This window comes from Chryseobacterium elymi (genome assembly GCF_003385495.1).
Taxonomy (GTDB): domain Bacteria; phylum Bacteroidota; class Bacteroidia; order Flavobacteriales; family Weeksellaceae; genus Chryseobacterium; species Chryseobacterium elymi.
Genome location: NZ_QNUH01000008.1, coordinates 57672 through 115342, shown reverse-complemented (window position 1 = coordinate 115342; position 57671 = coordinate 57672). Strand labels below are relative to the sequence as shown.

At 37.3% G+C, this 57671-nt stretch carries 50 protein-coding genes (2 of these 50 cut by a window edge); 29 read left to right on the top strand and 21 right to left on the bottom strand.

The window, feature by feature from the left end; translation table 11 throughout:
- The 4 genes in view from DRF60_RS11320 to DRF60_RS11305 are tightly spaced (at most 2 nt apart) and all read right to left on the bottom strand, a layout consistent with a single transcriptional unit that may run on beyond the window.
- Positions 1–279, bottom strand: partial view of a type 1 glutamine amidotransferase domain-containing protein gene (locus DRF60_RS11320; RefSeq protein ID WP_238640193.1) — the 5' portion only. Its footprint begins 474 nt before the window's first position; only the first 279 of its 753 coding nucleotides appear in the window; it begins with the start codon at positions 277–279; its stop codon lies beyond the left edge, outside the window.
- A gap of 1 nt (position 280) precedes the next feature.
- Complete coding sequence (locus DRF60_RS11315; protein ID WP_116012169.1) at positions 281–568, bottom strand: putative quinol monooxygenase; 288 nt, start codon at positions 566–568, stop codon at positions 281–283.
- A 2-nt stretch (positions 569–570) separates the two neighbouring features.
- The gene (locus DRF60_RS11310; RefSeq protein ID WP_116012168.1) at positions 571–1455 is read right to left on the bottom strand and encodes an NAD-dependent epimerase/dehydratase family protein; all 885 of its coding nucleotides are present in this window, start codon (positions 1453–1455) and stop codon (positions 571–573) included.
- The gene (locus DRF60_RS11305; protein WP_116012167.1) at positions 1452–2069 is read right to left on the bottom strand and encodes an NAD(P)H-dependent oxidoreductase; all 618 of its coding nucleotides are present in this window, start codon (positions 2067–2069) and stop codon (positions 1452–1454) included. The genes DRF60_RS11310 and DRF60_RS11305 overlap by 4 nt, the downstream gene beginning before the upstream one ends.
- A 185-nt stretch (positions 2070–2254) precedes the next feature.
- Between DRF60_RS11305 and DRF60_RS11300 the strand changes: the two genes are divergently transcribed.
- Both DRF60_RS11300 and DRF60_RS11295 read left to right on the top strand, forming a co-directional pair.
- Entirely contained in the window at positions 2255–3001 is a 747-nt protein-coding gene (locus DRF60_RS11300) for a metallophosphoesterase family protein (RefSeq protein WP_116012166.1), read from the top strand.
- 40 nt (positions 3002–3041) lie between these two features.
- A complete protein-coding gene (locus DRF60_RS11295; protein WP_116012165.1) occupies positions 3042–3962 on the top strand; it encodes a LysR family transcriptional regulator in 921 nt (306 codons plus the stop codon).
- Here the strand turns inward: DRF60_RS11295 and DRF60_RS11290 are convergent.
- Together DRF60_RS11290 and DRF60_RS11285 are read right to left on the bottom strand one after the other, a co-directional pair.
- Positions 3915–4382 carry a GNAT family N-acetyltransferase gene (locus DRF60_RS11290; protein ID WP_116012164.1) on the bottom strand — a complete coding sequence of 156 codons (468 nt, stop codon included), beginning with the start codon at positions 4380–4382 and terminating at the stop codon, positions 3915–3917. The two genes, DRF60_RS11295 and DRF60_RS11290, sit on opposite strands and share 48 nt — an antisense overlap.
- Complete coding sequence (locus DRF60_RS11285) at positions 4382–4816, bottom strand: GNAT family N-acetyltransferase (protein ID WP_116012163.1); 435 nt, start codon at positions 4814–4816, stop codon at positions 4382–4384. Before DRF60_RS11285 ends, DRF60_RS11290 begins: the two co-directional genes overlap by 1 nt.
- Positions 4817–5070: 254 nt before the next feature.
- Between DRF60_RS11285 and DRF60_RS11280 the strand changes: the two genes are divergently transcribed.
- Both DRF60_RS11280 and DRF60_RS11275 read left to right on the top strand, forming a co-directional pair.
- The gene (locus DRF60_RS11280) at positions 5071–5946 is read left to right on the top strand and encodes an aldo/keto reductase (RefSeq protein ID WP_116012162.1); all 876 of its coding nucleotides are present in this window, start codon (positions 5071–5073) and stop codon (positions 5944–5946) included.
- Between the two features lie 227 nt (positions 5947–6173).
- Complete coding sequence (locus DRF60_RS11275) at positions 6174–7238, top strand: NAD(P)H-dependent flavin oxidoreductase (protein ID WP_116012161.1); 1065 nt, start codon at positions 6174–6176, stop codon at positions 7236–7238.
- A gap of 574 nt (positions 7239–7812) precedes the next feature.
- On the opposite strand, the gene DRF60_RS11270 is transcribed toward DRF60_RS11275, so the two are convergent.
- From DRF60_RS11270 to DRF60_RS11220, 11 genes are all read right to left on the bottom strand, one after another.
- Positions 7813–9150, bottom strand: a complete 1338-nt coding sequence (locus tag DRF60_RS11270; protein ID WP_116012160.1) for a UDP-N-acetylmuramate--L-alanine ligase — start codon at positions 9148–9150, stop codon at positions 7813–7815.
- A 6-nt stretch (positions 9151–9156) separates the two neighbouring features.
- Complete coding sequence (locus DRF60_RS11265; RefSeq protein ID WP_116012159.1) at positions 9157–9594, bottom strand: hypothetical protein; 438 nt, start codon at positions 9592–9594, stop codon at positions 9157–9159.
- Between the two features lie 15 nt (positions 9595–9609).
- The gene (locus DRF60_RS11260) at positions 9610–10416 is read right to left on the bottom strand and encodes a lysophospholipid acyltransferase family protein (protein ID WP_116012158.1); all 807 of its coding nucleotides are present in this window, start codon (positions 10414–10416) and stop codon (positions 9610–9612) included.
- Positions 10417–10443: 27 nt separating this feature from the next.
- Complete coding sequence (locus DRF60_RS11255) at positions 10444–11073, bottom strand: NUDIX hydrolase (protein WP_116012157.1); 630 nt, start codon at positions 11071–11073, stop codon at positions 10444–10446.
- A 293-nt stretch (positions 11074–11366) separates the two neighbouring features.
- Positions 11367–11441: a hypothetical protein gene (locus DRF60_RS21630; RefSeq protein ID WP_238640197.1), complete on the bottom strand. Its 75-nt coding sequence runs from the start codon at positions 11439–11441 to the stop codon at positions 11367–11369.
- Positions 11442–11617: 176 nt separating this feature from the next.
- A complete protein-coding gene (locus DRF60_RS11245; RefSeq protein ID WP_116012156.1) occupies positions 11618–12088 on the bottom strand; it encodes an OsmC family protein in 471 nt (156 codons plus the stop codon).
- 9 nt (positions 12089–12097) lie between these two features.
- A complete protein-coding gene (locus DRF60_RS11240) occupies positions 12098–13024 on the bottom strand; it encodes a PD40 domain-containing protein (protein ID WP_116012155.1) in 927 nt (308 codons plus the stop codon).
- 140 nt (positions 13025–13164) lie between these two features.
- The gene (locus DRF60_RS11235) at positions 13165–14583 is read right to left on the bottom strand and encodes a T9SS type A sorting domain-containing protein (RefSeq protein ID WP_116012154.1); all 1419 of its coding nucleotides are present in this window, start codon (positions 14581–14583) and stop codon (positions 13165–13167) included.
- A 71-nt stretch (positions 14584–14654) separates the two neighbouring features.
- The gene (locus tag DRF60_RS11230; RefSeq protein WP_116012153.1) at positions 14655–16214 is read right to left on the bottom strand and encodes an Rne/Rng family ribonuclease; all 1560 of its coding nucleotides are present in this window, start codon (positions 16212–16214) and stop codon (positions 14655–14657) included.
- A 363-nt stretch (positions 16215–16577) separates the two neighbouring features.
- A complete protein-coding gene (locus DRF60_RS11225) occupies positions 16578–16868 on the bottom strand; it encodes an HU family DNA-binding protein (RefSeq protein WP_002984212.1) in 291 nt (96 codons plus the stop codon).
- Between the two features lie 137 nt (positions 16869–17005).
- Positions 17006–17677 carry a response regulator transcription factor gene (locus tag DRF60_RS11220; RefSeq protein ID WP_116012152.1) on the bottom strand — a complete coding sequence of 224 codons (672 nt, stop codon included), beginning with the start codon at positions 17675–17677 and terminating at the stop codon, positions 17006–17008.
- Positions 17678–17857: 180 nt separating this feature from the next.
- Here DRF60_RS11220 and tssO point away from each other — a divergent pair, with 180 nt between their 5' ends.
- The 13 genes from tssO (at position 17858) to polA (ending at position 36592) form a co-directional block, all read left to right on the top strand.
- Positions 17858–18391, top strand: coding sequence for a type VI secretion system TssO (gene tssO / locus DRF60_RS11215; RefSeq protein ID WP_116012151.1), 534 nt, complete (start codon positions 17858–17860; stop codon positions 18389–18391).
- Positions 18392–18406: 15 nt separating this feature from the next.
- The gene (locus DRF60_RS11210) at positions 18407–18934 is read left to right on the top strand and encodes a type VI secretion system transmembrane protein TssO (RefSeq protein ID WP_116012150.1); all 528 of its coding nucleotides are present in this window, start codon (positions 18407–18409) and stop codon (positions 18932–18934) included.
- 45 nt (positions 18935–18979) lie between these two features.
- Positions 18980–19888, top strand: a complete 909-nt coding sequence (locus DRF60_RS11205; protein WP_116012149.1) for a PKD domain-containing protein — start codon at positions 18980–18982, stop codon at positions 19886–19888.
- Positions 19889–19935: 47 nt separating this feature from the next.
- Complete coding sequence (gene tssR, locus DRF60_RS11200; RefSeq protein WP_116012148.1) at positions 19936–22335, top strand: type VI secretion system protein TssR domain-containing protein; 2400 nt, start codon at positions 19936–19938, stop codon at positions 22333–22335.
- A gap of 866 nt (positions 22336–23201) precedes the next feature.
- Complete coding sequence (locus DRF60_RS11195; RefSeq protein WP_116012147.1) at positions 23202–25697, top strand: ATP-dependent Clp protease ATP-binding subunit; 2496 nt, start codon at positions 23202–23204, stop codon at positions 25695–25697.
- A 74-nt stretch (positions 25698–25771) separates the two neighbouring features.
- On the top strand, positions 25772–26644 hold the full coding sequence (locus tag DRF60_RS11190; protein ID WP_116012146.1) for a lytic transglycosylase domain-containing protein: 873 nt from the start codon (positions 25772–25774) through the stop codon (positions 26642–26644).
- 340 nt (positions 26645–26984) lie between these two features.
- Entirely contained in the window at positions 26985–27395 is a 411-nt protein-coding gene (gene tssD, locus DRF60_RS11185) for a type VI secretion system tube protein TssD (protein WP_185144586.1), read from the top strand.
- A 212-nt stretch (positions 27396–27607) separates the two neighbouring features.
- Positions 27608–29803: a type VI secretion system Vgr family protein gene (locus tag DRF60_RS11180; RefSeq protein ID WP_116012144.1), complete on the top strand. Its 2196-nt coding sequence runs from the start codon at positions 27608–27610 to the stop codon at positions 29801–29803.
- A gap of 34 nt (positions 29804–29837) precedes the next feature.
- Positions 29838–30692, top strand: a complete 855-nt coding sequence (locus tag DRF60_RS11175; protein WP_116012143.1) for a hypothetical protein — start codon at positions 29838–29840, stop codon at positions 30690–30692.
- A 19-nt stretch (positions 30693–30711) separates the two neighbouring features.
- Positions 30712–31959: a PAAR-like protein gene (locus tag DRF60_RS11170; RefSeq protein WP_116012142.1), complete on the top strand. Its 1248-nt coding sequence runs from the start codon at positions 30712–30714 to the stop codon at positions 31957–31959.
- Between the two features lies 1 nt (position 31960).
- The gene (locus DRF60_RS11165) at positions 31961–32872 is read left to right on the top strand and encodes an ankyrin repeat domain-containing protein (RefSeq protein WP_238640192.1); all 912 of its coding nucleotides are present in this window, start codon (positions 31961–31963) and stop codon (positions 32870–32872) included.
- Between the two features lie 312 nt (positions 32873–33184).
- Positions 33185–33595 carry a type VI secretion system tube protein TssD gene (gene tssD, locus DRF60_RS11160; protein ID WP_174772298.1) on the top strand — a complete coding sequence of 137 codons (411 nt, stop codon included), beginning with the start codon at positions 33185–33187 and terminating at the stop codon, positions 33593–33595.
- A gap of 162 nt (positions 33596–33757) precedes the next feature.
- Complete coding sequence (polA, locus tag DRF60_RS11155; protein WP_116012141.1) at positions 33758–36592, top strand: DNA polymerase I; 2835 nt, start codon at positions 33758–33760, stop codon at positions 36590–36592.
- 434 nt (positions 36593–37026) lie between these two features.
- Here polA and DRF60_RS11150 read toward each other — a convergent pair whose 3' ends face one another.
- Both DRF60_RS11150 and DRF60_RS11145 read right to left on the bottom strand, forming a co-directional pair.
- A complete protein-coding gene (locus DRF60_RS11150) occupies positions 37027–37425 on the bottom strand; it encodes an immunity 22 family protein (RefSeq protein ID WP_116012140.1) in 399 nt (132 codons plus the stop codon).
- A 22-nt stretch (positions 37426–37447) separates the two neighbouring features.
- Complete coding sequence (locus DRF60_RS11145) at positions 37448–38005, bottom strand: YdeI/OmpD-associated family protein (protein WP_116012139.1); 558 nt, start codon at positions 38003–38005, stop codon at positions 37448–37450.
- 129 nt (positions 38006–38134) lie between these two features.
- Here DRF60_RS11145 and DRF60_RS11140 point away from each other — a divergent pair, with 129 nt between their 5' ends.
- Positions 38135–38782, top strand: coding sequence for an MgtC/SapB family protein (locus DRF60_RS11140; protein WP_116012138.1), 648 nt, complete (start codon positions 38135–38137; stop codon positions 38780–38782).
- A 29-nt stretch (positions 38783–38811) separates the two neighbouring features.
- Here the strand turns inward: DRF60_RS11140 and DRF60_RS11135 are convergent, their stop codons facing one another.
- Positions 38812–39300, bottom strand: a complete 489-nt coding sequence (locus tag DRF60_RS11135) for a copper resistance protein NlpE (protein WP_116012137.1) — start codon at positions 39298–39300, stop codon at positions 38812–38814.
- Positions 39301–39644: 344 nt separating this feature from the next.
- Between DRF60_RS11135 and DRF60_RS11130 the strand changes: the two genes are divergently transcribed.
- The 3 genes from DRF60_RS11130 (at position 39645) to DRF60_RS11120 (ending at position 43929) form a co-directional block, all read left to right on the top strand.
- The gene (locus DRF60_RS11130; RefSeq protein ID WP_116012136.1) at positions 39645–41783 is read left to right on the top strand and encodes a S46 family peptidase; all 2139 of its coding nucleotides are present in this window, start codon (positions 39645–39647) and stop codon (positions 41781–41783) included.
- 68 nt (positions 41784–41851) lie between these two features.
- A complete protein-coding gene (locus DRF60_RS11125; protein WP_116012135.1) occupies positions 41852–42850 on the top strand; it encodes a polysaccharide deacetylase family protein in 999 nt (332 codons plus the stop codon).
- Positions 42847–43929 carry a GNAT family N-acetyltransferase gene (locus DRF60_RS11120; protein ID WP_116012134.1) on the top strand — a complete coding sequence of 361 codons (1083 nt, stop codon included), beginning with the start codon at positions 42847–42849 and terminating at the stop codon, positions 43927–43929. Before DRF60_RS11125 ends, DRF60_RS11120 begins: the two co-directional genes overlap by 4 nt.
- A 261-nt stretch (positions 43930–44190) precedes the next feature.
- On the opposite strand, the gene DRF60_RS11115 is transcribed toward DRF60_RS11120, so the two are convergent.
- On the bottom strand, positions 44191–47058 hold the full coding sequence (locus tag DRF60_RS11115; RefSeq protein WP_116012133.1) for a M16 family metallopeptidase: 2868 nt from the start codon (positions 47056–47058) through the stop codon (positions 44191–44193).
- A 125-nt stretch (positions 47059–47183) separates the two neighbouring features.
- Here DRF60_RS11115 and DRF60_RS11110 point away from each other — a divergent pair, with 125 nt between their 5' ends.
- From DRF60_RS11110 to DRF60_RS11070, 8 genes are all read left to right on the top strand, one after another.
- On the top strand, positions 47184–47669 hold the full coding sequence (locus DRF60_RS11110; RefSeq protein WP_116012132.1) for a GNAT family N-acetyltransferase: 486 nt from the start codon (positions 47184–47186) through the stop codon (positions 47667–47669).
- A gap of 102 nt (positions 47670–47771) precedes the next feature.
- The gene (locus DRF60_RS11105; RefSeq protein ID WP_116012131.1) at positions 47772–49100 is read left to right on the top strand and encodes a sigma-54-dependent transcriptional regulator; all 1329 of its coding nucleotides are present in this window, start codon (positions 47772–47774) and stop codon (positions 49098–49100) included.
- A 762-nt stretch (positions 49101–49862) separates the two neighbouring features.
- Positions 49863–51557, top strand: coding sequence for a potassium-transporting ATPase subunit KdpA (gene kdpA / locus DRF60_RS11095; protein WP_116012130.1), 1695 nt, complete (start codon positions 49863–49865; stop codon positions 51555–51557).
- Between the two features lie 166 nt (positions 51558–51723).
- Positions 51724–53763 (top strand): potassium-transporting ATPase subunit KdpB, encoded by a 2040-nt coding sequence (gene kdpB / locus DRF60_RS11090; protein ID WP_116012129.1) that lies wholly within the window; start codon positions 51724–51726, stop codon positions 53761–53763.
- A gap of 10 nt (positions 53764–53773) precedes the next feature.
- Positions 53774–54331, top strand: coding sequence for a K(+)-transporting ATPase subunit C (locus tag DRF60_RS11085; protein ID WP_116012128.1), 558 nt, complete (start codon positions 53774–53776; stop codon positions 54329–54331).
- 14 nt (positions 54332–54345) lie between these two features.
- The gene (locus tag DRF60_RS11080; protein WP_185144585.1) at positions 54346–55434 is read left to right on the top strand and encodes a porin; all 1089 of its coding nucleotides are present in this window, start codon (positions 54346–54348) and stop codon (positions 55432–55434) included.
- A 328-nt stretch (positions 55435–55762) separates the two neighbouring features.
- Positions 55763–56872, top strand: a complete 1110-nt coding sequence (locus tag DRF60_RS11075; RefSeq protein WP_116012127.1) for a sensor protein KdpD — start codon at positions 55763–55765, stop codon at positions 56870–56872.
- Between the two features lie 5 nt (positions 56873–56877).
- A protein-coding gene (locus DRF60_RS11070) for an ATP-binding protein (protein ID WP_116012126.1) crosses the window boundary here: on the top strand, positions 56878–57671 show its start. The gene runs 928 nt beyond the window's last position; only the first 794 of its 1722 coding nucleotides appear in the window; the start codon lies at positions 56878–56880; its stop codon lies off the right edge, out of view.

Sequence of the window (57671 nt, the reverse complement as noted above, 5' to 3'; positions counted from 1 at the left end):
TTCCTTGTTTACAGGGTCTTTTAAATCAAATCCGTCTACCGGAGGAGTTCCGCCTTTAGGACTTACAAAATCGATTTCATACCCTGCTTTGTGAAGCACTTCCCATGGATGAGAAACTTCACCAAGATAATACCCGGTATCTTCACCGGTGCTTCCTTTTTTGTCATGACTGGTTACGACAAATAAAATTTTCTTTTTCATATGTTTAGATTTTTGATGTTGTGCCTGAATAGCTCCTATGGTAAACAGGGCTAAAAATAGAAATGCTAATTTTTTCATATTAAAGAATATGGGTAGTATAAAGTTGTGGTTTTTCCTGTAATTTTTCTTCAACGATAGCACCAAAAGCCTTGATGTAAGGTTGTTTGTTATGTTCTGCAAGTCCTTCTTTATTTTTCCAGATCTCGTAGAAGATGAACTGGTTTTTGTCTTCAATTCCCTGATGCAGGCTGTAGAGTTCGCATGCATCTTCCTTTCTGGTTTCTTTTACCATATTCTGAAGAACTTCCAATACTTCTTGCTGGTGCTCTTCTTTAGATTTTATAACTGCTGTAAGATAAATTTTCATAATTAAATAAATTTTTCAATGGATTGATATTGAGGATTCCAACCCAGCTCTGCTTTTGCTTTGTCAGAATTACATACACTGTTGGATGCAAAACCAAAATATCCGCCCGCAGGACCAAATGTATTGACTGCTTCCTGTACGCTGACAGACTGTGCAGGCTGCAGATCATACTGTCTGCTTATATTTTCAGCCAGATTCTTGATCGTTGAAGATCCGTTCTCTGCATAGTAAAGAGAACCTGCTTTTGCTTTTTCCAATGCAAGTACATATAGATTTGCTAAATCTTCAATATGAAGGTTAGACCATAGATTTTCTCCTTTTCCAAAATAAGCCCCAAATCCTTTTTCCTTAGAGAAATTGATTAAAGCAGGAAGCTGGATGCTATCTTTTTTCAAACCCAACCCATCACCATAAACCATCGTAGGAACAATGACAATGCTTCTGATATTCTTTTTGGCAGACTGAAGAACATAATTATTAATCAGTACCCTGGAAGCCATTTCCAGCCTTGGGATCAGAGGAATGTCTTCTGTGTACACAAAATCATTTTTTTCTCCGTTCTCTTTCCCTCCAAAAATAGCGGAACCAGACGTGAAAATAAAAGTTTTTCCGCTTCCTTCCAGTGCATTGATGAAACTGTCTGCTGCGTAAGCATCATCTGCAGAGTCTGCAGTGTGGATAATGGCATCAGCATTAGAAATGGCGGAATTCAAAACAGCTTCATCATGTATATTTCCTATGATGGATTCAATTCCTAGTTGTTTCAGTTTTTCTGCTGCGTCTGCATTACGGACCAGTCCTGTTACACTGTAGTTTCTTTCTAATAGCTTCCGGGCAACGGTACCACCGATATAACCGGTAATTCCTGTTATCAGTATTTTTTTCATGAGACTAATTGTGGTTTAAGTTCTTTTTCGAAAACATTTTCAAGATGCTCTCTGTAAAGCTTCATATCACGCTCTATATTGGCATTTTTCTCTACATCATGGAAGTGGAAGCTTTCCATTTTTTCTAAAGAAACAAAAGCATTCATTCTATGGAATCCAAATAACGGTCCATTATCTACACTGGTTTCATTGAAGAATTCTCCGGGAAGTGTAAAGGCTGTTTCCGGAGCATTCCAGCTTGTGGTTAGCATATATTTTCTTCCGCCCAGCATTCCTCCTGTTCCATAATTGATTTCCGGAGTTTCAGCTTTTCTTCCGTCACTCATATAAATTCCTTTGGCATGACCGGCTGTGAAAACTTCATCAATATATTTCTTGAATCCGTTGGGAAGCTGGAACCACCAGATCGGAGTGTGGTAGATGATAAAATCTGCCCAGACAAATTTCTTTACTTCTTCATCTTTGTCGAAGCCATCTGCAATTTGGGTTGTTTTTACTTCTATATTTTCAAATTTCTTAAGTACTGCGAGTGTATTTTCGGCAATCGTGTCGTTATATTTTCCTCCGGAATGTCCGAAATTTTGTCCTGCGTTAATAATCAATACTTTTTTCATTTTATGATTGTTTAAATTTTATGATGCAAAGTTAGCTTGCTGTATTGTATAATAAAAATAGTATAAATTATAATTATCTATTAGAATAATAATAGTTGAATTGTGGTTTCATGGTTAAATGTCATATCGGGTGCTGGGCATGTTATCAAACATCTCAAGTAATTTTGTTTATTGAAATAGTGAAAATGATACAGATTGCGGTTTTTAGTGACGTGCACGGAAATCTTCCTGCACTGGAAGCAGTGCTTGCAGATATAGAGAAAAGAGGAATTCAGCAGAAGTTCTGTCTGGGAGATCTGGTAGACTTTGCCCCATGGGGAAATGAAGTGGTTGAAAAGATCAGAAGCCTGAACATTCCCTGTCTTATGGGAAATCACGACGAAAGAATTGCTTTTGATATTCCTGTTTTTCCTCTTTCTAAACATTCGGAAGAAGAAACCGTAGCAAGATTCATAGCCATTGATCATTCTAAGGAATACATTACGGAAGTGAACAAAAAATTTTTATCAGAACTTCCTTTTCATTTAAAATTAAACTACAAAGTAGGGAAGAAGCATTGGAATATTCAGCTGCTGCATGCAGGTTTGGCTAGCAATGAGACTTATCTCTATGAATCTGAAAATGATGAGGTCTTCATTCATATGTTAGAAGAATCTCAATCTGATATTGTTGTAATGGGGCATACTCATTTATCATTCAAAAAATATTTTGAAGCTGGAGGATGGGCGGTGAATTGCGGGTCTGTAGGCCGTTCCAAGGAAGAAAACCGTCTGGCATCTTATCTCATTCTAACATTGGAAGAGGAGCAGATTTTTCCGGAGATTATTCAGATAGCTTATCCGGTTGAAGAAACTATCCGCGGAATTGAGGAAAGCGGAATTCCGGATTATTATGCTGCTTTTCTGAAAAATGAAAGAATATCAGTATTATAATTATTTTGTAATTTTGTATCAGAATATTTATGATTAAGCTATGGTCAATTTAGAATGGTACCGCACTTTTAAAGCGATATATAAAACCGGAACACTGACGGGTGCTGCAGACTCTCTGTTTATTTCTCAGCCGGGTGTAAGCCTGCATTTAAGCTCGCTTGAAGCCTATGTCGGGTATAAGTTATTTGACAGAACCGGCAGAAAAATGATTCCGACCGAAAGAGGAAAGGTTTTATTCAATGCTGTTTCTGAACCAATTTCCAAGCTCGAAGATGTAGAAAAAAACTTTCAGAAATCTACTGAAAAACTAACCCCTACGATCAGCGTGGGAATGTGTTTCGAGACCTTTCAGACCACACTGGAGCAGTATGTTTCTACTTTACCTTTTAATCTGATCATCAGCTTCGGAGAATATCCCGAAATGCTGGACCAACTGGATAAAGGGATTCTGGACCTGATTATTACGCCCAAAAAAGGAGTTTCACCTAATATCGAACACGAGGCATTTTCTTCTGAACAGATGATTCTTGTAGGTGGAAAAGATATAGATACAGAAAGTTTCCATAAGATCCTTAAGACAAAAGGCATCGAACATGCCGAAGAATGGCTGAAACAGGAGAAATGGTACGGAACAACCGGTGATATGGAGCATCTTTTTCAGTTCTGGATCATGAATTTCGGTCATAAACCCAATTTCCGTCCTAATTATATTGTTCCGAATTTAAACTCCATCATCCGCTGTCTGAAAGGAGGAACCGGGCTGGCTGTTATTCCTAATTTCCTCTGTAAAAATGAAATAGAGAACGGTGAAGTTAAACTGATCTGGGAAGGCGAGAAAAAACTGGAAAATACCCTGTATTTCGGCTGTCGAAAAAAAACAAATTACCAGTCAGAGATCGATCATATTAAAGGATTATTCAGAAAGGTCATGGGAAAGAATAATCATATCGCGCATCTGTAATCCGTTTTCATAAATAGGGAATGGGTAATTGTCTGTAAAAAAGTCCTTACGTATCCCCTTCTTTACAAAACCGTTCTTTTCGTAGAACCTGATCTGTTGGAAACCCGTATCTGAAGTTCCTACAGTTAAAATTGTACAGCTGTTTTCTTTGGCTATTTCTTTCGCCTTACCCATAAGAATACTGCCGATTCCCTGGCTCCGGTAGCTTTCAATAACTGCTATATTCTTGATCTCCAATTCTGTATTGCTGTTCGGGTGGAGTGCCATTACAGCAATATTCTGAAGACCGTCATTTAAAAGGTAGACAGCGCAATCAAAGATATATTGGTTGATGGCTTCAACGGTTTCATCAGCGAGCAGCAGTAATTCATATGGAATATTCGTTCCCGGTTCTAACTTATTAAAAACAAGATTTTTCATTACAGACTCATATGAATAAGTGGATAAGCTTTTCCTGAACCATCCTTCTCCGATCTTCCAACCTTTTTGAAGCCCATTTTTTCGTAAAACCCAATAGCTTTAGGATTCTGTTCGTTGACATCCACTTTGGTCAGTCCTGTAGTCTCCTTCATAAATTCGTAAAGTTTTTTGCCATATCCTTTTCCCCGCACATCATCATGAATAAAAAGCATTTCCAGATTACCCTCAACTACAGAGGCAAAGCCTGCTGCTTCTCCCTTCTCCGAAATCAAATAGACTTCCATATCCGGGAGATAATCTCTTGGAATAGCTTCTTTAAAATAGTTAAAATCTTCATCAGAAAGGAAATCATGGGTTGCTTTTACAGCAGATTCCCAGATCTCCATAATTCTTGGATAATCTTCAGCTTTAGCCAGCCTGATTTGATGGGACATTGTTATGAGTTTACTGCAAAAATAGGAAAATTAGGTTAGAAGTTAGAGGTTAGAAGTTAGAAGTTAGAAAGAGTTGTGGAATGGAGAAATAATAAGGGATAGATTTTTGCAGAACAAAAAGATGGGTTGTTGAAAATATTTGTCAACAGCCTCTAATTAGTTTAAAAACAGTAAAAATGGTAAGCGGGATTTCCAATTTTTTATTGCAAATTTGTTAGGCTTTACATTAATATCAAAAATTGAATTAAAGAATTATGCAAAAGAAAACATATGCAGGGCAGCCTGTAGTGACTTTAAATAACGGATTGGATATTCCGGCTTTAGGCTTTGGAGTATGGCAGATGGAAAATCTGAACGAATGTGAAAAAGCAGTAGTAAAAGCCATTCATACAGGATATAGAATGATTGATACAGCAGCTATTTACCAGAATGAAACAGCAGTTGGACAAGCTGTGAAAGACAGTGGTGTAAGCAGAGACGAGCTGTTTATCACTTCAAAAGTATGGGTGCAGGATCATGGGTATGAAAAAGCAAAAAAAGCGTTTCAGAGAACACTGGACAGATTGCAGATGGATTATCTGGATATGTACCTGATTCACTGGCCATATGGAGACTTCCTGGGAACCTGGAAAGCTTTGGAGGAATTATATACAGAAGGAAAGATCAAGGCTATTGGAGTATGTAATTTTACTGTAGAAAAACTAGAAGAATTGAAAGCCAATTCAACAATTCATCCTGTGATCAACCAGATCGAGCTTCATCCGGTTTTCCAGCAAAAGGAGCTTCAGGTGTATGACAGGGAAAACAATATCGTCACACAGCCGTGGAGTCCTCTTGGAAACGGAAATGCAGATCTTTTAAACAACTCTCAGCTAAAAGCAGTTGCAGGAAAATACAGTAAAACTGTAGCTCAGGTGATCCTTAGATGGCACCTTCAGGAGGGCTTTGTTGTTATTCCGAAATCTGTAACGCCTTCGAGGATTGAAGAAAACTTTAATGTTTTTGATTTTGAACTGACTGAAGAGGAAATGAATATTGTCCGTTCTTTAGATACAGGCAAAAGACTGTTCTTTGATCCTAAAGACCCTGAATGGGAAGAAAAAATGCTGAAATCCGTAGCGGATATTTAATATAATATTTCCCTATTATCTCTCCCGCAGATCAAACGTAACACAGATTTTAATATAATAATCTGCTGACTCCAGTTAATCTGCGGGAGATTTAATTTGAAAAAGCAGTATAAGGAACTGCGTAAGGAAAAATAAACGGATTATCTGTATATGTTTGTGAGCAATGTCATACTTTATAAACTTAGCATATTATCAAATTTTTGTAAATTTTATCTAAATTAACTCCTATGTTTTGGCCGGATACAATAAGTGAAATTTTAGAGGTAAAATACCCTGTAATTCAGGCCCCGATGTTTGGCGTAAGTACTCCACGGATGACTGCTGCAGCTTCAAAAGCCGGATGTCTGGGATCGCTTGCATTAGCAGACCTTTCTGCAGCTCAATCTGCTGAACTTATCAGAGATACCAAAAAGCTCACCGAGCGACCGTTTGCTGTCAATATTTTTGTCCACCATATTCCTGAGCTGACAGATTCTTTGAGGGAAAGATTTATTAAAACACAACAGTTTATTACCCGACTTGCAAAAGAAAATAATATAGAAGTTCAGCTTCCTGATTCTGAAGAGATTAAAGTGAACGGTTATCATGAACAGATAGATGCTATTATTGAAGAAGGTTGTAAAATCCTAAGTTTTACTTTCGGAAACCTGGATGATAAGAGCATTGAGAAGCTAAAAGAGAATGGAATACTACTTATCGGAACCTGTACTTCTGTAGAAGAAGCATTAATTCTAAAAAATTCGGGAATTGATATCATCTGCGTGCAGGGAATTGAAGCAGGAGGACACAGAGGAACTTTTGATGCCGATAATATTCCTGAAATCGGAGGAATGTCCTTATTTTCAAAAGTATATGATCATGTAAAAGTCCCGCTGATTTATGCAGGCGGTATTTATAACGGGAAAACTTTGAGAGCTGCAAAAGAGCTGGGAGCACAAGGATTCCAGGTTGGAAGTATTTTACTGGCATCAGAGGAAAGTGGCTTGCAACCGTTTGAAAAAGAAAGACTGAAAAATGTAACAGAGAAGGACATTGTCCTGACAAGAAGCTTTTCGGGCCGGTATGCAAGAGGAATTAAAAATAAATACATCGAAAGTCTTGAAAACTCAGCCTATATTCTGCCTTATCCCTATCAGAATAAACTGACGAATGAGTTACGTAAAGTTTCAAAAAAACTGAATAATACTGATTTTATAGGCATCTGGGCTGGGCAATCAATTCATGATTACAGTGAACTTTCAACAGAGGATATATTGAAACAGCTTATTTTTCAAGCTGAAAATATTTTCTGAAATTATTTATATTTTAAAACCCTGTAAATAATAAAGGAACCCTGATCGCTTGAGAAGACCACCTTTAGTAATGTACTAAGATGGCTATTCCTAATCAGATAATAATCGATAAATGCAAAAGAACTCTTATTCTGCTAAAATGGTTAATATTCTACCGAAGTAAAAAACGTGAATTGAAGACTTTGCGCCTGTTATTGCCAAACCTTTGTTGTGCGACGGTTTTTTTATTCTCTTTTCAATAGATATTTCGTCGGCTCACCTCCAAAGTATACATCTAATTTTAAATATTCATTTTCAAAATCTATTCATTTGAAATATATCACTAGAAACTTTTATGGTATTCCAAGTTCCAATAATTGTTTTTTCCTGTCCAAACAAAAAAATAGAGAAAAATATTGATATTATTAGTAAATGTTTCATTTTTTTATAAACGGTTGCACAATGTACATATTAACGCAACCATCTGTTTTTAAATATTTCTAATAATTATAAACGGATAAATTGTTTAAAAAGAATAAAAATTTTCACTAATATATTGCCTTTCTGTTAACTTATTTTGGGATTGGATATAGTTTTATCTTGCTAGATCCAGGCCACCAAAATTTCCGGAGCTCATCATCAGAAAAACACCGTCAGTCTTATCCAGCGTTTCCCAATAAGCATGAAGTTCTTCGGCATTGGTAAATACCCTCAAGGCATCATTTTTGAACTTTTCTTTAATGAATTCCGGGGAAATAGGTTCCATTCTTTTGATCTTTAAAGCATCTTCAGAATAGAAAACTATGGCTTCGTCCAAACCGTCCATAGCATGATCGTATTGCTCGAGGAATAAAGGATTTAAGCTTGAATAGGTGTGAAGCTCCAGGAAACCGTATTTTTTCTCTTTCTTAAACTGCTCGCAGAAAGCTTTTACCGCCGCCTTCACTTTACTCGGTGCGTGAGCGAAATCTTTATAAAGCGTTCCCTGATCTTCTCTTTCTACTTTTTCAAGACGTTTTGAAGCTCCTTTAAAGCTCATAATGGCTTCGTAGAAATCTTCGTCCATAATACCCAGCTGGCGGCAGATATGTCTTGCTCCTTCCATATTGAGTAAATTGTGGGCACCAAAAACAGAAAGGGGAACGTCGCCCATTTCAGTTTTTAAATATACTTTTCCATTGCTGATCTCATATTCAGGAGTTTTGTAAGGGATTTTCCTGAAATAATTTTCAGCCGCTTCCACTACCTTTACCACTTCTGCATCTTCTTCATTGTATACCAGGACACCGCCGGGAGTAATGCTTGCAACGAATTTTCTAAACTGATCTATATAATCGTCAAATGTTTTGAATACATTAATGTGATCCCAAGCAATACCGCTCATTAAAGCAATATTAGGCTGGTACAGCAGAAACTTGGAACGGAGATCAATAGGAGATGAAAGGTATTCATCACCTTCCAGCACCATAAAATCATTCTCCTGGGTTAGTTTTACCATACAGTCAAAACCTTCCAGCTGGGCGCCCACCATAAAATCCACCTCTTTCAGGTGAAAGTTCAGGACATGAAGAATCATAGAGGTGATTGTTGTTTTACCGTGTGATCCGGCAATAACTACTCTTGTCTTGTTTTTTGACTGTTCGTAAAGAAATTCAGGATATGAATAAATTTTTAAGCCCAGCTCTTTTGCTTTTGCCAGCTCAGGATTATCCTGATGCGCATGCATCCCAAGGATAACTGCATCAATATCCGCAGTGATTTTTTCCGGGAACCAGCCCATTTCCTGAGGCAGAATTCCTTTCTTTTCCAGTCTGGATCTTGAAGGCTCAAAAATAGCATCATCCGAACCTGTTACCTGATATCCTTTGTCTTTTAATGCAATAGCAAGATTATGCATGGCGCTTCCGCCGACAGCAATGAAGTGGGTTTTCAACTTTATTTATTGTTTTTTTACGTTGTTATTAATAACTTCCTGGAAAACATTCAGAATATTATTCCAGTTCGTCGTAAAATTGGGCATCATCATGCTGGCATCTGACTTGCTGCCTTCATTCGGGCCTTTCTTTACATTAATGGAAGTAGTCACATGATCATACAGTTTTTTGTGGTCTTCCTGTATTCTTCTGAAATTGTTTTGGGAAAGGGTCTGGTCCAGTTTCTTTAAATCTTCATCAGAAATTTTAAAGTCATGTGTGTATTTTTTCCCTGCCTCCTCTAAAGAATAATGTGCATTATTGCCTTTGATGAGTAAATTCTCGTACATTGGAGCATAGCCTCCGCTTCTGGAATAGCTTATATCAAAATCTGAATATACTTTCTGACTGTTACACGAAACTAATACCAAGACCGTGAATAAGATCCCTAATATTTTGTTCATAATTTTCTACTTACTTTAATTATTTGAGTCCTTTTGTTCTACTTTTTTAGCTTTAAGTTCTTCATCATAATTGTGTAGTACATTGAAATCTTCTGTCTGCTCAATGGCAGTCATGATCTTCAATAAAATTTCCGGAGCTTTTTCATTGTCATAATCTATATCCAGAGGTGCTTTAAACTCCATGGTAGGTTTTACACCGGTAACCTTTACCCGAAGGCCTTTCTTGTCGAATGCCCTTCTGAAACCGTTGATCTTGATAGGAATCACAATCGGGCGCTGATTTTTGACCAGCTTGGCTGTACCTCTTCGTCCCTGGGCAAAAGCAGATGTAGTACCCTGAGGGAAAGTAGCTACCCAGCCATTGTCCAAAGCTTTCATAATATTGTCAACTTCTGTAAGATCTACCATTCTGTTGACTGTTTTACCCTCTGCTCTCCAGGTTCTTTTTACCGTTACAGCACCTGCAATTTTGAAAATTTTAGGAAGAATCCCTTTATTCATGGTTTCTTCTGCTGCTACATAGTAAAAATCAATCTTTGGGTTGAGCAGGTAGATAGGATTTTTAATCGTATTCAGATACCCGTTGTTCACAGCACAGAATGCATGATACATTGCTGCTACATCTGCGAAATAGGTTTGATGGTTAGATACAAAAAGCACGTTGGAATCGGGAAGATCCACAAGGTGTTCCGTACCGGTTATCTTTAATTTATTAAAGCCGTTGAACCTTCTGTAGGATACAACTCCTAAAATAAAAATGATAAACCTTTTTAAAAAATAAGGTGTTCCGAATGCATCGGTGAAAATATTTTTCTTCGCCATCTCTCAATTAAACACGGTAGTGCAAAGTTACATTTTTTTCAGCAACTGGCTAAACTCGCTCAATATCATTGCTGTAGCGCCCCAGATGATATATCCGTTGAAATTGATAACCGGTACTTCATGTCCGGCAGCGCTTGGCAGCGCCATAATTTCAGGATTATCCGGAAGGCTGAGAAAAGAAGTGATAGGAAATTCTATAGTTTCTACCGCTTCAGTCTGTTGAAGAACGAAAAGCGGATTCTTTTTAGTATACGAAATGTAAGGATACACATAAAAATTACTCGGCGGTACATAAATAGGAGACATCTCTCTGATCACCCTTATATAATGCTTATCTATACCAATCTCTTCCGAGGTTTCCCGTACTGCGGTTTCAGCAAAATCCCTATCCATTTCTTCACGTTTGCCGCCGGGCAAAGAGATCTGTCCGCTGTGCCTGTCATGCTCGTTAATGGTTCTTTGGATCAATGGGAAATACCATTCATTATCTTTTAAGTAAAGTATAATATTAACAGCTGCAAATTTTGGATTTTTTGCCAATATTTCATCATACGTAAATACAGGTCGGGAAGGAGGTGAAAATACTCCATGGGCATTTATTCCCGGGAGCTCTACATTTGTAATTTTCCTTAATAAATCTTTTCCAAAACTTTCCATACTTCAAATTTAGCAATATATACTGAAGAAAAGAATAGGCATTAACATTAATTAACCATTCAAGGAGGATTTAAGATTTAAAAGCTTTAAATTTAAAGAATAAGGATTTTTCAGATTGAAAAATAGGAATTATTTATTTGAAAATCAATATGTAGTGATCCGTATTTCCACGCAACTGAAAAGGTGATTTGGAAAAAGAGGTTTACAGTTACATTCAAAACTGTAAACCGTGATTTTGAAAATTTACACTTTAGCAGTGTTTTTTCATTTGGGTGAATTGAAATTGTTTTTCATCAGTCGATAATGTGATTTTCTAAGGCGCATTTTACAATTCCCACGGAATTTTTTGCATTTAGTTTTAAGAGAATTCTTTTCCGGTGGATCTCTACAGTATGAATGCTTATAAAAGCTTTTCAGAAATATCTTTACTGCTGAATCCGTCGCATATCAGTTTAAGGTATGGTTTTGAATGGTAATTTTAGAGTTATTATAGTTGAAACCTAGTATCAATAGTATTTTAAATTGAATTAACCTGTAGTGAAAATTATTTAACTAATACGGCAGGGATATGTTGTACCGGAAAATTGACTGACCTGGCAATAAAGCAAAATTGTCCTGCCTTATGATGGAGTTCCTTTGCTTTTTCAATCATTGATTCTTCCGCTACAATCACTGTAGGATGTAAGGTAACTGAGGTAAAGTGTCCGCTTCCATCCGTTGTTTCGATCATAATTCCTGTAGCTTCATCGGTGTACTGCGTAACAATAATGCCTTCCTCGGAACAGAAATGAAGATACCATAACATATGGCAGGAAGAAAGTGAAGAAAGAAAAAAGTCTTCGGGGTTATGTTTGGTTTTGTCTCCACGGAATGCAGGATCAGAAGAACCTTCAATGAGAGCCTTATTTGCAATTTGAATTGTATGGGTTCTTTCGTAATTTCTATAGCTGCTGGTTCCCGTTCCCTTATTGCCCGTCCAGTTAATTGTTGCTTTGTAATAGTGTTCTTTACTCATGGTAAATGATTATTTTATTGTAAAAGGTATTTTATAGATTTTACTTAAACCATTTTCACCCTCGTTAACATACTGCTGAAAATCTGATATGTTTTTGAATTTTTTTGGAGATCTATTGCTTCTTTTACTGGTAAAATATAAAACCTGTGTTTTTTCATCATAAAAAGGACAATATTCCATAAATTTTGTATTGATTGGTGTTCCTAAATTTTTTGCTTTCTGCCATTTTCCTTGAGAGTCCTTTTGGGAAATATAAAGGTCGCCGCTTCCCTGTCCTCCCTTTTCATTGTATTTTGTGAAAAGGATAAAATTTTCTTTTTTAGAAATAAAAGCATTGAATTCATATCCCGTACTGTTGATGTTTTCATCCAGTATTTTCGGATCAGAATATTGGTTGTTTTCCCATTTACAGAAATAAATATCGTCTTTTCCCATTCCGGTAGGCGATTCCAGAGTAAAATATAAATTTTTATTATCAGAAAGGGTAGGAAAGAACTCATCCAGATCAGAATTCACGGGTTTTCCCATATTAATAGGCTCCGACCACTCTGAGTTTTTATTTTTCCTTTCCACATACCAGATATCAAAATCCTTTTTTTCTGTTTTTGTTTTATGTAAAGGGCGGTCAGAAGCAAAATATAATCGAGTTCCGTTATCAGCTAAAAAAGGTTCCATATACGAATAGGCATCATTAAAAGGCAATAGTTGAGGTTCGGACCAATCCTTTTTATCTTTTCTGATATAGGCAATTTGGGAAATATCCTGATTAGGGCTTTGAATAGTGAAAAAAGCCTCATTTCCATCTTCCGAAATAGAAAAATCCCTTACGTTGAGAAATGAGTTAAGCTTTTTATCAAAGACTGTTATTGCATTTATATCCTGAGCATCAAATGAATTTATGATAAGAAGGAATAGAGCAGTAAATATATATTTCATCTTTAGAAAATTAATGTTCTAATTTAGTTAAATAATCTAAAGGTTTAAAATAATCATCCAAAGTTCCGAATCGTATTTCCAGAATCTAAAGCTTTATAATAATTAGTGCTAATCAATGATGTGATTTTGTTTGACAAAATCTAATTTTTTATAAGTTTTTTAACTGTTGTTTTTCCGTTTTGGAATGTTACTTTTGCTATATAAGTTCCTTTTAACAATTCTGAAAGATCGGTATTACTGTCTTTTAGAGTTTTCACAATTTTCCCTTGTGTAGAATAGATTTCTATTTTGCTTACTTTTTTATTTGTGCTGAAAACTAAATTTTGCTTAACCGGATTTTCAAAAGAGATATCACTATTGGTTTTTGTAATATCTGTTGTTGATAATGTGAGGTTATTAAGCAGATACTTTACGATATACCCACCTCCGTTTACGATAATATTATTGTTGTTAACAATCATTTCTTCAACACTGGAAAATGAACTATCCGGATAATAACCAAAATCAGGAGCTATCGAACCGCTTTGTGTGAGCTTTGTAAAAAAGGTTGGCGATTCATCTGACACATAGGGAGTATATGGATGAGATGATTGGTTTCCTCCAATGTAATAATATCCATCTTTTTCAATAATGCTTTTAGCCAAAGCGTTGGGATATATTACAGATAAGGCACAATTAAATGTATTATCAATGGTTCCATCCGGGTTTAGTCTAAAAATTTCATTGCTTGTAGAATTTGATTTTGAAATAACAATTTTATTATTGCTGTCTATAATTGCAGTACTAAAAGGTGAAAATAACAAATTCGATTCTAAAATGCCATTGTTTCCAAAGCTCGTTACAGGCTGTCCATCCGGACTGAATTTTTCAATCACACCATTACCATAGGGTGAGTTGATTTTAGTAATACAGATAAGGTTAGATTGGTTATCTACCAGTACAAATGCACCATAGTAAAAGTTTCCCTGAGTGGCTACAGAACCATTGTTTCCGAAAGAGGTATCAATACTTCCATCAATATTAAATCTATATATAGTAGTGGAATCATAAACGATTATTTTTCCATTTTGTAAGATCAGTCCTAAAGAACGGCCATTTACATCACTACCAATAGCGTTAGGAATTGTCGAAATACCATTGTTTCCGAAAGTAGGATCTAACTGACCATTCGGAAGCATTCTATATACTATCCATACATCAGAAGAACCAGAAACTCCGCCACTGATATTACCATAACCAAAAATTACCAATTTTCCGTCAGGTTGCATTTTTAATTGACATTGATAGGTATAATAAGGTAACTGAATTTTTCCATTGTTCCCAAAAGCTGAATCCAGAATTCCGTTAGCTGTAAGTTTATATACAAATGTCTGGTTACTATTAGGGATAGAATAAGATGAATAAATACTGCCATTAGAATCTTGTGCCATATTCCAGGCCAACGTGTAGCTGGCAACGTTAGATACTCCATTGGATGCAAAGGAAGGATCTTTAGAAATAATTTGTGCAAAAGCAGTTTGTGCCGCAAGAAGCAGCACGAAAAATAAATTTTTTATCATTATTTACGTGTGTTTTAAGATTGTAAATATAATAAAAAACCTCCAGAAAACTGGAGGTTTATAATTTTGTGTTAATTAGAATATCCAACCAATTCTTCTTTTTTCGAATTGTAAATTTTGTATTCTAAATATTTGAAAGAATCCCGGGGAATGATGGTTACCCATTTTTTATATTTGATAAACCATTTCATCTGAATACTTTTGATTCCTTTGGTAAGGTAAGCTTCAACGAAAGGGTGTACATGCAGGTAAAGTTTTCCTTTATCCTTCTGGATAATATTTCTTATGGTTTCTTCCATTCTTTCCACGATTACAATAGGAGCTACAATTTCTCCGTCTTTGTTCGGGTTTTCTTCTTTTGTTTCGATCTGTTTTTCCGGGCGGTTTCTTTGTCTGGTAATTTGGATCAGTCCAAATTTGCTCGGTGGAAGAATTTTATGACGTGCTTTATCACGCTTCATTTCTTCTTTCAGATGCTCGTACAGATCCCTTCTGTGTTCAGGATTCTGCATATCGATGAAGTCAATTACAATGATGCCTCCCATATCTCGGAGACGAAGCTGTCTGGCAATCTCGGTGGCTGCCATTTTGTTTACTTTCAGAGCGTGCTCTTTGTTTACAGCGGCTCCAGTTGTGATATTATTTCCGGAGTTTACATCAATCACGTGAAGTGCTTCTGTATGCTCTATAACAAGGTAGGCACCTTTTGAACTTGGAATATTAACGTGTTTTCCAAAACTCTGTTTGAGCTGTTTTTCAACGTTGTAATATTCGAGAAGAGGGATGTGGGAACTATAAAACTGGACAATATTCTTTTTTTCCGGAGCTATGACCTCCACGTAGTTGGTCATTTCGTCTGCCATTTGTTCATCATCGCAAATGATGCTTACGAAATCCTGATTGAAATTGTCTCTTAAAATAGCTGAAGCTTTGTCTTCTTCGCTTAAAACCCTTGCAGGAACCTTGCTTTTCTGAATGTTTTTGAATGTGCTTTCCCATTTCTGGATCAGCTGATTCATGTCATTGTGGAGGTCTGCTACTTTTTTTCCTTCCGCTACTGTTCTTATGATGACACCGAAACCTTCAGGCTTGATACTGTCAATAAGTGTTTTCAGTCTTTCTTTTTCCTCAGTAGTCCTGATTTTTTTTGAAATGGAAACTTTGTTGTCGAAAGGGATCAGGACCAGAAAGCGTCCTGTTAAAGAAACCTGGGTAGAGATCCTCGGACCTTTAGTAGAAATAGGTTCTTTAGTGATTTGTAGCAGAACTAGGTCATCTTTTGCAATGACTTTGTCTACGGTTCCGTTTTTGTCTATTTCGGGTTGTATCTCGAAATTTTTTAAGCTTGAAGTGCTCTGTTTTTTAGAAATAGTATCTTTTAAAAACTTTCTGTAGGTGAGATATTGTGGTCCAAGATCCTGATAATGCAGAAAAGCATCCTTATCGTAACCGATATTTACGAATGCTGCATTCAGGTTTGGGGCCAGTTTTTTTACTCTTCCTACAAACAGATCTCCAACTATAAATTCGCTTTTGTCCTCTTGCTCATGAAGTTCACATAGTCTTCCGTCTTCCAGTAGTGCAATCTTTGTAAGATCATCTTCATGCGAAACTATTAGTTCTTTCTTCATTTTGTATAAGATAAAAATTTATTAAGATTATAGGAAACTGGCGTATTTTTTAGCAAATAAATAATTTTAAATATAAGAATTTAGAATGAAATTGCTGTATCTTTTTAAAAATATCTGCAAAAGCCTTTTTCCTTGGAAATCTTATAGTTGCAAACAAAAATATAGTCGGTGAACTCTAAATAAATAAAACCACCAACTATATTATTATATTGTAAACCTCGAAAAAAAGAGATTATTTTTTCTTATGTCTGTTTGCTCTTCTTCTTTTCTTTCTTTTGTGAGTTGCAACCTTGTGTCTTTTTCTTTTCTTTCCGCTTGGCATAATTTTAATTTTTTAGTAACTAGTTAATATTCAGTTAATTTTTATTTTACTGCGACTTTTGTTTTTACTTTCTCTACAAAAGATTTTGAAGGTTTGAAAGCAGGAATGTTATGAGCAGGAATTTCAATTGCAGTGTTCTTAGAAATATTTCTTCCTGTTTTAGCAGCTCTTGTTTTAATGATAAAAGATCCAAAACCTCTCAGATAAACGTTATCTCCATTATACATAGAAGTCCTGATCTCCTGCATAAAAGCTTCTACAACTTTCTGTGTTTCATTCTTTTCTGTTCCCAACTTATTTGAGATGGTGTTTACCAATTCTGCCTTTGTCATTTCCTTTTTTAATTTTAAATTTTAGGTGTGCAAATTTAGTTAAAAAAATTGAATACTAGCAAATTAGTGGCAAATTTTTTTGTTTAAAGAGTTGGAGTTTTTATGTTTATCCTATATTAATATTACATTAAATCTTCCTACATACTGGAATTGTAGTAGCCATTTTCTACACAGAAACGGATAAGATGCAGCTTTGTTTTCAGTCCCAGCTTTTCCGTAAGCCTGTTAATATAGGTGTCAATCGTACGCGTGCTAAGGCTTAGTTTTTCAGCAATTTCCTTATTGCTGTAGCCTTCGTAACAAAATTTCATAAGCTGTATTTCAGTAGGGCTCAGCTCTTCCTGTCCTTTTTTCTGCCTCTCCATATAATTCTGTACTGCCAGTGGCTGCTGTTCCCATTCCTTGGAATATTTCTCGTAATCAAAGCCGTCAGAAGCAATGCTTCCTTTAATGAGATCTTTTATAATAGTGCTCTTTTTCTGGCAATAATAGATATTAGGGATTTTGGATAGGATTTCAGCCATATCCTCCTGGTAGGTGCTGGAATACGTTACAATAGGAGTTTCCGTATTGTTTTTCCTGATGTATTTTATAGCCTCTATCCCGCTTAATACCGGCATAAACAGTTCTATGATAAACACATCTTCCTGTCTCCTGTAAATTCTGTTCACAAGTTCATGGCCGTTATTACAGTCATTCAGAAGCATATAGAAAGGGTTTTCCATAAGTGTTTTGATCATGATCTTCTTAAAGTAGAAGTCACTGTCAGCTATAGAAAACCGGACTGTGTTTGATAATAATTTACTCACTTTTAATATCGATTTGGTGTTTGATATTTAAAATTCAGAGGCCTAATTTATGAAAAACTTATGAAAGGTAAAATTAATGTTAGCTTAATTAGGGTTTTCACGAAATTACATTAGGGAAAATACGTATTGTGCATAAATTTTTTTTTTTATATTTTCACAGGCCAAACAAATCACAAACATATGTCTTCTAACAGAGAAAAAAAACTAAACAAATCTGATGTCAGAGCAGGCATTTGGAAGTTTATTCTGTCTTTCACCGTTTTGTCGGTGGTGTCTTTTCTGTGTTTATTCTTCTTTTTTAAAAGCTACAGTATACAACGGGAAGGAATCGTGCGAGAAGCTGATGCCTATAAGGAACTTATGATGAGGGGTGACGTTCTCAGGGATCATGTAGATAAAATATATGACCAGATGAACCAGCTTAACATTAATAAGGTAGAAAATGATGTTTTCCTCAGAACCAGAATTATGGATGATGTGATGGAGGCGAAAAACATTATGGGCAAAGACAGTGCTGATAATTTTAAGCATTATGCCGTTCTAATGAAACAGATAGGGCCTATGCTGAAATTGAAGAATGATATCATAGGGGTAGAATCCAAGAAAAAGATAGTTCTCAGGGATCTTGAGGAATGTATAGTAAAAGTAGGAAGAGCCAATGGCCAGCTTAAAAAAGATCCTACAAGGAATTTCACAGGAGGAAGAAGAAGATAATAAAAAAATAAGTATATGCAGGGATCTATTACACTATCTAAGAAAGAAAGGCATTATCAGTTTTTTTATTTGATACTGATGCTTTTAGCAGCTATGATATTCTTCGGAATCATCTTTTTAAAAGGTTATGATTCTCCCTTTTCCGAAGAAGATGTAAGAGGAATACAAAGTCTGGAGCAGAAGGCAGCATTCGAAAGCCAGCAAAAGATCTTACAGCCCGAAATGGACAGCACATATGTTCTTATCAGCAGAATTGCAGATAAATCTCCGGAGCCTTTCGCTGAAAACAATATTTTTAATGGAATTAATGGCCTTGCCAGTCATTTTCAAGGCAATAGCAATGTCATGGATATCCGTAAAGATGCGTATCCACAGATTGCTAAATTCTACAAAATGTATTTTGAAGACAAAAAAGTTATTTCTACCACTATAGAAGATGTAAAAAGATTCGAAAAAGAAGTGGAAGACTGCAGAATCGGTTTTAAAGATAAGCAAAACCGTCTTTACGAAAGACAAAATGCACTGAGGGCAAGAACCCAGTAAAAGAAATAAATATTGAAGGAATAAAAACATCACAATCACTTAACTATGAATTATTTTCAAAAAAACAAAAAGAACATTATTATTGGTGTTATCGCAACGCTGCTTATTGCGGCGCTCATTGCGTTATGGCTGCAGAAAAAGGTAATCCATTCTGCCGATGATATTGTAGGAGTAGTTTATCCTTCCTCACTATCTGTAGGAGATACTCTTTTATTTGAAGACAAGACCCAGTTTGCAAAAACCAAGAGATGGAATTTTGGGGACGGAACAACTTCAGACAAAAGTACCGGAATACACTTTTACAATAAACCGGGCTATTATTCAGTAAGCCTGATTATTGATAACAAATACAGTAAGACCTTTCCCGTAATGGTTTCAGCCAGATATCAGAAGCCACAAGACAGTGCGAGGATCAGTACCGTTATAGAAGCTCCTACACAGGCGATGCAGAATGAAAATGTACAATTCCGTGCCGTTTCTGAGGCAACACAGTTTGCATGGAAGTTTGGTGAAACGGGCAATATAGATGCTAAAGAGAAGATGGCCATTTATTCTTACAAAAAACCGGGAGATTACCGCGTGGCATTATTCACAGAGGAAAGTCAGGAACCTATTTATCACCTTATCAAGATCCTTCCGGCTTACAACTCTTTGCAGGAAGATGAACTACCTGTAGAAGATTCCTATAAAAAGGTTGATGATGACTTCAAATATCATTTGCAGCAGATTGCCAACGGGAACAGTTTTAATATGCATTATAACTATCTGTTGAGAACCTATCTGTGCAACAACGAGAACACGGTAGTAAAAGTAAGTGACAGCAAGGCGAATAACTTCTATATGTACTGTGCAGGACTTCAATTTGATAAAAACGTTGTGATCCAGAGTGTAAAAGTAAACTTAGATGATAAGCAGAACTGTGTAACGAAGGTAGATATAAATCAAAGCAAATAATATAATCCGGTACCCGGATACACCACCAATCATAAAAATAAAATAGGATGAAAAATAAATTTCCTCTAGCAGCATATTATATAGGATTATCAGTATTGTTAGCAAGCTGTCAGGTCAAGCTACCGTCTAAAAGAACGCCTGAGCCGTCTCAATACGGACAAGTAGACAATTCGCCGGTAGTGAACGGATACCCTAAGAAATCGGTCCCGTGGATCGTTATTTCAGACAGGTCCAGGAATACGGCCTATCTTGATAAAAGTGACGAAAAATCTTACAAAGAAGTTAAATTTCTCGAGCCTTTAATGGTTCTGAAACATAGAGATGGAATGGTAAAAGTAGCGGAATACGTTCCCGATGCCCTCATGAAAAAGGTTTCATCAAAATCCATTAAAACCTATGGATGGATTCCGGAATCCGATCTTCTTTTATGGAATAATTCTTTAAAAAGCGAAAAAACAGGTTTCCCTGTAAGAGTCGCTGTAGTTCCGAATCACAGCGAAGTGATCAGAAGCGCAGAAAGATACTATAAGAATGATTCCATCATGGTATTCAATTCACCAAGCCTTATAGAAGCTGCCAATGTCAAAATTCCAAACGGACAGATGGTGTATGTTTACAAACAGGCAGAAAATAATAAACGTTTTCTGGTAGGTAAAAAACCTTCTATTGATATAGACAGTATCAGCACCAGCTTATACGGATGGGTAAACGCCAATGTAATCTCTGCATGGGGTGAGCGTTCTGCTGTAAAACTTAAAAATGATACACACGTTACAGAGTCTGCGTTAGGGGTGCATGAGGGGTATCCTGGTGCAGCAGACGCAGAAAGCAGAACTGCAGTTTTTCTTACGGATACCAATAAGAGAACACCTCTTGAGAATATTTATCCGGTAAATTTAGCATTAAATGAAGCTCCCACACCGGATTCCAAAACGAAATATTTCACCAATATCTTAGATTACAGTAAAAATTATGTATTCAATGTTTTAGGGGAAGAAATTTATTTTGACCGCTACAGGGAAATCACGGAAAGAGATAAAAAGATCAACATCGTTTTTGCTTTGGATGTAAGTGCTCCAAATGCTCCGTATGCCCCGATCGTTAAATCTCTTCTTCAGGACCTGCAGCTTAGATTTGAAAAACCGTCTTATTTTAATGGCGTAAAATACGGCGTTGTTTTATATAAGAACAATCCGTGTGGAGAAAACGTCATGACTTCCAATTTAAGTACAGATTACAGTAAGATCACCAAGTTCATTGATGAAAAAACTAATGAAATGAATTGCGCAAGCAATAGCGGATATCAGCCGGTTGGCGAAGCGCTTTCTGCTGCGGGAAATCTGCTTTCTAATGTTCCGGATGAAACTAATATTGTGGTAACTGTAGGTACTTCAGCCAATCAGAGCGGAAATATGTACAGTGTGATCAGCTCTCTTACACAGGCACAGGCCAGAGTGATTATGTTCCAGACCAGTGCAAGATCATCCGATACCTACAATGATTTTGTATTAATGTCTGAAAATGTAGTGACCAATACTGCTAAAAATATTGCCGAACTGAAAAAGCAGAAAATTATCAACCAAAGTGATGTTCTTACCAAAAATAACTTTAACCTTGTTGAAGGCGATGCCGGATTCTTCTCGCTGGATTATCCGAAGCAGAGTATGTCCCAGGGATTTGTTATCTTCCCTAAAAAAGGTGATGTTGCAACTCCTGGATACCTGAAAAAATCTGTAGACAGTCTTATTGCACAGGTAACTTTAGATAACGAAACGATTGATAAATCCCTGAATGAGTATTTCCATTCCTCGGTAGGAGCCGGAAGAACAGATGTAGATCTGAAATATAAATATCTTTTCCCAGGTCTTACCAATCCGGTTTCTGCAGGAATTGCAGCACAGCTGATCAACTATGGAAACCCGTTCCTTGTAAAAGGATATATCCCGAAAAATCTGAAAGATTACAAGCCGGGCATAGAAAAAGGAATCCTTATCTCTGAAACGGAATATGATAACTTAAAGAACTTCTATACCGAAGTTTATCATAAGACCGAGCCTGAAAGAGCAGACTTTAACCAGTCCAGAGCAATTAAAGAGTATATCAAGCTTCTGAAAAAATATAACCCTACCTTAAAATTCCTGGATAAGTCTGAGCTGTATGAAAAACCAATGGCTTACGCAGTAGGATTAAGTACCGGTTTTGATAATTCTGAAGACGAGCTGATGTCGAAATATAAGCTGAAAGGTTGGAAAAAATCTAAAATTGTTTTAAAAGAAACAGCAAGAGCGTATTTCAAGAACTATAAGAATCTGGCAGAACATATGCTTTCCCACAGAAACAATCCGGCAGTGAAGATCCAGCAGAACGGGCAAACCTTCTACTGGCTTAATGAATACTTTATGCCAACTACTCAGACTGTTGATGAACCGGAATACACAAAACATTAATCTATTAATGATATTATAACAAAAGCAGGAGTATAACTTCTGCTTTTTTGTTTACGGAAGGGCTTTAACAATAACTTAAAGTCGAGGGGGTCTCAAGATTTCAGCCTAAATCTATATTTTTTAAACAACAGATTTATAAAACTCATATTCTGGAGTTCAAAATAACGCTCCAAAACTTTCCTATTTCTCATTTAAGTGTAAAATTCCTCTTTTTTCTATATATTCTAATAAATTACGAACCCTGTCCTGGTGACTTCTAACAAGGATTCTTAAATCCAAAGTCGTAGAATTACTACAAAATGTGAAATTTATATCAAAATACTTTTAGAATAGAAATAAGCTCTTTATATTTGTTAAACAAACACCACATCACAAAATATTAATAGTGAATAAAATTTACGATTATGGCAGGGAATTCAAGAGAATCATAACATTCAATGACAAGAAATAACAGGAGTTATTCAAGTTAGAATACAGATGATCACCGGGTTGCAGCCATATAACTAAGAAGCACTATTACACATCAACATTCATAAGAAAAGATCGTCCTCTAAAGACGGTCTTTTTGCTTAAATATTAAAATAGATGCTTTTTATCTTAACAGTCACACAGAAATATGAAAAATAAAAACACAGAATATCACGGAAATTTTAATTCAGCCATCCAAAAATGTTGTCGGAATTTCAGAAACATTTGAATTTCACACAGAAAACTTATTACTTCTCTAATCAAAGAATTAACTATCTTTATCCAACATACATCTTACATAAAAAATATATATTTGTAAAAGGTATACTTTGACAGATTGCGCCAAATAATCTGAAAAATTAAAAGAAACACAAACATATTAATATTAGAAAATTATAATGGGAGTACTAGTAACCAACGAAACAGTAAAACAGCTATTTCATATTGCTCAGTCAATAGCGAAGGAAAATTATAATGCCACATACGGCGGTCCGCATATTCTGCAGGCCTTAATGCATAAAGATATTGGCCTCAGTGAATTCCTGAAAAGTATTGATAAAGATCCCGGCTACTTTTATGAATGGGCAGACGTCCGTATTGAAGACTATCCAAAAACAGCACATATTCCGGATGAGGTACGCCAAGATGAAGCTGTAGACACCCTTACAGAAGAAGCAGACGACATCCGCTTAAAATTGGGACTGGATGAGATAACACCCATCTGCATCCTCACAGCTATCGTAAAACCTCAGGTGATCTTTTCACTGCAACAGCTGAAATCGCTTCCTCTGAGAGAACATGAAATTTTCAATTTATATAGAAAAGACACCCCTTTCGCTGTATCCGAAGACGGTGATTTTTCATCACTTTTTTCAAACGGTTCGGATTTCACAGATTCATCATTTCCATCAATAAAAAGTTATTGTGTAGACAGAACAGCACAGGCCAGAAAAGGCGACCTTGAAAACATTATAGGAAGAGATAAAGAACTAAGAATGCTCGTTGAGATTCTTTGTCGCAGAAGCAAGCCGAATGTTATCATCATTGGAGAGCCCGGCGTAGGGAAAACAGCTTTAGTAGAAGGTTTCGCCATAGAAATCACCAAAGGAAATGTTCCTGAAATGCTGAAAAATGCAACCCTTCTCGAATTGGATACCGGAGCATTATTAGCCGGAACTTCTTATAAAGGCGAAATTGAAGACCGTCTGAAAAAAGTCATTACAGAATGTAAAAAAATCGAAAAGGCAGTTCTTTTCATCGATGAAATTCATACCCTTCTTGACCCGAAAGGAAGCATCGGAAATGTAGCTAACCTCCTTAAGCCCGAACTGGCAAGAGGCGAAATTACCGTGATAGGAGCTACAACACAGGAAGAATACAGAAAAATCATTGAACCTGAACAGGCTTTCAACCGTCGTTTTGAAGTTCTGACAGTCAATGAGCCGGATGAGCAGACCTGTGTGAAAATGATCGACGTGCTTCTTGACGGCTACAAAAAACACCATGGCATTGAAGTAGAAAAAAACTCCATTCCCGAATGTGTAAGACTGGCAAAAAGATATGCAAAAGGCAAAAAACTGCCTGATGCTGCAATTGACTTGCTAGATCGAACTATGGCTGCCATTAAAATGCTGGATGAGCTTTCAGAAAAAGAATTAGCAGACTGGAAAGAAACTTATGAGGCCATTTTAAAAGAAGAATTTACCGACAGCAAAGACCAGGCTAATGAACTCATCTGGAACTATAATCTTCTAAGAGATAAAATAAGTCCTATTCTTTGGGGATCACTAAACGAACAGCCTGTTATCGACAATTCCATGCCTGTTGACCAGATCCACAAGATCATTGATGATACCTACGTGGAGCTTTTAGAGCATGCAGCTGTAAAAAGAGAAAAAGTTGACCGCCTGGAACTGGCAGCAGTAATGGCGGCAAAAACAAATATTCCGATTGGGAAGATCCAGGCTCAGGAAAAAGAAAAGCTTCTGAATATGGAATCCCTTTTACTGAATAGAGTAGTAGGACAGGATCATGCCTTAAAGATCCTATCAGATGCTATTGTTGAAAATCGAAGCGGACTGAATAAACCCGGGCAGCCTATAGGATCATTCTTCCTTCTGGGACCTACTGGAACTGGAAAAACCGAGCTGGCAAAATCTATGGCAGAACTTCTTTTCAATGATGAGAAGGCTATGGTACGTTTTGATATGTCTGAATTTAAAGAAGAACATTCCGCAGCGTTACTGTATGGAGCGCCTCCGGGATATGTCGGATATGAAGAAGGAGGAATGCTGGTTAATAAAATTAGGCAGCAGCCGTATACTGTTGTTTTATTTGATGAAATTGAAAAAGCCCATCATTCCGTTTTTGATGTATTCTTACAGATCATGGATGAAGGAAAAGTTCATGACAAATTAGGAAAAGAAGGGGATTTCAGCAATGCCCTGATACTGTTTACTTCAAATATCGGAAGCGAAGAGATCGTGAAACAATTTGAAGAAGGAAAAGTTCCGGAATCGTCTTCACTGATGCAAATCATGTCTAATTCAGGAAGATTCAGACCGGAATTTTTAGCGAGGATCACAGAGATTATTCCTTTTGCACCGATTACGGAATCTATTGCGGAAAGAATTTTTAACATCCAGCTGAGATCACTCCATGCTTCACTGACAAGATTGGGAATGACCTTAAAAATCAGTGATGAAGCAGTGAAAAACCTTGCATTGGGAGGATTCAGCAGCAAATACGGAGCAAGGCAGATCTCCGGCGTAATCCGTGCACAGCTGGCAAGACCGATTTCTAAAATGATTGTAAGGGAAGAAGTGAAATCTGGGCAGACTATCCATGTAGACTGGAATAATGAAGAAGAAAAACTAAATTGGAAGGTAGATTAAAATAATATAAAGAAAGCGGTACTCTGATAAGATTTGTATGATAGCTTTCTTGCCAATAACCAGAAGAAATTAAAATGAAAACTGTATTCAAAAATATTTTTACAGGACTGTTGCTGGCAGGGACTTTTGTAACAGTGAACGGACAGTTTCTTGCGGCTTCCGATACTTCGGAAAGCAGTGTGAAAAAGTACAATAATATTATCAATGCGAATAAGGAAATCGTTGAATTTATAGAATATTCATTGGTACAAAAGGGGCTGCCAAAACATTTAAGAAATCTGGCCCTTATTGAGTCGCATTTCAACAGAAATATAACCTCAGGTGCCGGAGCAGTAGGAATATGGCAGTTTATGACCTCCCATGCCAATCAGTACGGGCTTACAGAACAAAACCGCACGGATGTCTATAAAAGTACCAAGACAGCTGTAGTTTCCCTGGCGAATCTCTACAGAAAGTATGGCGATTGGATTACCGTTGTCGCAGCTTATAACTGTGGTGAAGGAAATATTGGCAAAGCGATGCAGAATGCAGGTTCAACACAATATCATATATTTTCTAAATATCTTCCTGGTGAAACAATCAATCACGTTAAAAAATACCTGAATGCCTGCTATGCAACCGGCGAACTGGAGAGTGTGCTGAACAACTATAACTCTTCAAGACTCAATAAAATTTTCTTTACAGAAGGTGGAAGCGGTAAAAATAATGCTGCGCCGCTTCAGGAAACAGAAATCAACGCCGGATTTAATCTCGATGTCATTGCTGATGAATTGGATGTGGAAATGAATGAAATTCTGGCCTGGAACCCCGGAATCGTCGAGGAACTACAGAAAAAAGGAGAGAGCCCTCTTTATCTTCCTACCGATCTCATGCCGGATTTTCTTTTGAAGAAAAATAAAATTCTTTCCCGTTCTATAAAAGAAGGAAACCGTATACAACAGCAGTAAAACCTGAACAGTATATCATAATTTAAACCGTAACATTTTTAGTGGCGGTTTTTTTATGTCAATAGATATTATAATCCTTGTTAAGGATAGGCTAATTGTTCTTAAAAATTCTTAATATTTCTCTTTTAAGTGTGAAATTGCTGTTGTAGATGCTGTTGTGGGTTAGGTCTAAAATATTTAAAATCAATCTATTGTAGTTTATTTTAAATCTATTGTAGTAGAATTACTACAAAATTTCAAATTTACATTCAAAAGCTTTTTTATCATAATATGACGTTATATATTTGTTATACAATCAATCACCAAATCACAAAATATTAACGATTAAAATTTACCAATCATGGCAGCAAATTCAAGAGGAATCTTAAAATTCAACGGAGGAGAAGGGCAGAAGCTATTAAAGCTTAACTACAGCGTATCAAGATCAACAGACGTATCTGGACGTGTAGCATCAGACCCTTCCAATGCCCTAATCAAAATTACAGTAGAAGCTACTGAAAAATCTGACATCCTTGAGAGCTTATTGAACGGAAAATATAAGCCCACAACAGGAGAGGTTACTTTCAACAAATCTCATGAAGAAGGAACACTGATTACTTTAAACTGGACCAATGGCTATGTGATTCAGCACCAGGTAGAGTTCGATGCAATAGATGAAAACAGTATGCTGATCAGTTTTGTTGTAAGTGCAGAAACAATTGACTACGGTAATTCTAAGTTTGAAGGCCTCTGGCCTTTGGAGGGTAGATAATCTGAACATCATCTTAGTAAAATAAATTGGTACAGAATAGTGTGTTCGCAAGAATACACTGTTCTGTTTTGCCGTTTCTGGACAATGGACCAAAACGGTCTTAACACAGTTCTTATATAAGCCGGTTGTGTAAGGATTGATAGGCTGTCCCTATTGGAAGCCACTGGAAACTATTCAAATTTATGATATAATTAAACAAAAAAATACATATTATGTTTAAGAATGATGAATCGATAAAGATACAGAACCCACAAACCAGTATAAAAAATACCGCAGAAGACCAGCTGAAAGATGCTGAAGTTATTGCTGTACAAAAAGTAGATGATAGGCATCAGAAAGCGGATGAAGCCATTAAAAAATCTGCAAAAAAGGCTCAGGATATTTATTCCGGCACCTCTCAGGGTTCACAACAGTTTATGAATCAGAACTTGGTTCCCAATCATCCATCTGTTACTGAAAACAAAGTATGGTCAAAGCAACCTACCTCCAAGATACACAATGCACAGGCTATTCCCGAAAGTATGATTGTGGGGATTAACCGCGTTGTGATGCTGGATATTGTGATAGAAGGCCAGATGATTAAGCACTTCAAACATTTTAAGCTGATTCAGAGTGCTTTGAAACATCATGAATTCAGTCTGATGCTGGCGCATGATACTTTGGGCAGCGCAGAAAATCATAATTTACGGGAAGCACAAAACTTTTTAGGAAAAAGAATTACAGTAGTATTTAAATATAAAGATATTGAACAGGGGCCTGAGCGCAATTTTGTGGGAGTTATTACAGAAGTGGGATTCAGTCAGGAAAAAGGAAGCCTTGGAAATATTGTTCTAAAGGGTTTCAGCCCGACAGTGCTGCTTGATGCGGCACCTCATATTCAGAGTTTCGGAGGCGGGCAGGAAGTAAGTCTGAACAGTATTGCTGATCATGTGATAAAAGAAGGCCTGGGACAGGATAAATTTGATTTCAGGGTAGATGCCCATCACGGCAATGTTTCTTACAGCTCTCAATATGAAGAAACGCATTACAATTATCTGGCAAGAATTGCTGAAGCGTATGGTGAACAGTTTTATTATGATGGTGAAGTTCTTCATTTCGGGAAGCTCCCGCCACAGGAAAAACCTGTAAAGCTTACCTATGGGAGCAGTGTAAGCGATATTGCGATCAGGATGAAAGCTCAGCACGTTAGTCCGAGTTTTTATGGCTACAACAGCAGTAAAAATGAAAAACTGACTGCCGGAAGCTCAAAAATCAGCCATACTTCGGATATTGCTAAACGGGCTTATGAAATATCAGAAAGAACTTTTAAGACACCTTCTTTAAGAGTTGCACCAATTAAGGCTACATCATTTATGGATATTGATGCATCCCAGAAAGGAACAGCAGGGAGCAAAGCATCAGAGGTTTTCATCACTTCAGGATCTACAACGGTCCCGTTCTTATATCCCGGATGTACAGCAGATATCGAAATGCGTAAAACAGATACCAATGATACCTCATATTTTACCAAATTAATGATTGTAGGGGTTACCCATGAAGTAGATGCAAGAGGTTATTATGATGGCGTTTTTGAAGCTATTGCTGCAGACACAGGATTTATTCCCCGCCCTGAATTTGAAGCTCCGAAAGCAGAACCGCAATTTGCTAAGGTAGTTTCCAATACAGACCCGATGAATCAGGGAAGAGTGAAAGTTCAGTTTGACTGGCAGGGAGGACAGGATACCACTGAATTTGTACGGGTAATGACACCAGATGCGGGAAGTAGTGATAAAGTAAGCAAGAATAGAGGATTTATGGCCATTCCTGAGGTTGGAGATCAGGTCATTGTAAATTTTGTTCATCAGCACCCGGACCGTCCGTTTGTTATGGGAGGAATGTTCCATGGCGGAATCGGGTGTGGAGGCGGAACCGGTAATAACATAAAAAGTTTAAGCAGCAGAAGCGGAAATAAATTAGAATTAAATGATGGTGAAGGTTCTGTTTTTCTGACCGATCAGGGCGGTGCCAATATGAAATTTGATGGAGCGGGAAATGCAGAGACCAATGCCAATAATAATAAAACGGTAAACGTAGGAAGTAATAATACGGTAAATGCTGGCAGTATGAGTTCTGTTAATGTTGGAGGAAAAGAAGGTGAAGGGGCCAATTCAGTTTTAAAAATGGATGCCAGTGGAAACATATCTGTGGAAGGAAAAACAAAAATTGAATTAAAGGTGGGAGAAAACAGCATTACGATCACCAAAGAAGGAATCACTATTTCTGCCAAAGAAGGAATGCTGGATTTGAATTCGTTACAGAATGCTTTACTAGTAACACAGGATAAGCTGAGCATTCACAGTAAATCGATCACTTCAATTAATGCAACAGGAGATCTTTTTATTACCGGAAGCAAAGTTGATATTAACTAGTGTTGGGCAATTTATTCTAAAAACTTAGCAAGGCATGACATTGGAACCGAATAATGAAGAAAATAATGACTTATCAGGATTTAAATATGCCTGGTATAAAAAAGCAGAGTATCATATCAATATAAAATCCTATCTTACATTAGGAACAGGAAAAGCCAACCAGACGGAAATAGAACAAGACTGGACCCTATTGCCGGGTGAATACAACCACATCACTGTGGAGTCTTCTAGCCAGCGGTATATTCAGTCAGATGGGCAAATGCAGCCTTTTTATGAAATCCTTGAGAAAATAAATAAGGCAACAGAGGTAGTAAAATTATCTTTGAATACGGATAAAAGCATTAATGAAGTCACCAACAAAAATGAAATTTTAAGTAAATGGGAGGAGATAAAAAAAGACTTACATTTCTTTGAACTGGTAAAAGAGAGTTATAAAACTTTTATTCAGATTTATGATAAAGAGTTTAATAATATAGACCGTAATATTGGGCGGAATTTATTGTACCAGATTATGTTTTACCCTTTACCGGTATTCGCAGGAGGGAGTTTTACAGATGAAATCCCTCTAAGAACTACTTTATCAACGCTTTTTCCCGGAGAGGAACTGATATACAGTTCTGCATACGGAATTTCAAAAAATGAAGAAGGGGGTTATACTGTTAAGTTGGACGGGAAAAGTAAAGGGAATGAATCCAGGTTTGAAAATATATATCAAGATAAATATCAGAGAACCCTGGGGAATCCTTTGGAATATAAATATGCAATAGAAGGAGAATATATCTATAATGAAGATTCGGTATTATCTGAGATCATATTCCATGTGAAAGAAGAACTTAATGAAAAAATGATTTATGTCTGCAGATATCATGTAAGATTAAATAAAAAATAACAATTAATTCACTGTCACTATGAGTCAATTATATATCGCACAAGGCACTCCGCTTATCTGTAGTAAAGGCAGAAGGTTGATAGGAATTGGAGTCAGTTCCCAGTCTTCGGTAAACTTGAAAAAAGGGGCCAAACTAATGGCTACGGAGGATGACCGTTTTAAAGACAATTTTATTTGTCCTGAAATGATGATAGCCGGAGCTTTAGCTGGAGTTGCTGTAGCAGCAGCTTTTTCCGGCGGACTTTTGGTTTTGGCTGCAGCAGCCTGGGCAGGGAGTGCCCTTATTGATGACTGCCTGAATATTTGCTCATTTCTATGCAAAGGAAGCGATTGGAAAAACACCCATCCAAAAGTAAGAATTGAAAATAAAAAACCTTTACTGCAAAATTCCAGCTTACATTGTTTCATAGGAGGAGAGGTTACTTTTCATTTACCGGTTGTCCAATTACAGGAAGCTGTTATTGCCAGTAAAATGGCACAGGATTCTTACGAAGATAATAAAGGACAAAATACTACTATAGACGGATACACCCGCATCAATACCGATGATCAGAATGAATTGGATAAATTATTCGGCCCCGGAGTATTAACGGAAAAAGATTTTAATACAAATAAAGATAACGGTTTCTTTTCGTCTTTGTACTATAACAAAAATACTGGGGAATATTTTGTGGCTTTTAGAGGCTCGGAAGCCGGTGATCAGTTTATAAAAGACTGGGTAATAGAAGATGGAGGGCAAGCCTTTGGCTTTAATACACCTCAGATAGAAAAGACGAGAAACCTTGCCAAAAAGATGAATGAGGCAACTAACGGAAAAGTAAAATTTACGGGGCACTCGTTAGGAGGAGGAAATAGCGCAATGGCTTCCTACTATACAGGACTTCCTGGTTATACTTTCAATGCAAGAGGGGTACATAGTAATACCCTGAAGTATCTTGATGAAAAGAAAGCTGTAGGATCAACTTCAAATATCATCAACTATAGTACAAGCAATGATATCCTTAACGGATTGCAAAATAACAGGGAAGGATTACTTGCTACATTGGCATTTTCAAGAATTCCCGGACTTAATAAAATTGCCATAGTAGGTGGTCTTACTGGAGCCGCACCAAGAGCTTTAGGAGAACAAAATGAAATCTTCGGATATATTGAAGACAATGAAGGGCTTGGTATTAAAACCTTAGGGAGCGGACATGGTGCGTATGCAGATGCACTTCAGGCTATGGTAGCCAATATTAATACAGATGTTGTAGCAAATAATTCATAATATGAAACCAATTATTTTACTAATACTTTCCACCATGACATTTTTTTCCTGTTCAGATTTTAGTCTCAGATCTCGTAAAAAAGAAAATAGAAACCAGTATCCTCCTTCAAAAATGTTCAAAGGAGACGGTTTATTAGCTGCTCAAAAAATGTTTGATGGTGATATTGCCGGTATGGAGCAGGTTATTAAAGAAAAAAACATTGATCTTAACAAATTACAGGAAGAAACAGGATATACATTGCTTATGTATGCTTCTATCATTGAAAACCTTAATGCAATGGAAGATCTCCTGAAATTGGGTGCTGATCCTGATATTATAGTTCCTAATGAAGGATTAGAGTCTCCTTTAAATCATGCAGTAGCCCTTAATAACTATGAAATGCTTAAATTGCTTTTTAAGTATAAAGCTAATCCTAATCCTGCTTTAGGAGATTCCCCGCTATGTGACGCTATGATGATTGGAGGGCTTGAGAATACTGAAAGAAAAATGATCGATTATTTGATTCAGAATGGTGCTGATATTAATAATATCTCTTTTAATGGAAGTAATATTATGGAAACAGCAGCAAGAGATGATCTAAACCTTGCTATTTATTTTTTAGAAAAAGGTGGGCAGCCTGTTATTTCTGGAACGAATATTTGTCCGGTGGCTGGCTATATTCAGTTCGAGGAAGAAAATCAAAGGAAATTTAATAAAACGGAAAATTTAAATGAAATATTAGCATTTAAAAAACAGTTGATTGAAAAATACAATGTTCAGTTTCCTTACCAAAAAGATACAATAGAAGAGGCAAAACTCAGGATCAAGCTTTATGAAAACCTGAGCCCTAAAGATAAAATATCAGTCAATTTCAAAAAGAATTACGGTGAAAACCGTTATCAGGAAGATTTGGCTATTGTAAAAGGAAAATAAAGACAACCGGAAACAATACTTTAATAAAATATAAAAATCAGATCCAGCAGGGTCTGATTTTATTTTTATATTTCTCATAATAGTGTAAAAATATAAAGAAATTGAGCTCTCTTAAAAGCATCATTTCTACTTTAAACAGACATTTACAGTATTATGTTAAATCAAAAGTCGTAGAATTACTACATCAAATCGTAGAATTACTACAATATTTCAGATTTACATTCAAAAACTTTTTCTTTACCTGTATCGATTCTATCTTTGCTCTGTAATCAATCACTATTCACATTATATAACAATTAAAATTTACAAATCATGGCAGCAAATTCAAGAGGAATCTTAAAATTCAACGGAGGAGAAGGTCAGAAACTATTAAAGCTTAACTACAGCGTATCAAGATCAACAGACGTGTCAGGACGTGTAGCATCAGACCCGTCAAACGCATTGATTAAAGTGACAGTAGAAGCTACTGAGAAATCTGATATCTTAGAAAGTTTATTGAACGGAAAATATAAGCCGACAACAGGAGAAGTTACCTTCAATAAATCTCATGAAGAAGGTACATTAACTACTTTGAAGTGGGAGAACGGATATGTGATCCAGCATGAAGTAGATTTCGATGCGGTTGACAGCAACAGTATGCTGATCAGCTTCGTAGTGAGCGCAGAAGTTATCACTCTTGGTAACTCTGAGTACCGCGGAATGTGGCCTTCATCAGGTCATTAATAAGACCCAAGTCTTTTAGTGAAAAAATAACATCAGGACAGAGCAGCAGAAATGCTGTTCTGTTTTTTTATGACAATCTTACAATACTTTTAAACAGCATATTCTAAAAACTTATAACCCGAAAATATTCCTATTTTCTTATATTTGTTCATTATAGACATTATGGACGCAACACAAGATAAAAGACTCTTTCTCATCGATGCTTATGCGATGATATTCAGAGGATATTACGCATTGATCAGGAATCCCAGGCTGACCAGCAAAGGTTTGGATACCTCTGCTATTTTCGGTTTTACCAATTCCCTGATCGAATTGATCAGAAGAGAAAAGCCGACCCATCTCGCAGTAGTTTTTGACGTAGGACAGGCAAGTGTAAGAACGGATGACTATTCAGATTATAAGGCAAACAGAAGTGAGACTCCTGAAGCAATCAAAATAGCTGTTCCATACATTTACAGAATTTTGGAGGCAATGCATATCCCCATCTTAGGAGTAGAAGGTTATGAAGCGGATGATGTGATAGGAACCATTGCCTGCAAAGCAGAAAAAGAAGGTTATACCACTTTTATGGTAACACCCGATAAAGACTTTGCCCAATTGGTTACAGATAAAATTAAAATCTATAAACCAGGTTTAAAAGGAGGTGACATAGAAATTCTTGGAGTAGAAGAAGTAAAGGCAAAATATGAGATAGATGACCCTAAACAGGTCATCGACTTTCTTGCAATGATGGGAGATGCGGTGGACAATATCCCCGGACTAGAAGGAGTGGGAGAAAAAACAGCCATGAAATTCCTTAAAGAATTTGGGAACATAGAAACCCTGCTTGCAAACACCGATAAGCTGAAAGGAAAGCTGAAGGAAAAAGTAGAAGCTTCGGCAGAACGCGGAATTTTATCTAAAAAGCTGGCAACCATCATCTGCGATGCACCTATAGAATTCCATCAGGAACAATATGATCTTGATACCCCGGATTTCGAAAAAGTAAAAGAAGTTTTTGACGAAATAGAATTCAGGAGATTATATGAAAACCTGTATCGGGCATTTGCTTCTGCACCGGCAGAAACTGTTATTGTAAGTGAAGTGGAAATGACACAAACCTCTGTTGGTACCGAAATAAAAGGACAGGTAATGCAGCTTGACCTGTTTGCCAATTTTGAAGAACTGGATCAGGCGACTTCTACCAAAACATCCATCGACAAGAGCGACCATCTATACCAGTTTGTGAATAATCCAAAAGCACAAAAGATATTGGTCAGTAACTTATTAGAGCAGAAAGCAGTCTGTTTTGATACAGAAACCACTTCACTGAACGAATTGGAGGCAGAGCTTGTAGGAATGAGTTTTTCCTATAAAAAAGGGCTGGCTTACTATGTCCCTTTATCCGAGGACAAAGGAGAAGTGCTTCAGACACTGGAAATTTTCAGACCGTTCTTTGAGAAAGAAGACCTGTTGAAAATTGCTCACAATTTAAAATTCGATTATAAAATATTAAAGCAGTACGATATTACAGTAAAAGGGGCGATGTTTGATACCATGATTGCCCATTACCTGCTGAATCCGGACGGAAGACACGGAATGGATTACCTTTCCGAAGTCTATCTCAATTATAAACCGGTCTCCATTGAAACCATTATCGGGAAAAAAGGAAAAAATCAGGGGTCTTTCAGAGATGCAGACCTGAGAACACAAACCGATTATGCTGCGGAAGATGCCGATGTAACTTTCCAGTTGTACGAGCTGTTTGCTCCACAATTAAAAAAAGAAAACTTGGAAGACCTTTTCTTTAAAATAGAAATGCCTCTGATGGAAGTTCTTGCTAAAATGGAACTGGCCGGAATTTCACTCGATGAAAAATGGCTGGCCCAGGAAAGTATCGATCTTGAAAATGACCTGAGACAGCTGGAAACCAAGATTTTTGAACTTTCCGGAGAAGAATTCAACATGAATTCCCCCAAACAGCTTGGAGAAATCCTGTTCGAAAAAATGCAGCTGGATCCCAAAGCCAAGAAAACAAAAACAGGACAGTATGCAACTTCAGAAGATGTTCTTCAAAAGCTGAGCTCAAAACATGAGATCATTAAGCATATCCTGGAATACAGAACCTATCAGAAGTTGAAATCTACCTATGTAGATGCTTTGCCTTCCCAGATCGATAAGCATGACAGCAGGGTACATACCAATTTTTCCCAGACTACTGCTGCTACAGGACGTCTGGCAAGTGTAAATCCCAATCTTCAGAATATCCCGATCAGGACACTGCGTGGGCAACAGATCAGAGGAGCTTTTGTTTCTGGAGAAGGAAAAAAGATCATCTCTGCCGATTACTCTCAGATTGAACTTCGCCTGATTGCCGAAATTTCAGGAGAAGAAAATATGATTAAAGCTTTCCAGGCCGGAGAAGATATTCACGCTTCAACAGCTGCCAAACTGTTTAAAATTCCTCTGGAAGAAGTTTCCAAAACCCAGAGAAGCCAGGCAAAGACCGTGAATTTCGGTATTATCTACGGACAGGGAGCCTTTGCGCTGGCAGAGCAGACCGGACTTTCAAGAACGGAAGCCAAGCAAATGATCGAAGCTTACTTTGAAACCTATCCAAAACTAAAAGAATATATGGCAGAGCAAGTCAGTAAAGCCCGCCAGATAGGATATGTAGAAACGATATTAGGAAGAAAACGTCATTTAAAAGACATCAATTCCAATAATTTCGTGGTGAGAGGACATGCAGAAAGGAATGCCGTCAATGCACCCGTTCAGGGAAGTGCAGCAGATGTTGTAAAGCTAGCCATGATCAAAATTGATAAGGAACTTAAAGAACAGCAGCTGCAGACTAAAATGCTTCTTCAGGTGCATGACGAACTTATATTTGAAGCTCCGGTAGACGAGATTGAAGCAGCTTCAAAATTAATTAAAACTGAGATGGAAAGCGCTTTGGAAACACAGGTGCCTTTATTGGTAGAAGTGGGAGTAGGGAATAACTGGCTGGAAGCGCATTAAGAAAATATTGTAAAATTAAAATAAGGTGGGTTTTAAATTTAAACTCACCTTATTTTTTTGTCCGAACTTGGGATAAAGATTGCTCGATCTGGCCTTTTAAAATAAAAAAGAAGACTAAAAGCTTTAGTCTTCTCAACTTTCTGCATAGTACAGAAAATTTGTAATCATTTTTCACCTCATCGATTTTACCTTCGTCTCTGGTTTTTTAAGGCCTGTATTTAAAAAGAATGACAATTCATTCAAATCAATACCAGATAAAGATAAGAAGTTTAAATTTCCTGTGAAATACTACTTTTGTATTATTTTTAAGAAAGTTTTGTAAAATCAGCCCATGTGGCAATATACTCTTTCCTGATCACACCAAAATTCAGAAGGATCACAAAAACCTTCAGCAGATTCTTATGATCCTTTATTAAAGCCCTTCTCACAGAAAGCTAGATATTGTATTCAATTTCACCGATGTAATATAATGCATACTCCTCATCATTCACCGAAACCGGATTGGGAATTACATGTTTGTTGGCGAAAATAATAGCATTTACCGGAGTTTCCAGGCCGAGCTCATTGATCTTCTGTTCCACAACGGGAAGCCATTGATCAGCATAAGAATAATCGGTAAACTTTTCGTAGATGCCTAAACTTTCATCTTCAAAACCATATTCCATAAAATCATAATCAAACCATTGGATATGTTGTGATTCTGCAAATTTTGAAACGTAAAGATCCTCAGTTTCCTCTTCTGTATAATATTTCTCATCTTCTTCCGCAAAATCATTAAAAGCGTCCTCATTTTTAAAATATCCCAACCAAAAGTGTGAAATTTCTTTCTCCATAAATTATTTTTTTAAAGTATATTTATTTTAATCTCTTTAGCTGTTCACTTTCACCAATGACCTTTTCCAGTCTCGAAAGCCTTGTTTTTTCCTGTTTTGCACTCATCAGCCAGTGAATGGCCATCCTTTTATAAGAAGGAGCCTGTTTTTCAAAAAAAGTCCAGGCATTTTTATGGGTTTTAAATTGCTTTTCATACGCCGGATCAAGAATGATTTTCTCTTTCTCATGAGAGTAGATTCCCGTTTTATCTTCTTTTCTTGCTTCAAATGCTTTTTGCCCTTCTAAGGTCATAAGCCCGACTTTCGTTATCTCTTCCACTTTTTTTATATTGATGATACTCCAGATGCTATTCGGTTTTCTTGGTGTAAAACGATTAGAATAACTTTCTGAGTCTAAAGATCTTCTTACACTGTCTATCCACCCAAAACATAAAGCCTGATCCACAGATTCAGACCAGTTCATAGAAGGTTTTCCGCTGTCTTTTTTATAGAAGCCCACCAGAATCTCTTTTTCTTTTGTATGGTTTTCCTCCAGCCACTTCCTGAATTCTTCCTTTGTTGCAAAAAAGGTAGGCGTCATTGTGAATTTTTTATTGAATTAAAGTGTAATATTACAAAACTTTTCTTTTAAACAGTACAATACTGATTCGCCAAAAGACATTAAAATACACTTTTTTATTGTAATTTTATTCAGGTAAAACTCATTACAATGGAATTCCTTCAGGATCATTATGTCATACAAAATGAGCTGCTGCTGATACTGATCTCTGTTCTTCTGGGACTTTTGATTGGCGCAGAACGAGAATATCGTAACAAATCGGCGGGTCTTCGGACTTTTATTCTGGTGTGTTTCGGCTCCTGCCTTTTTACCATTCTTTCCATAAAAATAGGGGTTGAAAATCCAGACCGCCTGGCAGCCAATATCATTACCGGAATCGGTTTTCTGGGTGCAGGCGTTATTTTTAAAGGTGATAATAAGATCGATGGAATTACCACTGCAACCACTATCTGGGCTACCGCTTCAATAGGAATGGCTGTAGGCTCAGGCTATGTTTATCTTTCGCTGCTGGGAACGGCTTTGGTACTTTTGATCCTTAGTGCACTGATCTATCTTCAGAATTTTATAGACAGTAGTCATAAAATAAGAGAATATAGAATAACGGTCACCAGATCAGAAGATATTAAGCACTGTGAAAAGATCTTTGAAGAACATCATCTGAAACATCTGATGCTGAAAATGCAGTATACTCAGGGAAACCTTTCTATCACATGGAGGCTCACGGGAAAACATACAAAACATGATGAAGCCGTAGAAAGCCTTATTAATGATCCTAAAATTACAGCTTATCAGTTTTAGATACAAGCAAAAAATAAAGGCTTAAGCCCTTATTTTTTCTTGAAAACATACAAATCCTTGTTAGGTCCGGTTATTTCTTTTCCGTCCATATTCAGCTGTATAAGAACATTTTCACCTACCTTGTATTTATAGCTGGCACTTTTTCCTTTTAACGTAATGACACTTCCTGCGGCATCCCATTCAAAAGTTCCTTTATCTTGGTTTTTTGAGTTTCTTTCGAGATACTCCTCCGTAATGCTGAACGTTTTATCATTGTTAATGGTAAGAGATGTTTTAATTCCCGGGCAATCTGCACAAGGAACTACAGCCTCATACGTTCCCGGCCAGTCAAGGGCGTTTTCCGAAGTATCACCCGGAGCAGAAGGAGTTACTTTTGCAATACTGTCAGAAGCAGGAGCTTGTACCGTTGCAGAATCCGTGGTTGTATCAATAGTTTCAGGATTTTTTTCTTTAGGATTACACGATGCTAAAAACACAGCAGATGCAATTCCCAAAATGAAGATTTTGTTATTTACCATGATTAAATAATTTTGATATATTTTGAATAATTAAGTTCCTTATTACCAACAAAAACTGAGCCATGGACAGGAATTAGAGTGTAGAGAGTTTGAGGGTTAATAAGTGTTTTAGAGGGTAGAAAGCATGAAGATAGAAAAATGGGTCTAAAAATATTAATCCGGCATCTGAAATCTTGATTCTTGATTCTTGATTCTTGATTCTGTCTCTGTAAATTCACCATTCACTTGCGCAGCAAAATTCACTATTCACAATCTATCCCTTCCATCTATCAAAACCAATTTTCGCTTTCATTTCATAAGGCATATGTATAATATTCTTTGTAAATTGGGACAAAATTTTGATTATGACAAAAAAGATACTTTTATCCGTATTTCTTTTGCCGGCTGCAATGGCATTTGCGCAACAGTATGGAGGAATGTGGCTTCCTACAGAGCTGAATGAAAAGGAAATGAAGGATTTGGGAATGAAAATCTCTGCCAAGGACATTTTCAATACTCAGAAGCCGAGCATAAAGGATGCGGTAGTACAGTTTAATGGTGGATGTACTGCAGAAATCATTTCACCTAAAGGATTATTGCTGACGAACCACCACTGTGGGTATGGGCAGATTCAGGCACATTCTACGGTTCAGAATGATCTTCTTTCCAATGGTTTCTGGGCTAAAAATCCGGACGGGGAACTTCCAAATCCGGGCGTAAAAGTAGACTTCATTGTAGATATCAAAGAAGTAACAGATCAGATCCTGGAAGGAACAGATAACCTTGTAGAGCCAGAATTGACTAAAAAAGTTAATAAAAATATTGAAGTTTACAAAAATTCTCAGAAAATAGAATCTTACCAGTCGATCATTGTAAAATCAATGTATTACGGTAACAAATATTATGCTTTTACCACAGAAACGTATAAAGATATCCGTCTGGTTGGGGCGCCGCCTCAAAGCATAGGAAAATTCGGTAGCGATACGGACAATTGGGTTTGGCCTAGACATACCGGGGATTTCTCCATGTTCAGGATCTATGCAGGAAAAGACAACAAGCCTGCAGAATATTCAAAAGACAATGTTCCTTATGTTCCTAAACATTATCTTCCTGTTTCCATAAAAGATAAAACTGAAAACGATTTTACATTCGTATTCGGGTTCCCGGGGAAAACAACAGAATATCTTCCTGCAGTAGCTGTGGAGAAGATCATGACAGATATAGACCCTGCAAGAATTGCTGTACGTGAGGTGGCACTGAAAACACTGGACGAGAAAATGCGTACAGACAGTGAGACACGTATTAAATATTCTTCAAAATATGCATCAGTAGCCAATTACTGGAAAAAATGGATTGGTGAAGTAGAAGGCTTGAAAAAATCCAATGCGGTGGAGAAAAAAGTGATGTATGAAGGTTCTTTGGTTGCTAAAAATCATGAGATCAAAGCAACTCTGGACCAGTTGAATAAACTTTACAATGATCAGGCTCCTTATGCGCTTAACAATGCCTACTATACAGAAGTGGTAAAAAACGCTGAAACACTGAAGCTTGCAGGCGATTATTATGACTATATAGCTTCTATAGAGGCAGGAAAAATGGACGAAAAAGAGCTCGCCAAATTAAAGAAAAAGGTAACCTCATTCTACAAGGATTACAGCGCAGAGCTTGATGCTAAGGTGACAGCAAAATTACTGGCTTTATATGCCAATAAAACTGCTCCTCAGTTCCTGCCTGCCGGATTTAGCAAATATAAAGATGAGAATCAGAACATTCCGGTGGTGGAAGAGATGTCTAAAAACTCAATCATCACGGGAAGAGGACAGGTAAACGGAGCCACTCTTACCGGAGATATTGAGAAAGCATTTTCCAACCAGGACAAGTTGATCAAGACTTTGAAAAAAGACCCAATTTACCAGCTGTATGTTTCTATGAAAGAAACGTATATGAAAAATGCTGATCCTCAGTTCACCTCTCTTCAGGGAAAAATTGATGACCTTCAGAAGAAATTCATGGCACAGCAGATGGCAACGGATAAAGACAGAAAATTCTTCCCTGATGCCAATTCAACTCTCCGTGTAACCTACGGAAAAGTAAAAGGTTCTACGCCTAGGGATGCTGTTTCTTACGGTTATCAGACGCATTTGGCTGGAGTGATGGAAAAATATATTCCGGGAGATTATGAATTTGATGTGCCTAAAAAATTGATCGACCTTTACAATAAAAAAGACTATAGTATCTATAAAGACAAAACAGGAGATGTTCCTGTAGGATTTACTGCGACCAACCATACAACGGGAGGAAACTCAGGAAGCCCCGCTCTTGATGCCAACGGAAATCTTGTGGGACTTAATTTCGACAGACAGTGGGAGGGAACAATGAGTGATATCAATTACGACCCGCGTTTCAGCCGGAACATCATGGTAGATACCAAATATATCCTGTTCATTATCGATAAATTTGCCGACTCCAAATGGCTTATCGACGAAATGAAGGTGATAAAATAATACATAAAGTAATACCTTTAAGAATCTATTTGAATCCAATTTGAATAGATTCTTTTTATTTAATAGAGATGAAAAATAAGATCATCAATATACTTGCCGCCTTCGAAACGGGAAATGTCGGGAAATCTTTTCCGATGGATTACTGTCTGCCCGTATATCACTGTGTTTCGGATGAAAATCTGCCGCACATCAGGCACATTATTCAATATAAGAATACCAGGCAGTTTGAAGAAGATCTGGACTGTTTTTCAAAACATTTCCAGTTCATCAGCTGGTCAGAATTCAAGGACTTTATCAATGGTAACTTTAAATCCAAAAAAAAGATTGCTCTCCTGACTTTTGATGACGGTTTCAGAGAATTTTACGATACCGTACTTCCTGTTCTGGAACGGAAGGGAATATATGCCTGTAATTTTATAAATCCGGCTTTTATTGATAACCGGGAACTGATGTTCAGATGTAAAGCCAGTTTAATTATTGATGCTGCGGAAAAAGTCAAAACAACAGATCCGGAAATTTATCGGATGCTTTCCTTAGAAAACCCGTCAAAAGAAAACTTAAAACAGCAGGTTTTAAAAATCAGTTATCATCAAAGAGAGCTGCTGGACAGGATTACTGAAAAACTGGAAATTGACTGCAATGCTTACCTTAAAGAGCACACTCCTTACCTTACAACAGACCAGTTAAAATCCCTGAGACAAAGAGGCTACGGAATTTCCTCCCACAGCTGGGACCATCCAAAATATGGCGAACTGTCATTGAAGGAACAGATGGAAAGTACCAACCGGACTTTTCATTATTTGAAAGAAAATGATTTTCTATATGAAAGCTTTGCATTTCCGTTCACGGATTTTGGAGTAAAAAAAGATTTCTTTGATGAGCTGTTTAAAAATGAAGACCTATTCTGCTGCTTTGGAAGTGCAGGAGCAAAATTAGACAGTGTTGAAAGGCTTTTTCACAGAATTCCAATGGAAATGGGGGAGAGTGGAGAAAGCATATTAAAAAAAGAAACGGCTTATTTCAGATTGAAAAAAATAATCAACAAAAATAAAATAGTGAGAAGATGACGGAGCTGAAGACATTTAACAAACAAGAACTTGAAGATTTCGTGTCATCAGGAGATTTCAGAAACTTTGATTTTCTTCCTATTTCAGAGCATCGGGCAAAATCCCAGATCAGAAACCCGAAAGCCTTAGATAATCAGACACTTTTGGTTCTTGCTTTATATGACGGAAAGCTGGCGGGCTATGTAGGATGTTTTCCTGATAATTATTTAATTGACGGAAAAATATTCCATTATGCATGGTTGAGTACCTTGTTCGTAAGTGAAGAATTCCGTGGAAAAAGGATTGCCAAAGCATTGCTTAATAAAATGTTTGAAGAATATGAAGGCAATATCATCGCAACAGAATTTACCAAAGAAGCAGAAGCCCTTTACAATATAATGGGTGTTTTCGAGTATGTTTATCCAAAGACCGGAAAAAGATATTATTTCCGTTCAGATGCAGCACACATTATTCCTGAGAAAAAGCCTGAAACCAAAGCTGCGAAACCACTTTTTCAAATAACTGATGCTGTTGCCAATTCTTTAATTGCTTTAAAAAACTCTGTCATCAAAAAACCTGGATTCAGATTTGAAATTCTTGATCAGATTGATGCTGAAAGCTCTGAATTCATGTCAAAATTCCAGAGTAAACGGAATGCCGATGAAATCAATGTATTTATAAAAAATCCCTGGGTACTGGAAAGTAAACAGAAAGAAGAAAAATATCTGTTTTCCAGCTATGCTGAAGCTTTCAAATATGTTTGGGTTAAAGTTTATGATGCTGAAAATGCATTGACGGCCTGCTCATTGCTTCAGCTCAGGAATGGAAATCTTAAAATTCCTTATCTGTTTTCAGAAGCTTCCAGTTTAAAGAATTTTGTTGAATTCTTGAGCTATTTTATTGTCAGCAATAAAGTAAAAACCTTAACCAGCTATCAGAAAGAGCTCAATACCCAAGTAGAACAGTCAAAAACATTTCCTAAAATCTATGAAAGGAATTTTGAAAGAAGATATCTGTTTCATAAAGAATTAATTCAGCACCTGCCGGAAGGATTTGATCCACAGTATCAGGACGGGGACGGGGATTGCATGATGACTTAAGCATGCTTTCTTATAACAGAAATGACTTTGCTTAACTTAAAAATGAACTGAATGCTTTATAAAAAATTACGCAGAAATAATTTATTAAAGAATAATATTCCTCTCGCAGATTTAGGAGATTACACAGATTTATTTAAGTTATAAAAATCTGTATAATATACTAAACAGAGAGATTTTAAAATTTAAGCAGCCTCTAAGCTTTATACCGATTTCAGGTAAATATAAAACCGCCTCAAAAAAAAATGAAGCGGCTTGAATTTTTTAATATCCGAAGATCTCTTCCAATGTTAATTCTTTAAAGGTCCCCATCTGGTTCACGGCATCCATATCCAGATTTTCTTTCTTACCAATAATCGCTGTATTAAAATGTATTGGCCTGATTTTCGTCTGGTAAAAATCTTTAAGATCTTCAAATTTCAGGTTTTCGATCTGTTCGTAGATATCTTTTCTGAAATCATGGTAGATCCCGATCTTTTTCAGTCTTAACGTGTTGAAAAATATATTGTTCCGGGTAATTCTGGTTGAAGCGATCTGTTTTAGGGCGGCATTTTTGGCATTCTCAAACTGGATAGGCACTTCAGGAAGCGCATTCATCAGCTCACTCATTGTACTTACAGCAGTCTGGAGCTTATCCGGCTGTGTTCCGATATACGTAGTGATATAATCAGGATGTCCAAGCTCAGAATTGGCTGCATAAGAAACATATGCTGAATATGCCAAGCTCTTACTTTCACGGATCTCCTGGAAAACGATAGACGAAAGTCCTCTTCCGAAATATTCATTGAAAACGTTGATCTTTCCGAAGTTTGAAGTATCCACCTGATAGCCTCTTCCCACTTTGCTCATTTCCATTTGAACCATATCATAATCTGTAAAATAGACATTCCCGTTGGTTTCAGGTTCAGGATATTGTTTAGGCTCAGGAATCCGGAAGCTTTCATTTTCCACATACTTTCCAATATACTGTTTGAAGTTTTCCACATCCTTTCCATAGAAAAATATCTCATAAGGATATTTGAAAAGCTTTTTCATTCTGTCTGTAAATACCTCTGTATTACTGCCTTGAAGCTCATCCTTGGAAATAATATCCGTGTAACGTGAGAAACTTCCCAGTTTTGTATAATTGGTCAGGGCAGTCATGATACGGGTTTTATCTTTTTTTGTAGCCTGGCGGTTTTCCAGAACCGTTTCTACAAACTGCCTGTAGATCTCCTGATCTGCTTTTACACCATACATCCAGTGCTGCAGAAGGGCAATTCCCTTTTCAATATTTTCTTCCAGCCCGCTCAGGGATATTAGAAGCTGGTCATTCGTTGTCTTAAAATCATTGCTGATTCCAATCTTAAAGAATTCCTTCTTCAAATCCTCAGGCGAAAGATCGTCAGTTCCTAGATACTGCAGTAATTGTGTGGAGATTCCAAGATCCCTGTCATGATCACTTCCGAAAGGGAAAACAAAGTGAACCTGGGCAATATCATTGTATTTGTTACGAACGAAGCTCAGTTTTTTATCCTTTACCGTATCGGTAAGAATTTCTTTTCCATAATCAATGAATTCCGGCTGTATATCTCTCGTTTTTTCTGCAATAACTTCCTTTAAAAAGTCAGACTGCGCATCACGGTTTATTTTAATTGGTGTAATTCCCGGATTTTCAACCCTTACCAATTGGTCATTAACTCCTTTTTCTTTGTAAATAATTACATAATTATCCTTAAAAAAAGTATTGGCGAAACCTATAATGTCTTCTCTGGTGAAACTTTCATACTCATGCATTTCATTCAGTTCTTGCTCCCAGGTTCTGCCCTTGATATAGGTATCATAAAGATTGGTGGCCAGTCCATCTGCTGTTTCAAGACCTTTCATCCTTTGGATTTTGAAATCATTAATGATTGCAGGAAGAATCCAGTCCGGAAAATCTCCTTTTTTGATCAGCTCAATTTGCTCCAGAACCATATCTTTCGCTTCGTCTAAAGCCTGTGTTTCCTTCGGAACCGCTACGATAGAAAAATATCCGTACTGCTTTAGACCTACAGAAAAGGCCTGAGCCCAAAGCATTCTTTGTGTCTGGTTGATATTAAGGTCAAGCAGACCGGCTTCCCCTCTGTTGCTGAGAATATTGACCGTAATATCCGCCAACATTGCCTCTCGTGTGCCGTAGCTGTCTGTTCTCCACGCTAGCTGAACTCTTGGAGTTGTAGGGCTTTTTACCGTTCTTTTTACAATTTCCGTTAATGGCTGCTCAATGACAGGTGTCTTTTTCGGAAGTTCTCTGTAAGGAATAGTTCCAAAATACTGATCAACCAGCTGAATCGTTTCCTCAAAATCCAGATCTCCCACCAAAACCATAGCATAATTATTTGGAACATAATATTCATCAAAATACTTATGAATAGCTTTCATTGAAGGATTCTTCAGATGCTCAGGCTTTCCTAGCGTCGTTTGCTGTCCGTTCGGATGCGTCGGAAAAAGGGCGGCCATAAGCTCGTAGTTCACAAGTCTTGAGTCATTATCCTGAGCTCTGTTGAATTCTTCGTATACTGATTCCAGCTCCGTATGGAAAAGTCGCAGTACAATTTCTGAAAATCTTTCCTTCTCTATTTTAAGCCATTTTTCAAGCTCGTTGTTCGGAACATTATTTTTATAAACAGTTTCATCAAACCACGTATGGGCATTGGTTCCGCTGGCTCCCAGGGAAGAAATTATTTTATCATATTCATTGGCAATCGCATACTGGCTGGCTTCCTGGGATACCTCATCTATTTTTTTATAGATTTCTTTTTTCTTTTCAGAATCCTGTTCCGCTTTATGTTCTTCATACAATGCCGAGATTTGATCAAGAAGTTTCTTTTCTTCTTTCCATTTCTGTGTCCCGATCTTTGAAGTACCTTTAAACATCATATGTTCAAGATAATGCGCCAAACCGGTGTTGTCAGCCGGATCGTTATTGCTTCCTGTTCTCACAGGAATATACGTCTGTATCCTGGGAGCATCAAAATTTTGGGCTAGAAAAACTTTTAGGCCATTTTTTAAAGTGTAAATTCTTACTTTATTTTCGTCATGTGTAACTGTAGTATATTCGTAGTTGTTTTTATCTGTATGAACCGTTTCTCTATATCTCTTGTCAATCATAAGCTAACTCATTTCATCCCTAAAAATCAGAATGCCTTACAAATGTAAGGAATCAAAAAGGAACAAATCAAAATTTCCTTATTATTGCATCTATAGTTTTAATTTATATACAAACTGAGATCGTAATGAATATTCAATACCGAAAACTTTTACCCGAAGAAAGCAAAATCTATAGAGCGATCAGGCTTGAAAGCTTAAAAAAATTCCCGGAATCTTTTTGTGCTGATTATGAGGAAGCATTAAAAACCGAAAAATTCAGAATAGAATATAATATTGAAAATCAATTGGAAGAGAGTTTCGTAGTCGGTGCTTTCAGTGAAGGTCAATTAATTGGGATCTGCACTTTTGTTAAAGATGAAAACGGCAGAGGAAATATTTACCAGATGTACGTTAAAGAAGAATATCAGGGTAAAAATATAGGTTTGAACCTGATCCGAAAAATCATAAAAGAAGCAGATGACCAATTTAAAGACATAGAAATCTATCTTGAAGTTAAAAATAATAATACTAAAGCATTTAATCTTTACAAAAAAGTTGGGTTTGTAGAAACTCCTGATGCCGGACAAATGATGATTGATTCAAGTATATTGATGAAATATTCTCAGCCGTAATAACGGTTGAAGAAAGTAGTCCTAATCAGTCTTCTTTATTTTCTGTGCGTCTTTCCAAAATAAATTCAATAAGTTTGCAGTAGTTTTCCAAAAACTTACACCATGCACGGAAACATTCTGATCATCGATGACGAGATCAAGCTCCTGAAATTATTAGGAATGATTCTTTCCCAAGAAGATTTTAACGTAAAAGAAGCTTCAACGGCACGTTCCGCAATGACCATGCTTGAGCAGCATGAATTTGATGTTGTTCTCTGCGATGTCCGCCTTCCCGATGCTTTCGGGGTAGAGCTGGTAAGATCCATCAAGACCAAACATCCGCATCTCGAAATTATTCTGATGACGGCTTTTGGGAATATTACCGATGCCGTTCAGGCCATGAAAAACGGGGCATATGATTATCTGGTGAAAGGGGACGATAACGAAAAGATCATTCCGCTGGTATACAAAGCACTGGAAAAAGTAAAGGATAACCGCTCCAGAATTGGTCATAAAATTACTGTATCAAAAGGATTCGGACAGATCATAGGAATTTCTCCGCTGATCCTTCAGTCTAAAAAACTGGCTGAAAAAGTAGCTTTAACGGACGCCGCCGTTCTTCTTACCGGAGAAACAGGAACCGGAAAAGAAGTTTTTGCCAATGCCATTCACGAAGGAAGCGATAGAAAGAAAAATAATTTTGTTGCCATCAACTGTTCAGCATTCAGCAAAGAAATACTGGAAAGTGAACTTTTCGGACACAAACAAGGGGCATTTACAGGAGCTGTAAAAGATAAAAAAGGATTGATAGAAGAAGCCAACGGCGGAACCTTATTTTTAGACGAAATAGGAGAGATGCCCATAGAATTGCAGGCCAAACTGCTCCGTGTCCTCGAAACCGGAGAGTTCATCAAAATGGGAGAGACCAAAGTTTCCCGATCCGATTTCAGACTGATTGCTGCGACCAACAGAGAGCTGGAAGACGAGATTAAACAGGGCCACTTCCGGGAAGATCTCTACTTCCGACTGAATGTTTTCGAAATTCATCTTCCGCCATTACGTGAAAGAAAAGAAGATCTGAAAATGCTGGCTAAAAACTTCATTGATATTTTCTCAAGAAAATTACATCTTTCAAATCTTCAAGTCAATCCGGATTATTTTAAAACACTGGAAAAAAACGACTGGAAAGGAAATATCCGTGAACTGAGAAATGCGGTTGAAAGAAGCCTTATTTTAATGGAAGACAATATTCTGGATGCAGGAAGCCTTCCACATTATTCCGATAAAACAGTAGTTCCTGAAAACGACTCTTTAAGTATAAGAACTCTGGAAAAAATTCACATCCAAAAAGTACTTCAATACACAAAAGGTAATAAAGCCGAAGCTGCAAGACTATTGGAAATAGGTATTGCGACGCTGTACCGTAAGCTGGAAGAATATGGCTTAAGATAAATGAGTTTCGGGGTTTGATAGTAGGAGAGTTTGAGTGTTTTAGAGTTTCAGAATGCGTGTTTCCGGGTTTGAACGTCAGAGTGTTTAAGTGGTCTAATTATGAAATATGTACCAAAAGCTATGAATCAAGGACAAATAATTTGGTGACTGAGGTTCTCGAAGCCACCAGCAATATGCTTGATATCTTAATTCTTAACTTTTACAATTCAACATTGACTTACAGACAAAATTCACAATTAACGTTTTCCAATTCTCGTCTTAATCTAAAAGTCTCATGCCTAGTGTCTGAAATCTAACATCTAATCTCTGGTTTCTAACTTCTCAACCCTATCACTTTAATAAACGAGCCTATCATTTTGATAGGCTTTTGTGTTTTGAAATAGTTGAGTTGTCATGTTTAAGTGTTTGTTATTTAGCGTGTTAGTTGTTTTGTTTTCAGAGTGGGCCATCTTTTGGCCTATAGGACTTGAATAAAATATTTTAAAAATGACAATTTCAAGAAAAACGTTCAAAAAACGTGAGCATGCCGACTTCAGTCGGCTGGTGGTATCATATGTAGTTCTTACCCTTTTAATCCTAATGATTTCGATATGATGCTTATAAGTTTAATCCTGCTTTTTGCAGTGATGTTCTGGCTTCTTTACAAATCCGTTGAATTTTTTGATAAAATATAAAAATATGTGGAGTTTATTTTTCCTTTCAATTCTGGCCTTTGTGTACATCTGCTACGTTTTGCTGAAACCTGAAAAATTTTAACCGGTCATGAATACAGAAATTTTAGGCGTTATAGCCATGTTTGTCATTACATTAGTCATTGGAATATTTCTTGGGAAATATATTGCTAATGTGTACGGGTACAAAAAGACCTTTTTAGATCCTGTTTTTGAACCTGTTGAAAAATTAATTTATAAAATAGCAGGGATCAACCCGGCCCGTCCGATGACCTGGAAACAAAATATGTATGCCATGCTGACGATCAACCTGGTCTGGTTCGTTATAGGATTTCTGATCCTGATGATCCAGTCGTGGCTCCCTTTAAATCCTGACGGAAACCCTAATATGTCACCGGATCTTGCTTTTAATACAGCTATTTCCTTTTTGGTGAACTGTAATCTCCAGCATTATTCGGGAGAGACGGGAGTGAGCTATTTAAGTCAGCTTTATCTGATGTTCCTGCAGTTTGTGAGCGCAGCCACCGGAATGGCGGCAATGGCTGTTCTTATCAAAGCTTTTAAAGATAAGACGACTACAGAATTAGGAAATTTCTATGCTTTCTTTACTAAATCCGTGATCAGAATACTTGTTCCGGTCAGTATCCTTGTTGCCATTATCCTTTCTGCCAACGGAAGTCCGATGACTTTTGAAGGGAAAGACCATATAACAACTCTGGAAGGGCAGAAAGTTGAGGTTTCCCGAGGTCCTGTAGCTGCTTTTGTAGCCATCAAGCATTTGGGAACCAATGGCGGAGGTTTCTTCGGAACCAATTCGGCACATCCTCTTGAGAATCCTAATTATATGACAAATATGACCGAAATGGTCACTCAGATGACCATTCCGTTTGCATTGGTTTTTGCACTAGGATTTTATCTGAAAAAGAGAAAGCTGTCATGGGTGATCTTTACAGTAATGACTGTTGGCTTTCTGGCACTTGCTGTTCCAAATATTATCAATGAGACAAACGGTAATCCTGTTATCACTGAGATGGGGGCCAGCAACAGCCTGGGAGCGATGGAAGGGAAAGAAATCCGTTTAGGAAGTGCTTCTTCAGGATATTGGAGTATTGCAACGACGGTGATCTCAACAGGGTCTGTTAATTCTATGCACGACAGTACCATGCCGCTTTCAGGAATGAATGAGTTGCTGGCGATGATGATCAACTGTTTCTACGGAGGCTGTGGGGTCGGAATTCTGAATTATTTCATTTTCATCATTCTGGCTGTATTTATCAGTGGTCTGATGGTAGGAAGGACGCCGGAATTCATGGGCAAAAAGATTGAAGCTAAAGAAATGAAGATTGCAATGATCGTCGCTCTTTTTCATCCGTTCTTAATACTTATAGGAACAGCGTTAACTGCTTACATGCCGGAATTCGGAGCAAAAACATTGAATAATCCAGGTTTCCACGGATTCAGTGAAATGCTGTACGAATTTACTTCTTCTTCTGCGAACAACGGTTCCGGATTTGAAGGTCTTGGAGACAATACACCATGGTGGAATATCTCAACAGGAATTGTGCTGCTGTTATCCAGATTTATTCCGATCATCGGGCCGATAGCGATTGCAGGATTATTGGCACAAAAGAAGTTCATCCCGGAAAGTTCAGGAACCCTGAAAACGGATACGGCCACTTTCGGCTTTATGACGCTGGCGGTGATCCTTCTTATTGCAGCCCTGTCTTTCTTCCCGGCATTGACATTGGGACCTATCGCAGAACAAATTCAGTATTTCTCTAAATAACATTAAAACTAAAATCAATAGTCAGCCATTAGGAAGATTGAAATATCAGGAAACGTCTAAAAATTATTAAAACATTCACCTGAACATATTATCCATTCTCACTTCTTGTTTTTTAACCTGTCTTAATGGTTGTTATTGATTTATAATGATATAACTCTTTCAAAAAATGAAAAATCAATCCCAGACATTGTTTCAAAAAGATTTGGTAAACGAAGCGATCAAACAGTCCTTCGTTAAGCTGAATCCGAAAATCATGTTTAAAAATCCCGTGATGTTCCTGGTGGAGGTCGGAACTGTTGTAATGTTCATCGTAAGTCTTTTCAGTCTTACAGGTGACAAATCGCAGGGAAGTTTTGCTTATAACTTTACCGTATTCATTATTCTATTTTTCACGGTTCTTTTCGCCAATTTTGCAGAAGCGATTGCAGAAGCAAGAGGAAAAGCACAGGCGGATACCCTCAGGAAAACGCGTGAAGAAACTCCTGCCAAAGTGGTGGTAGACAACAAACCCGGATTTCAGGTAGAGACCGTTTTGAGAATGTCTGCCGAGATGAAACTTGGCGATATTTTCCTTTGCGAAACCGGAGATCAGATTCCGATGGACGGAGAGATCATCGAAGGACTTGCTACCATTGATGAATCGGCAATCACTGGAGAAAGTGCTCCCGTGATCCGTGAATCCGGAGGGGATAAAAGCTCGGTAACCGGAGGGACAAAGGTTCTTTCAGACAGAATAAAAGTAAAGGTAACCACCAAACCGGGAGAGTCCTTTTTAGATAAAATGATTGCCCTTGTAGAAGGTGCTTCAAGGCAGAAAACACCTAATGAAATTGCATTAACCATACTTTTGGCCGGATTTACCCTGACCTTTATTATCGTCACACTCACTTTAAAACCTTTTGCAGACTACGCGCAGACTCCAATTACCATTGCGGCATTTATATCACTTTTCGTTTGTTTGATTCCCACAACGATTGGAGGCCTGCTTTCTGCAATTGGGATTGCCGGAATGGACAGGGCTCTGAGAGCAAATGTGATCACCAAAAGTGGTAAAGCGGTAGAAACTGCCGGAGATATTGATGTACTGCTTCTTGATAAAACAGGAACCATTACCATCGGAAACCGTAAAGCAACAGAATTTCATCCAGCAGACGGAATCGGAATGCCGGACTTCATTAAAGCATCTGCGTTAAGTTCAGTGGCCGATGAAACGCCGGAAGGAAAATCCATTATAGAATTAAGCCAGCTGAAATCAGAAGACCTTCTTGTTCCCAACCCGGTATATATTGATTTCTCAGCGGAAACCAGAACGTCAGGAATTGATTTTGAAAACACCAGGATAAGAAAAGGAGCTTATGACACGATAAAAAAACTGACTGAAAAAGCCGGGAATATCTTCCCGGAAGAAACCCAGAATGCCATTACCAAAATATCTGAAAATGGAGGAACTCCTCTTGTTGTCAGTGTTAATGAAAAAGTCTGGGGCGTCATTGAACTTCAGGATATCATTAAAACAGGAATCCAGGAACGTTTCCAGAGACTGAGAAAAATGGGGGTAAAAACGGTAATGGTAACCGGAGATAATCCTCTGACGGCAAAATTCATTGCCGAAAAAGCTGGGGTAGATGACTTTATTGCTGAAGCCAAGCCTGAGGACAAAATGAATTACATCAAAAAGGAGCAGCAGGAGGGAAAGCTGGTTGCCATGATGGGGGATGGTACCAATGATGCTCCGGCACTGGCTCAGGCCGATGTAGGAGTAGCGATGAACAGCGGAACACAGGCAGCAAAAGAAGCCGGTAACATGGTAGATCTTGATAATGATCCGACAAAACTGATCGAAATCGTAGAGATTGGGAAACAGCTGCTGATGACCCGGGGAACATTAACGACTTTCAGTATTGCGAATGACGTTGCTAAATATTTTGCCATTATTCCGGCACTGTTTATCACTTTCATTCCTTCACTTCAGAAGTTGAATATTATGAACCTTCATAGCCCGGAAACAGCAATATTATCAGCAGTTATCTTCAATGCTGTAATCATTCCTTTCCTTATTCCATTAGCATTAAAAGGAGTTGCCTATAAACCTATTGGGGCCAGCGCATTATTGAGAAGAAATCTTTTAATTTATGGTTTGGGTGGTGTTATTGTTCCGTTTATCGGGATCAAAATCATTGATTTAGTAATCAGTTTATTCTATTAAAATTTTAAAAATGAAAAATCATATTGTGACAGCGTTCAGACTAACTTTTGTAATGCTGGCTGTCGTAGGAATTTATCTTCTTATCGTATACGGAGGTTCAAAAGTGTTGCCTGCAAAAGGAAATGCAGAGATCATCACTCAAAACGGGCAAAAGTTCTACGCCAATATCGGCCAGGAATTTAAATCTGAAAAATATTTCCACGGACGTCCTTCATCTGTTAATTATGATGCGGCGGGAAGCGGCGGAAGTAATAAGGGGCCCAGCAATGAAGAATACCTGGAAACCGTGCAGAAAAGAATAGATACTTTAAAAATAAATCATCCGGCTATGGAAAATACAAAAGTTCCCGTAGAACTGGTTACGGCCAGCGGAAGCGGTCTGGATCCGGATATTTCTGAAGAAGGAGCCTTGTATCAGGTAAAAAAAATTGCAGAAATAAGAAACCTTTCTGAAGAAAAAGTAAGAGATTTAGTGAAAAATAAAACAGAGAAACCGTTTTTAGGGTTTTTAGGACCTTCAAAAGTAAATGTACTGAAGCTGAATATCGCTTTGGACCAATTAAAATAAATGTAAAAATTACCGTGAAAAAATATATCATTATCAGTGCTGTATTATTAGGGATTTTTTCCCCAAAAGCACAATCATCCGATTCATTAAAAACAGAAAATAAAGTGACATTTTCTGCTTACGCAGAACTTTTTTATACTTATGACTTTAATGAACCTGCTAATCATCTCCGTCAGAACTTTTTATATTCCTATAACAGGCATAATGAGATCAATCTGAATCTAGGATTGGTAAAAGCAAATTATGAGAGTGATAACCTTCGTGCCAATATTGCTTTAATGGCCGGAACCTACGCTCAGGATAATATGGCTGCCGAACAGGAGGCATTACGTTATGTCAATGAAGCAAACGTGGGAATTAAAATTTCAAAGACTAAAAACTTATGGATTGATGCCGGAATTATGCCTTCCCACATCGGTTGGGAAAGCGCTGTAGGAAAAGACAATACCAGCCTGACAAGGAGTTTTGCCGCTGAAAACTCGCCTTATTTTGAAACCGGAGCAAAGATCTCTTATACTTCGGACAGCGGAAAATGGTTTTTAAGCGGTCTTGTACTGAATGGATGGCAGCGCATTGCAAAACCAGAAGGAAATCAAAGCATTTCTTTCGGGCATCAGGTAACATATAAGCCGAATGAAAAAATTACACTAAACAGTAGCTCTTTCATTGGAAATGACAAATCAAAGGAGGAAAGAAGAATGCGTTATTTCCACGACCTTTATGGAAGTTTTCAGCTGTCAGATCAATTTTCAGCTTTGCTTGGGTTTGATATCGGAGCAGAACAGAAAATGAAAGGCAGCAGCAGTTACAATATCTGGTATACTCCAAATATATTGATGAAATATCAGCTTGACAATAAATGGGCTATGGCAGGAAGACTTGAATATTACAGCGATAAAAACGGTGTCATCATCAGTACCAAAACACCCAATGGTTTTCAAACCTTCGGATATTCCCTGAATATAGATTACGCGATTCTGAAGAACGTGGTTTTCCGTACAGAAGCCAGAGGGTTTACCTCCAAAGATGCCATTTTTGTAAAGAATGATGAGATGAAACAAGGGAATTTCTTTATCACAACAAGCCTGGCTGCTTGGTTTTAGAAAGGGGGGAGTAAAAAATATAGAATGAAAAATAAATGATTAACCACAAAAGGGACAAAATTTTTTGACACTTTAGGTATTTCAAGTTTAATGCTCTGAATACAGGAAGTTCACATGAGTTGTGAAGAAAGTCGAAGATTTCATGATGACAAAAAATTTGTCGGATCAAAATTCCCCTCCCCTGGAGGGGGTGGCAAATCGTAGATTTGACGGGGTGGTTCAAGAAAAAGTGTCCAGAATAAGCGTAACTTACTTATGCTGTGCAAAGTATTCAAAAACAAAAACTTTTGTCCCTTTTGTGTTCAAAACATAATAAAGCAGAAAATCAATGTCATCAGCAAAACATTTTTTAGAATTGATTCAGAAATCCCGGAAAGGAAAATTCAAGATCTATATCGGAATGAGTGCAGGCGTAGGGAAAACATTCAGGATGCTTCAGGAAGCACAATCTCTTCTGCGTAACGGCATTGACGTAAAGATCGGGTATATAGAAACTCATGACCGAGAAGAAACCGCAGCCCTTACAGACGGAATTCCGGAAATACCGAGACGATCGGTTTTTTATAAAGGTAAAAACCTGGAAGAAATGAACCTTCAGGCTATTATCAATGAGCATCCGGAGGTGGTTCTCGTGGATGAGCTGGCTCATACGAATGTGGAAGGGTCAAAAAATAAAAAGAGATGGCAGGATGTGCTGGAAATCCTTGATAACGGGATCAATGTTATCAGTGCCATGAATATCCAGCATATCGAAAGCCTGAATGAAGAAGTAAAAAATATTACAGGAATAGAAGTGGCAGAACGTGTTCCTGATAAGATTTTAAGTCTTGCTGATGAGGTAGTCAATATAGACCTTACCGCAGATGAGCTGCTGACCCGCCTGAAAGAAGGGAAAATTTATAAAAAAGAAAAGATCCAGACGGCACTTACCAATTTTTTTCAAAGCGGACATATCCTGCAGCTCAGGGAGCTTGCTTTAAAAGAAGTGGCTGCTCACGTAGAAAGAAAAGTAGAAACCGAAATCAAAACAGAGAATTTTAAACCGATAAAATTTTTGGCGTGCATCAGCAGTAATGAGAAGATCGCTAAAAATATCATTCGGAAAACTGCCCGTTTGGCGAGTTATTACAACAGTCAGTGGACAGTTCTCTATGTTCAGAAACCATCAGAAAACCCTGAAAAAATTGCTCTCGACAAGCAGCGGTATTTGATTAATAATTTTAATTTAGCACAGGAATTGGGGGCGAAAGTGGTTCGCGTAAAAGAAAGCAGCGTCCACAAAGGAATTTTGGAATATGTGATCGCTCATAATATCACAACGGTCTGCATCGGAAAACCCCACGCAGAGCTCTGGCAGAGACTTTCGGGCTACAGCTGGATCTATGCGCTGATGAACAGACTGAATGAACGGCAGATAGATATTATTATTTTATCTTAGAAGTAATGAAACTTAAAACAAAACTCACCTTAGGCGTAGGTCTTTTATTTTTACTGATTGTTCTTTTGTCAGTGATCGGGTCTGTCTATATCAATAAGCTGAAATCCGATACGGAAAAGATCCTTACCGCCAATTATAACAGTCTGGAATTTTCCAAAAATATGTTTCTTGCATTGGATAAAATAAATACAGACAGTGCTATTGCAGTGAATGATTTTCATAAAAATAATAAACTGCAGGAAAAAAATCTTACCGAATTTGGAGAAAAAGAAGCTACTCAAAGTCTGAATCTTCATTTCAACAGCTATCTGAAACAACCTTCTACAGCAAAAGAAAAATTGATCCGCGAAGACCTGGCTAAAATCATGTCCCTGAATATGAAAAGTATCGAAAGAAAAAGTGACATTGCCATTATTACTGCTGAAAATGCTACGTTCTGGATCGTAAGTCTGGGAACTGTCTGTTTTCTGATCGCCTTTATCCTGCTTTTTAATTTGCCACAGACCATTGCGGAACCTATCAATCAACTTACGTTTGGTATCCGGCAGATCGCGGCTAAAAATTATAGCGAAAGGGTACATTTCAAAGGCAGTGAGGAATTCAACAGTCTTGCGGATTCTTTTAATACCATGGCAGAAAAACTTCAGGAATACGAAAGCAGCAGCCTCTCCAAACAGCTGATGGATAAAAAACGGATTGAAACGCTGGTGAATAATATGCACGATGCAGTGATCGGGCTGGATGAAAACCACTTTATCTATATGATCAATGATGAAGCCCTGAAGATCACAAATCTCCA

Coding starts and splice junctions, on each gene's coding strand:
- DRF60_RS11315 (WP_116012169.1), bottom strand. CDS start 568: ATGAAAATTTATCTTACAGCAGTTATAAAATCTAAAGAAGAGCACCAG.
- DRF60_RS11310 (WP_116012168.1), bottom strand. CDS start 1,455: ATGAAAAAAATACTGATAACAGGAATTACCGGTTATATCGGTGGTACC.
- DRF60_RS11305 (WP_116012167.1), bottom strand. CDS start 2,069: ATGAAAAAAGTATTGATTATTAACGCAGGACAAAATTTCGGACATTCC.
- DRF60_RS11300 (WP_116012166.1), top strand. CDS start 2,255: ATGATACAGATTGCGGTTTTTAGTGACGTGCACGGAAATCTTCCTGCA.
- DRF60_RS11295 (WP_116012165.1), top strand. CDS start 3,042: ATGGTCAATTTAGAATGGTACCGCACTTTTAAAGCGATATATAAAACC.
- DRF60_RS11290 (WP_116012164.1), bottom strand. CDS start 4,382: ATGAAAAATCTTGTTTTTAATAAGTTAGAACCGGGAACGAATATTCCA.
- DRF60_RS11285 (WP_116012163.1), bottom strand. CDS start 4,816: ATGTCCCATCAAATCAGGCTGGCTAAAGCTGAAGATTATCCAAGAATT.
- DRF60_RS11280 (WP_116012162.1), top strand. CDS start 5,071: ATGCAAAAGAAAACATATGCAGGGCAGCCTGTAGTGACTTTAAATAAC.
- DRF60_RS11275 (WP_116012161.1), top strand. CDS start 6,174: ATGTTTTGGCCGGATACAATAAGTGAAATTTTAGAGGTAAAATACCCT.
- DRF60_RS11265 (WP_116012159.1), bottom strand. CDS start 9,594: ATGAACAAAATATTAGGGATCTTATTCACGGTCTTGGTATTAGTTTCG.
- DRF60_RS11260 (WP_116012158.1), bottom strand. CDS start 10,416: ATGGCGAAGAAAAATATTTTCACCGATGCATTCGGAACACCTTATTTT.
- DRF60_RS11255 (WP_116012157.1), bottom strand. CDS start 11,073: ATGGAAAGTTTTGGAAAAGATTTATTAAGGAAAATTACAAATGTAGAG.
- DRF60_RS11245 (WP_116012156.1), bottom strand. CDS start 12,088: ATGAGTAAAGAACACTATTACAAAGCAACAATTAACTGGACGGGCAAT.
- DRF60_RS11240 (WP_116012155.1), bottom strand. CDS start 13,024: ATGAAATATATATTTACTGCTCTATTCCTTCTTATCATAAATTCATTT.
- DRF60_RS11235 (WP_116012154.1), bottom strand. CDS start 14,583: ATGATAAAAAATTTATTTTTCGTGCTGCTTCTTGCGGCACAAACTGCT.
- DRF60_RS11230 (WP_116012153.1), bottom strand. CDS start 16,214: ATGAAGAAAGAACTAATAGTTTCGCATGAAGATGATCTTACAAAGATT.
- DRF60_RS11225 (WP_002984212.1), bottom strand. CDS start 16,868: ATGACAAAGGCAGAATTGGTAAACACCATCTCAAATAAGTTGGGAACA.
- tssO (WP_116012151.1), top strand. CDS start 17,858: ATGTCTTCTAACAGAGAAAAAAAACTAAACAAATCTGATGTCAGAGCA.
- DRF60_RS11210 (WP_116012150.1), top strand. CDS start 18,407: ATGCAGGGATCTATTACACTATCTAAGAAAGAAAGGCATTATCAGTTT.
- DRF60_RS11205 (WP_116012149.1), top strand. CDS start 18,980: ATGAATTATTTTCAAAAAAACAAAAAGAACATTATTATTGGTGTTATC.
- tssR (WP_116012148.1), top strand. CDS start 19,936: ATGAAAAATAAATTTCCTCTAGCAGCATATTATATAGGATTATCAGTA.
- DRF60_RS11195 (WP_116012147.1), top strand. CDS start 23,202: ATGGGAGTACTAGTAACCAACGAAACAGTAAAACAGCTATTTCATATT.
- DRF60_RS11190 (WP_116012146.1), top strand. CDS start 25,772: ATGAAAACTGTATTCAAAAATATTTTTACAGGACTGTTGCTGGCAGGG.
- tssD (WP_185144586.1), top strand. CDS start 26,985: ATGGCAGCAAATTCAAGAGGAATCTTAAAATTCAACGGAGGAGAAGGG.
- DRF60_RS11180 (WP_116012144.1), top strand. CDS start 27,608: ATGTTTAAGAATGATGAATCGATAAAGATACAGAACCCACAAACCAGT.
- DRF60_RS11175 (WP_116012143.1), top strand. CDS start 29,838: ATGACATTGGAACCGAATAATGAAGAAAATAATGACTTATCAGGATTT.
- DRF60_RS11170 (WP_116012142.1), top strand. CDS start 30,712: ATGAGTCAATTATATATCGCACAAGGCACTCCGCTTATCTGTAGTAAA.
- DRF60_RS11165 (WP_238640192.1), top strand. CDS start 31,961: ATGAAACCAATTATTTTACTAATACTTTCCACCATGACATTTTTTTCC.
- tssD (WP_174772298.1), top strand. CDS start 33,185: ATGGCAGCAAATTCAAGAGGAATCTTAAAATTCAACGGAGGAGAAGGT.
- polA (WP_116012141.1), top strand. CDS start 33,758: ATGGACGCAACACAAGATAAAAGACTCTTTCTCATCGATGCTTATGCG.
- DRF60_RS11150 (WP_116012140.1), bottom strand. CDS start 37,425: ATGGAGAAAGAAATTTCACACTTTTGGTTGGGATATTTTAAAAATGAG.
- DRF60_RS11145 (WP_116012139.1), bottom strand. CDS start 38,005: ATGACGCCTACCTTTTTTGCAACAAAGGAAGAATTCAGGAAGTGGCTG.
- DRF60_RS11140 (WP_116012138.1), top strand. CDS start 38,135: ATGGAATTCCTTCAGGATCATTATGTCATACAAAATGAGCTGCTGCTG.
- DRF60_RS11135 (WP_116012137.1), bottom strand. CDS start 39,300: ATGGTAAATAACAAAATCTTCATTTTGGGAATTGCATCTGCTGTGTTT.
- DRF60_RS11130 (WP_116012136.1), top strand. CDS start 39,645: ATGACAAAAAAGATACTTTTATCCGTATTTCTTTTGCCGGCTGCAATG.
- DRF60_RS11125 (WP_116012135.1), top strand. CDS start 41,852: ATGAAAAATAAGATCATCAATATACTTGCCGCCTTCGAAACGGGAAAT.
- DRF60_RS11120 (WP_116012134.1), top strand. CDS start 42,847: ATGACGGAGCTGAAGACATTTAACAAACAAGAACTTGAAGATTTCGTG.
- DRF60_RS11115 (WP_116012133.1), bottom strand. CDS start 47,058: ATGATTGACAAGAGATATAGAGAAACGGTTCATACAGATAAAAACAAC.
- DRF60_RS11110 (WP_116012132.1), top strand. CDS start 47,184: ATGAATATTCAATACCGAAAACTTTTACCCGAAGAAAGCAAAATCTAT.
- DRF60_RS11105 (WP_116012131.1), top strand. CDS start 47,772: ATGCACGGAAACATTCTGATCATCGATGACGAGATCAAGCTCCTGAAA.
- kdpA (WP_116012130.1), top strand. CDS start 49,863: ATGAATACAGAAATTTTAGGCGTTATAGCCATGTTTGTCATTACATTA.
- kdpB (WP_116012129.1), top strand. CDS start 51,724: ATGAAAAATCAATCCCAGACATTGTTTCAAAAAGATTTGGTAAACGAA.
- DRF60_RS11085 (WP_116012128.1), top strand. CDS start 53,774: ATGAAAAATCATATTGTGACAGCGTTCAGACTAACTTTTGTAATGCTG.
- DRF60_RS11075 (WP_116012127.1), top strand. CDS start 55,763: ATGTCATCAGCAAAACATTTTTTAGAATTGATTCAGAAATCCCGGAAA.